Here is a 57,671-nt window from a genome sequence, read left to right as displayed (position 1 = left end):
CATGCGGGGGCAGAGGTTATTGAGACGGACCTTGGCGAGTTTATTCTCCAGCTCGATCACGATAAACCCTCCCACATCGTTGGCCCTGCCCTGCATAAGTCGAAGGCTGAGATCGCCGAAATCTTTTCGCGCCACGCCGGGCACCCCATCGCGGTCGACACGGACGAACTCGCCGCCTACGCGCGAAAGTACCTGCGCGACAAGTTCTTCGCGGCTGATATGGGCATCACCGGGTGTAACTTTGGGGTGGCCGAGTCGGGATCGGTCGTGATTGTCAGCAACGAAGGCAACGCCCGCATGACCAGCTCGCTGCCAAAGGTGCACGTGGTGGTCATGGGGATGGAGCGTCTTGTCCCATCTTTTGCCGATCTCGATATCCTCCTCACCCTCCTCCCGAAAGTGGCCAGTGGGCAACGCACCATCAGCTACGTCACGGCCATCCATGGCCCGAAACAAGCGCCCGATCTCGATGGGCCGGAGGAGCTGCACATCGTGATCGTCGATAATGGTCGATCCAATATGCTCGGCACGGAATACCAACAGGCGTTGAACTGTATTCGCTGTGGGAACTGTTCCAACGTCTGCCCAGTTTATCGGCATGCAGGCGGCCATGCGTACGGCGGCGTTTATAACGGCCCCATCGGCGCGATTATCACACCGCTCATGGAAGGTATTGAGAAGTGGAAGGACCTGCCCTATGCGTCGAGCCTCTGCGGGGCGTGTACTGATGCGTGTCCGGTGAAGATCCCGTTGCATGAGTACCTCGTGGCGCTGCGTCGGGACATCTCAGAGGCCGGGATCGACAGTTGGGGAGAGCGCATGGCGGCGCACCTGTTTGGTTGGGGCGCATCCCATCCGGGCGCCTTCAGCATGGGACAATCCATCCTGAAGACGGGTCTGACGGCCACGAAGGTGGGGCCACTCGGTGGATGGAAGTCGGAGCGCGAGTTTCCTTCGAGCGCTGGGCAGACCTTCCGCGAGTGGTGGCATAAGGAAGGGGAGCGGGAAGGGGAGAGGGAGCGATGACGTCTATGAAACCTGAGTTGGGGAAAGGTGCTGCGACCACTGGCCTCGCTCGTTCAGGTCCGGCTGGTGCAGGGCTAACGGGCGCAGGGCTAACGGATGCAGTGCCAGCGGATGCAGGGCCAACGGATGCGACCGGGATTGAGCGAGCCATGCGGTCAACAAGTCCAGACCCCAATCGCGATAGTTTTCTCAACATGGTGGCGGAAAAGCTCGGTCGACAGCGCCGCCGCCCTTGGGATGTCGTGCACCCCGACTTCGGTCCGCATCCAGCGGAGGACCGTAACGGCCGCGAGGGCAGGTACGAGGGCGGGCGCGGGGAACCAGCAGGCCAACATACGAGGCTGAGTGAGCCGCATCCGGCCGAGTCGGAGCAAACGGTGCCGGAGCAGACCGGGCCGCATCCAGCCGGGCCGGAGCAGACGGAAGACCTCGTTACACGGTTCATTCGGGTCTTTGAGTCGCAGAAGGGACACGCCGTCCGGGTCCACGGCGCAGGCGGCGTTCGGCACGCACTCTCCGACATCATCAGGGCTTCCCGTGTGAAGAGGGCGGTGGTGTGGGATGATGATCGGATCGACCAATTTGGGGTTCTCGATTACTTGGCAGGTCAAGGTGTGGCTGCGCATCGCTGGCCGGGAGACGGAGAGGGTCGGCATACAGAGCGGGAGGATACTCGCGCGGACCGCGGGGCTTGGGCGAAGATCGCCGAGTCATCGCAAATCGGGATCACGTGGGCAGACGGTGTCTGTGCGGAAACGGGTACGATCCTGCTTCAAAACCACGCCGGTCACGGGCGCTTGGTCAGCCTCTTGCCGCGGCACCACGTGGCCATCTTTGAAGCGAGGCAGATTGTGCCGAGGCTCACTGGGCTGATGGCAGAGTTGCACCGGCTTGCAGAGGAAGATGCCCTTCCCGCGTACACGAACTTCATCGCCGGTCCGAGCGGCAGCGCAGATATCGCGATGGAGTACATCCAGGGTGTCCACGGACCGGGGACTGTCACCGCCATCATTGTGGAAGAGGAAGTGTGACGCATGGCTATGGATGAACACGCAGACGGATATCCCAACGAAGACGCACATGGGGGCTTCAATGAGTCGTCAAATGAACCATCAAATGAACCATCAAATGAACCATCAAATGAACCATCAAGTAGGCCGGCAGACGAAACATTCCACCAGTCGGTGCGTGATTTCGGACCAGTCTGGATCGCGATGCTTGAAGCCATCCTGAACACGCCGCTGGCGGGGGAGGATGGTGCGTTGGGGCCCGAGACCGAGCCTGATGGTGCACCCTGGACTGCGCTGGATCCCGAAGGTTCACACGCTGATGCGGTACCCGGGGCCGTGACCGACAACGATACGCCGCATCTGACTGGTTCCTCCGCAGGGCTTGGTGGTGAGCCGGGGAGATCGTCCGCCCCACGAGCCCCCAAGGTCGTACGCACACAGTCGGTCCTCGAGCAACACGGGCGTGACTTCACGTACCATGAACCGCACCTTCCCCACGCGGTGGTGTACCCGGAGAGTACGGCTGAAGTGTCGCTCATCGTCCGATTCGCGGCCGATCACGATATTCCCATCGTCCCCTTCGGCGTCGGCAGCAGTCTGGAGGGTCACATCATTCCGATCAAAGGCGGGATCAGCCTTGATATGTCGAGGATGAACCGGATCGTCGAATTCCGCCCGAACGATTTTGTGGTCCGCGTGGAGCCGGGGGTGACGCGCAGTCAGTTGAACGAGGCGATTCAGCCTTTGGGTCTGTTCTTCCCGGTCGATCCCGGTGCAGACGCCACCCTCGGCGGCATGGCGGCCACGAATGCATCCGGCACGAACGCGGTCCGTTACGGTGCGATGCGGGAGAACGTGAAGGGGCTGGAGGTCGTGTTGGCGGACGGCCGGATCGTCAAAACAGGCGGCATGGCTGTCAAGTCGTCGGCGGGGTATAACCTGACGGGGATGTTCGTCGGATCAGAAGGGACGCTCGGCATCTTCACCTCCATCACCCTGAAGTTGCATCCGATTCCGGAGAGCATCGTTGCGGCGCGGGCAGTCTTCCCGGACATCGATGCAGCAGGCCGGGCGGCGGTTTCGATTGTGGGGGCTGTTCCGATTGGGCGCATTGAACTGGTCGATCCGCTCACCATCGCGGCAGTCAACATCTACAAAGGCACGCATTACGAAGAGAAGCCGACACTGTTCCTCGAATTCTCAGGGAGTGTGCTGAGTGTCGGGCGTGATATCGAGATCGCGCGGGAATTATGTGAAGATGAAGGCTGTGAGTCACTCCAGATGGAGTCGGACAGCAAAGCGCGGGCGCAGCTTTGGGAGGCGAGGCATTCGGCGGCGATGGCGCTGATGGCGATGAACCCGGGTAAGAAGATGATGACGACGGACGTCTGCGTGCCCATCACGGAGTTGCCGGGCGCCCTTAGGCATGCAAGGGAGACGATGACCCGCTACGGTTTTGAAGGTTCTATCCTGGGTCACGTCGGGGACGGCAATTACCACGCGGGGTTCACGGTCGATCCCGATCATCTCGAGGACATGGAACGCCTCGAGGCGGTGAACAGCGAGATCGTCCGATATGCGCTGAACAGGGGCGGCACTTGCACGGGCGAACACGGACTCGGTCTCGGGAAGGGGAAGTACCTGGAGCAGGAGTTCGGATCGGAGGCGGTGGTGCTGATGAGGCAGCTCAAGCAGACGCTCGATCCGATGGGCATCCTCAACCCAGGCAAAGGTGTGGACTTCCTGAACCGGTAGGGCGGTAGGCCGCTGGGCGTGGCAGGCGGTTCGGAGCCAGCGGGCCGCAACGTGGCGTAGTGTGGGACACAGTGTGGGCATGGCCGGAGTTGCAGACGTGGCAGACGGCTCGGAAGCGGCAGATGTGGCAGGCGTGGCAGGCGTGGCAGGCGTGGTAGATAGTGGTAGATAGTTGTACTCGATAGCAGGAGATGGGCAACGTGGGCGTACACAGCGGGTTTCACGTGACATTTGTACAGGCTTTGCATGACTCAGCAGGGGCGCTTGTCCCTGGTGTGATGGGGATTTTGTTTATTGTTGGCGGGATTGTCGCATGGCGCTTGTCGAAACCGAGCTTTCGGGGAATGCTCGGCGGGACGACGACGGCGGTCGGTCTTGTCATGATTTTGCTGTCTCTGTGGGTTCCGTGGTCTGTTCATGGAACCGGATGGTCACTCGAGAATGGGGTGTTGTCGGTCAATTCGGGGTTTGGTAACGTCACGTGGCCGATTGACGGGATTGAGGCAACATACGTGACCAATGATTCAGGGTATCAACCAGTGTTGCGAACGGGGGGATACAGCGGATCGCAGCTGCACGCAGGGCATTTCCGACTGGCGAACGGTGACAATGTCCTGATGTTCGAATACGGGTCGCATCCTGTGCTGCTTTTGAAGTATGTGGGGCCCGCGACACAGTCAAGCGGGGCAGGGCAGTCAGGTGGGACAGGGCCGGGCAATTCGACTTCGCAGGCCAGTCAGCCCGAGGTGCTGCTTTCTTCGCCAAACATCGGTGTCCTGAAATCAGCCATAGATGCCGCGAGATCGGATCGACCGTTTCCACCACGCACAGGCCCGAAACTCGGGTTTTCATCGGGTGTGTCGCCTGTTGGCCTAATTGCGGCCATCGTTGTTGCCATCGCGGGCTTTGCCGTTCAGCTTGACCTGCGTCGGCGCTACTACAATCGACTGCCTGATAGAATGGCATCCCATTGGAACTTTCAAGGTGATGTGGATGGGTGGATGTCCAAACGGATCGTCATGTGGCTCGGACCAGTGATGGCCGTCGTGTTTGGGGCACTCTCTGTCGTGATCGCGTTGGTACCTTCATCCATCCTGTTGCAGGTGCCGTTTTGGTTGCTGCAGTTTCTCTTTATTGTCATCATCAGATGGATGTATCGCCGGAACCTGTAGCAGTAGGGCCACCTTAGTGGCTCACAGCAACTAAACAGGCTGCCGGCGCGAAATACAAGCGCCAGTCTGTAGTGCTGCAGGTCTTGTCCTGTGGAATTTTGATCTTCATCGGTCGAGTCGGCAAAAATGCAACAGCCTGCTGTCCGAAATCCATCGGACAGCAGGCTGGCGGAAAACACTTATGATGATTTCATCTTACTAAAAAATCCTTTTGCCCAGCTTTAATAACTGCTGGCTGGCTTCTTATACCTGCCGACTTCTTACACCTGCTGACTTCTTATACCCACCAGTGCATGCCGTTTGCAAAGTTCAGCGTGACACCGTAAGTAAGGTACATCAGCCAAATGCCGGTGAGCAGTTGGAAGAATGCTGTTCCCTTGCCCCATCCTGTGCTGTTGAGGAACTTCTCAAAGATCTCACACAGGTAGATGAGTATCAGGCCAATGAACAAGATCATTGCAGGGATGTCGCCGTTCCCGCCAAACGAGATGGCACCGAGAATGCTGAGGAGCAGGAATGGAATTGCCATCCAGGCTTCAGGACCCGTGTCCCCGCCGATGTACTTTCTCCAACCGAGGACGATCCAGTGGATACCATAGGCGCTGAATGCAACCGCTGCCATGTAAAGCGGCGCTGCATTTCTGTACACCGGGAACCAACTGAGTCCAATCATCAGATACGTTCCCGTAATGAGCTGACCAAATCCACCAAGGAAAATACCCCAGAGGCCGGTCACCTTAGCATTCGCACGGGGATCGTCTGACCACTTCGGCCCACCAAACAGTGTCGATCCGCCCTGAACAAAGTAGTTTACACCGAGGGCGAAGAAACCGATGGCGATAGGCCAAAACGAAGATACAGGAAATTGCATTTGTCTTCCTCCTTCCGATTTGTAAGTATAACATCACGATACTAGATATGCACTTTTCTTTAGCGTGATTGCGGTAATTTTTTTGAGGTATCGTCGTATCGTTAGCGAAACCTTGTAACGAAAGCTTTAACGAAACCTTGTAATGAGAGCGTTACTCTAACCTTTACTGGAAAGCTGTCACCCGGCTTTGCAGCGCAGTCGCAGTCGCAGTCGCAGTCGGAATCGGAATCGGAATCGGAATCGGAATCGGAATCGGAATCGGAATCGGAATCGCAGTGACATCGACTTATTGTCCCATGCGGATGACACGATTATGCGAGGGGGCAGAACGGCGATGGCGCGTGGATGTCCGGGGAGGCAGGGCTGTCAATCCAATGGCTGGAAGGAAAAATGGGCAGCTGGAAGTGCAAGTCCGACGGAAGGATATGCTGGGAAGGTCAGGCAGCCAGCGGACGACTATGAGGGGATTTGAACAAGTGGTGTTTCTTGAAAAGGCATGACAAAGGCACTGCAAGGGAACTGAAAAGGAACTGAAAAGGTACAGCAAGGGAACTGCTGCAAGGGAACTGCAAAGCACTGAGAACGTACTGAAAAGGCACCGCCATCGAGTGACGGCAGCGCCTTTGCCTCATGCGATAAGTTATCCTTGGATGCCCCCGAGTGAGATGTACTTCACATCGAGGTACTCCTCAATGCCATATTTGCTGCCTTCTCGGCCGAGACCTGACTGCTTGACGCCGCCAAAAGGTGCCTGGGCAGTGGATGGCATCCCGTCGTTTGCACCCAGGATCCCATACTGCAGTTTCTCCGCGAGGCGGAAGACACGACCGACGTCGCGCGTAAAGTAATACGCAGCAAGACCATAAGGGGTGTCATTCGCGTAGCGAATGACTTCCTCCTCCGTGTCAAAAGGAATGATGGCTGCGACGGGGCCAAAGGTCTCTTCCTGCGTGATAATCATAGATGGATTCACGTTCGCCAGCACCGTTGGTTCGTAGAAATACCCGGTCTCGCCCTGCCCAGTTGCCGCACGCTGGCCGCCGAGAAGCAGGTCAGCCCCTTTGCTCACGGCATCTTTGACGTGGCGCTCGACCTTGTCAATTGCAGCTGGTTCAATGAGCGGCCCGACCGTCACGCCTTCTTCAAGCCCGTTGCCAACGCGCATGGGAGCCATTCTGGCGACCAGCTTCTTGGTGAACTCCTCGACAACGGATCGCTGCACATAGATGCGGTTGGCGGATACGCATGTTTCGCCCATCCCGCGCATTTTGGAGGCGATGGCGTTGGTCACGGCGGAATCGAGATCGGCATCCTCAAACACGAGAAACGGTGCATGACCGCCGAGCTCGAGCGACAGCCGCTTCATGGTGTCGGCGGCTTGGCGCATTAAAATCTTGCCAACCTCGGTCGATCCGGTAAACGACACCTTCCGCACCCGGTTATCGTCCATGATGACTTTTGCCAAAGCTGGAGCGTCGGTGCCGCAGACGACGGACAACACCCCTTTCGGCAGCCCAACTTCGTCGAAGATCTTTGCCATCTCAAGCGCTGAGAGGGGGGTGAGCTCAGACGGTTTGATGATCATGGTGCATCCAGCCGCAAGTGCTGGGCCGAGCTTGCGCGTGATCATGGCTGCCGGAAAGTTCCACGGCGTGATTGCCGCGGTGACGCCAACGGGGCGTTTAATCACCATGATCCGCTTGTCCTTCGAATTCGAAGGAATGACGTCGCCGTAAACCCGCCGTGCTTCCTCTGCGAACCATTCGAGGAACGAGGCGGCATATTTCACTTCGCCGATCGCTTCAGCGATCGGCTTCCCTTCTTCGATGGTCATGACGCGCGCCAGATGGTCTGCTCGCTCATGCATCAAGCGTGCGGCTTCAGACAGGTACCTCGCCCGATCCGTTGCCACCCTATCCGCCCACTCATCCTGCACCCGAACTGCAGCTTCGATGGCCTGCGCCATGTCCGCCGGCGTTGCGTCCGTGAGCGCCGCAGTGGCCTTCTCTGTCGCCGGGTTGATGACTTCAAAGTCGGTGCTGCCTGCGCCATCCGTGAACTCGCCGCCGATGTACTGTTGGTAGCGCCCCAGCTCTAACTGCGTGCCGCTGGCGTTGCTGTGGCTGTGGCCGGTGTGGTCGTGGCCGCTGTGGTCGTGGCCGCTGTGGTCGTGGGTGTCGCCGATGCCGCTTGCGTTGTTGGCGGTGTTCCCTGTGTTGCTCGGGTCGCCGATGTTGCTTGCGTTGTTGGCGGTGGTGCTCGGGTCGCCGGTGTTGCTTGCGTTGTTGGCGGTGGTGCTCGGGTCGCCGATATTGCCCGAGTTTCCTTTATGTGTGGTCATAGGAATGCCTCCTTATGTATGGTTGCAGAAGTAGGTCCTACATGAACGTCATGTCATGCCTACTTCCCAGACTGCAGTGAACAGTACATGTCCGCGGAACGACTTCGCTTGTCGTAGGAGCCCCTGTTAAGTCGCTCCCGCCGACTAAGCGATGTCATCAAGCCTTCAGCCGGGCCGCTTAGTCGGTCACAGCCACTTAACCTGCCCAAATTCGCATGTTTAGTCGGTCTCAGCGACTAAACATATCCACGTAGCCCCTGTTAAGTCGCTCCCACCGACTAAGCGACGTCATCAAGCCGTGAGCCGGGCTCTCTTAGTCGGTGACAGCCACTTAACCCGCCCAAATTCGCATGTTTAGTCGGTCTCAGCGACTAAACATATCCGCGTAGCCCCTCTTTAGTGGCTCCAACCGACTAAGCGACGTCATTAAGCCGTGATCCGGACTCTCTTAGTCGGTGACAGCCACTTAACCCGCCTAATTTCGCATGTTTAGTCGGTTTCAACGACTAAACATATCCGCGTAGCCCCTGTTAAGTCGCTCCCACCGACTAAGCGATGTCGTCAAGCCTTGAGTCGGGCTCTCTTAGTCGGTGACAGCCACTTAACCCGCCCAAATTCGCATGTTTAGTCGGTTTCAGCGACTAAACATATCCGCGTAGCCCCTCTTTAGTCGCTCCCGCCGACTAAGCGATGTGGTCGAGCCGTGATTCGGGCCCGCTAAGTCGGTGACAGCCACTTAACCCGCCCAAATGCGCATGTTTAGTCGGTTTCAGCGACTAAACATCTCCGCGTAGCCCCTCTTTAGTCGCTCACACCGACTAAGCGACGTCATCCAGCCGTGATCCGGGCCCGCTTAGTCGGCCACAGCCACTTAACCTGCCTAAATTCGCATGTTTAGTCGGTCTCAGCGACTAAACATCTCCGCGTAGCCCCTCTTTAGTCGTTCCCACCGACTAAGCGACGTCATCCAGCCTTGAGTCGGGCCCGCTTAGTCGGCCACAGCCACTTAACCTGCCCAAATTCGCATGTTTAGTCGGTCTCAGCGACTAAACATATCCGCGTAGCCCCTCTTTAGTCGTTCCCACCGACTAAGCGATGTCATCAAGCCGTGATCCGGGCCCGCTTAGTCGGCCACAGCCACTTAACCTGCCCAAATTCGCATGCTTAGTCGGTCTCAGCGACTCGGTTTCATCTATCGAAGTTTATTCAGTCTAATATTTATCTTACCACTCCGGTTTCTTGTGGCCCAAAGTGAGTAGGACGGCGATTTCTCTTTGCGATCACGCTTGTCCACGTTGGTTTCCGCGAAATCATACTTGCCCGACACCGTTCGCACACGGCAAAGAGTATCCTGGTAGTGGAAATCGGTTAGTGGAAATCGGGCAGTGCTCCGGGGAACGTGATTTTCCACCGTGGCTGTTGCACCGTGGCTGCCCCAAGGAAGCCCCAAGGAAGCCCCAAGGAAGCCCCAAGGAAGCCCCAAGGAAGCCCCAAGGAAGCCCCAAGGAAGCCCCAAGGAAGCCCCAAGGAAGCCAGTGCACTGGTGACGCGTTCACCTGCTGCGGTGGCGGTTCAGAGCAAATTAGTGCGTGGGGAAGACGTTCGTTCTGCGAGGGGGTGGTTGTTTTGACTCCTGTGGGGACGTGCCATTCGGCATGCGACGATCATCGCATGCCGAAGGTCTGGTCCATTACTGCTTGTCGTACTGAGATGAGGTTTATGTCAGACAAGCAGCCACCATCAGTGCATCAATAGACCGGGGTCGTTGTGCACGTGGTTACTGAATAAGGCACCAGGAGAATAAACAGCACGAAGATGATCAGGAACACAACAGCCCAACGTGTGTAGCCACCAAATGCTCCGTACACTGTACAACACCTCCGTTTTGTCGGATGGTAAAGGTTATGCACAGGAGAATTGTGATGCCGGGTACAGGAGCACAGATAGAGGCGAAACGTCCCCTCCGACCGCCCATGGCTCCCATCGTACTCATAGAGTCCTGCTTGTACCTGTCTCACCCGCGTCCCTCGAACCCCAGGGGTCACAAACGTCCCCCTCCAACGCAGGCGCCATCCACGTCGCTGCGACCCAGCAGCCGACCAACGCAAGCGCCACCCACGTCGCTGCGACCCCCAGTATCCCCCGACGCAGGCGCCATCCACGTCGCTGCGACCCCCGGCATCTCCCCGCGCAGGGGCGCCACCCGCGTCCCGGGAAACCTACCGTTTGCGCCTTCAACCCGAGCGGCCCGCATGGACCAAGTTGTGCTACGATGAATCCCATGAAGCAGAATCGTGCATCACTCCAACCAAATGGACTCGCCCCAAATGGACTCCACCCAAACGGACTCGACCCAAACGGACTCGACCCAAACGGACTCGACCCAAACGGACTCGACCCAAACGGACTCGACCCAAACAGGCTGAGGCGTACCTCAAAGCACCGTGGCATGTGGCTCGGGGTACTCGTGCTAGCGCTTACGTTGACGGCCGATCGGATCATCAAGATAGCAACCAACCGAGGTTTCCGTGCCAACTTAGGGTTTGTGCGGTGGACATGGTTGCACAACTACGGGGCTGCAGGAGGGATGCTCTATGGCGATCGCGCCTTTCTCATCGCCATCGGCCTCCTCGTTACAGCGTTCTTCTTCACAATCCCCTGGTTTGTGACGATCCGCTCTTACACCTTCTGGCTTGGCTGGGGCCTGGGAACAGGGGGGACCATGGGGAATCTGTGGGACCGGATCGTCCATGGTTATGTAACGGATATGTTTCAATTCCCCCATCAACATGGTGTGTTTAACTTGTCCGATCTCGCTATTAATCTCGGCTTCATCCTCATGATTGTCGTTTGGATTGCTGGCGAGGTTTTCAAGAGTCGAAAGAGTCAAGCAACGCGGGACAGAGAAGTGGTAGAATTGACAGAGGACTCAGCGAATGAATGAGAGGGGCGTCACGACTTGAAAATTTTCATCTCCGGCGATATTGAAGGTATCTCGGGTGTTGCAACCAATATGCAGTTGACGAAGGAGTCTGAGTACCAGCGCTTTCGCAAGCTGTACACGGCGGACGTGAATGCCGCGATCGCCGGTGCGTTTGATGGCGGTGCGACGGAAGTCGTCGTAGCAGATGGCCATGGGAACATGTCCAATATTCTCATTGAAGAACTAGACGAGCGGGCTCGCCTCATTTCCGGCAGCAATCGCGTCATGTGCCAGTTGGAAGGCCTGGATGACAGTTTCGACGGCCTGTTTTTTGTGGGGCATCATGGGCGTGAAGGTGGATCGGAGCGGGCGGTTATTAACCATACACTAGCAGGCGTAGCGGTCACCGAGTTGAAGGTCAACGGGACTGTCGTAGGTGAAACCCAATTGAATGCGAGGGTCGCAGGGCAGTTTGGCGTCCCGGCACTTTTCATCAGCGGTGATGACGCGTATGTCGAAGAGGTGCGCGAAGACTTGCCGCACGTCGAGGCAGCCGTTGTGAAACGGGGTATCGATCGGTACGCGGCTGAACTCCTTGCCCCAAAGGTGGCGCAGCAGCTCATCCGTGAAAAGGCGACCGCTGCCATGAAGTTGATTGGGCAGGTGGAACCGAAGCGGATCGACGGACCCGTAACGATAGAGTGCGAGTACAAGAACACGGCGCAGGCGCATATGACCACCACGATCCCGCTCGTTGAACAGGTCGGTCCAAAGACCATCCGGTTCACATGCAACGACATGGTTACGGCGTACAAGCTGTTCTGGGGATGCACGATTATCGCCATGACGGCAACAAACGGTGTTCTCAGCCAAGCCAACGCATAACACCCGCAGAGGCTACAGCGTCGCAGCATAGGTAACAGTGCTGCAACAGGTGTTCATGCCTAGGCGTGGCATGACTGCGGTCAAAATAACATTACTAAGTGGAGCATCACGGCTTGGAGCATCACGACGTGGAGCATTCGGGGAAGCTGCGGTCATCAGTCGCAGCTTTCCGTGTCTTCTTTTTCGATTTGAATTATCAAAATAACCTAACAAATTATGATAGACTTTAAAGTGTAAACCTTGGCGTGCTCGAACCGCGATCGGGTCCGATCGGGGTCGATCGGGTCTATGGTTTCTGTGCATAGCTCTAGAACTGGCCCGGTCCTATGGGGACGCTCGAATTTGAGCAGAGTGGAGGAAAACAATAATGGCGAAGTTTACGCTGATTTACAACGGTACCCTGATTGACGGCAATGGGGGCCATCCCGTGACCGACGGTGCCGTCCTTCTCGAAGACAATCGCATTGCAGCTGTCGGACCGCTGGCGAGTATCCAGATTCCGGATGGTGCGGAGCGGATCGACGCGGAAGGCGGTACGATTCTGCCAGGGCTCATCGACGCCCATGTCCATATGATGTTTGAGGTGCGAAAGCTCGAGGCACAGCTTGCCGATCCGTTCTCACTCCAGTTCTACTACGCCGAGCAGTATATGCGGAGAACACTCGATGCTGGCATTACCACAGTGCGTGACGCAGGTGGTACCGATCTCGGTGTTAAAACGGCGGTGGAACGGGGGCTTATTGAGGGGCCGAGGATGCAGATCAGCATTACACCGCTGACCATTACGGGCGGCCACGGAGACAGTTGGACTGCTTCCGGGGTTGACCTCACGACACCGTCTTACCCGGGATCGCCGAGTGGTGTCTGCGACGGTGTGGAGCAGGTGCGGCAAAAGGTGCGTGAGATTTTGCGATCCGGTGCCGATATCATCAAGGTCCACGCCACGGGTGGGGTGCTGAGCCCAACGGATCATCCGGAGTTCACCCAGTTCTCCTATGATGAGCTGCGCGTCATGGTTGAGGAAGCTAAGTTCCGCCGCGGTTTGAAGGTTATGGCGCACGCGCAAGGTGCCGAGGGTATTAAGAATGCGGTTCGGGCGGGCATTCACTCGATTGAACATGGAATCTACCTCGACGAAGAAGCCATTCAATTGATGCTCGAGCATGGAACCTATCTGGTGCCGACGCTCTTGGCACCGCTGTCCGTGATTGAGCAAGCGGAGGCAACCGGGAGCATGCCGGAGTACGGCGTCAAGAAGGCCCGCGAGTCCTTTGAGGCCCACCGTGACAGTATCGCGAGGGCGTACCGGGCGGGGGTGAAGATCGCGATGGGGACCGACGCAGGCGTCATGCCGCACGGCACCAACTTGCGCGAACTTGGCCTGATGTGTGACATCGGCATGACCCCGATGGAGTCGATCGTTGCAACGACCAAGGTAGCCGCAGAGTGCATGGGCTGGCTAGACAAAGTCGGTACGCTGGAGGTCGGCAAACTCGCCGATGTCGTGGTGGCGAGGACGAACGTGATCGAAGATATCCGGTCACTCGAAAACACGAACAACATCGCCTTGGTCGTCAAAGACGGCAACGTCGTAAAGGACATCCTGAGCACCTCGGCGAAGGCCCAAGCAGATCGGGAAGACGAGCAGGCACAGTTGGTATAAGGCGGGTGCCCCCCTAACATCTCTTGGGACACGTCATAGCTGCATGCTGATTGCCGTGTATTTGCTGTACACTTAGTGTTGTGTGGTACGTGTTGTGTGGTACGTGTCGCGTGGTAAGGGTTCTGTGGTTTTTCAAGGTAATTCTTTGTAGAGGAGGAACGTTCGATTATGCCAAAGAAGGTTCTGATCGTAACAGGCGATGCCGTCGAAGCACTCGAAGTCTACTATCCCTACTACAGATTGCTTGAGGAACAAATCGACGCTGTGATTGCAGCACCGAAGAAGCAGACGTTACACACTGTGGTGCACGATTTTGTCGGGTGGGAAACCTACACCGAGAAGCCAGGCTATCTGCTCGAACCACATTTGTCATTTGCTGAGGTCAATCCGGAAGAGTATGACGGGCTCATCATCCCTGGAGGGCGTGCACCTGAATATATTCGCTTGGATGAAAACATCCCACGTATCCTGAGCCATTTCTTTGAGGCGAACAAGCCGGTGGGTGCTATCTGTCACGCAGCGCAGGTCCTGGAAGCCGTCCGCGATCAACTCAAAGGTCGCGAAATGACCGCCTACATCGCCTGCAAGCTGTCCGTTGAAGCGATGGGAGCAACCTATATTTCCAATACATTGCACGTGGATCGCAATCTGGTGTCGGGTCATGCGTGGCCGGACTTGCCTGGATTCATGCGCGAGTTCTTGACTCTGTTGAATCGATAAGCGTCATCCATGTGAGTGGAGCATCACGGCAACGAGTACGTGACTAGGATGTCAGGCACCAATTTGCTAGGTTGCTAGTTTGCTGTACAAGGATGCACACAGATGCACACAGATGCACACAGATGCACACAGATGCACACAGATGCACACAGATGCACACAGATGCACACAGATGCACACAGATGCACACAGATGCACACAGATGCACACAGATGAAGGGCCCCGCGCGGGGCCCTTCCGTTTATCTTTTTAATCTTTTTATCTTTCCAGTTTTACGTGTTTACTCCTCTTGCTTCTTTACGTCTTTACTTCTTCAGGTGTTTACGTCGTTATGTGTTTACTTCTTCAGGTGTTTACTTCTTCTGACGCGGGCGGCTGCCAAAGCCGGGTGCGTAGATGAACTGCTCGGTTGCCTCGTCGAGCGCATCCAAAGTTTCCTTTGACAGTTCGAAGTCAACTGCTTCGACGTTGGAGTCAATTTGAGCCTCGCGAGTCGCCCCTGAAATGACTGTGCTGACTGCGGGCTGGTGCATCAGCCAAGACAGGGAGAGGGCTGTGGCTGTTGTGCCGAGATCGGAGGCCATTTGGACGACCATCTCTCCAATCTCCATCCGAGCGGGATCCATTCGCTGTTCGAAGTTTGGATTCAGATCCAAGAGCGAACCTTTGGGCTTCTGACCGCCGGCATACTTACCTGTCAGGATGCCGCCTGCGAGTGGGAAGTATGGGATGATCCCGATCCCCTGATCCAGACAGAACGGCACCAACTCACGTTCGATGCCCCGATCGACCAGAGAGTAACCTGGCTGCACGGATACATATTTGGTGAGTCCGTACTTTTCACTGATAGAGAGTGACTTCATGATTTGCCAGGCTGCATAGTTCGAAGCGCCGATGTAGCGGACCTTACCGGATCGAACGAGATCGTCCAGAGTACGGAGAGTCTCTTCGAGCGGTGTGGTCGGATCAAACGCGTGAATTTGATAGAGGTCAATGTAGTCCGTCCGGAGGCGACGGAGGCTTGCCTCGACCTGATCCATGAGGTGTTGCCTGGACGATCCGCTCTCATTGGGACCATCCCCCATCTTCATGCCGGCTTTGGTTGCCAGGATAACCCCTTGTCGGCGGCCTTCAAAGGCTTCCCCGATGATTTCCTCGGATTTCGTCCCGGTGTATATGTTGGCGGTATCAATGAAGTTAATGCCGGAGTCGACAGCGTGGTGGAGCACTCGGATGGAAGTTTCCTTATCAGCACGACCACCAAACGCATTCGTACCAAGGCCTAGTACAGACACTTTCAGACCGCTGTTTCCCAGTTGACGGTAACGCATTCTCGATTCCTCCCTTTTTCCGCTTGATAGGACCATACCTGTCTATTGTACAGAAGTGGGGAGCATACTTGCCACGTGATAAGGTGCGAGAGGCAAATAAACATAGGGAGGGGAGGAGGTGTTGATGTCTTACGACCGACGCGCGGGCAATTGTCAGCAGTCTCATAGGGTACCGGCCGGGGTCACAGTGGGCGCCGGGGCGTCACCCGGTATTCAGCCCGGGATTCACGGTGGGCGCCGCGGTTCACATGGAGGCGCCTAGGGTTCACGGTGAGCGCCGCGGTTCACATGGAGGCGCCTAGGGTTCACGGTGAGCGCCGCGGTTCACATGGAGGCGCCTAGGGTTCACGGTGGTTATCGGATCGTCAAAATCGGATGTTTCGCTTCGATGGGTGCAGAACGTACGAATTGATTCTACGAGTACCTCGCGAAGGTAAGAGCCACTTTCTCTCAGTTAGTCCGTGTAACAGATTAAAAGAATAGTCGCGAGATATGTTCAGGTAAGAGCGCACATCTTGTGCAGTAATGGGCTGTGTTGAGCGGATCGCGAGTCGAATGATATCCCTCTCGTAAGGGGTGGTATCCTTGAATGCGGTTGAACGAGCAATGATGTCACCTCTTGCCTGGCGGATGATATGTTCGCATTGACGGGCGCTTGTTGTGATGTCGTGGTATGTGAATCGAAGGACTAACCATCCGTCAAGCACTAAACTGTTGGCCCTTCTACAGTCATCTGTATACTCTTCGGGTGAAATGTCCTTCCAGTGTGGACCAAAGCCTTCAATTTCAAGCGCCAATCGGGAATGTCCTTCAATGTAAGCAAAATCGATAAAGCGGAATCCATCCTTCAAATCTTTGACCGCATACTCCGGATGAAGGTTTTCAAAGTGGCCATAAGCGGGCCACCATACCTCCTTTAGGAATGTCCTTTCTGCATGTCCTAACCCTCGTTCAATTCGCTGCAAAGCTGGGCCAGCTCGCTTGGCAGTATGGAATTTTATGAATTCCTTGTAAGCCCGATCAAAACCATCATCCACGTTCTCAACTCCTCACCTGTCATCACATGTCATCACATGTCATCACACTTGGCCGTGCCAGTCTTTACATTATTGATTTTATAAAGAGGCCTGTCTGTGAGTCGATGACCTCGGGTAACGTTATTGTTCGAATTGGAAAATGGGGACTCCGGATGGGAGATTCCGGGCTTAGGAGGCCTTGACCGACCGACGATCGAGCGCCAGGGCTAAGTCGGTGGTAGCGACTAAGGAGGGGCTGCGGGGATCACGTAAGTCGCTGTCACCGACTTAACGGGCAAAATCGGGTGGGTTAAGTCGGTACGACCGACTAAGGCGGCCCGATTCACGGCCGAATGCGAGGGCTAAGTCGGTGTGAGCGACTAAGGAGGCGCTCCGGGGACCAACTAAGTCGCTGTCGCCGACTTAACGGGCAAAATCGGTCGGGTTAAGTCGGTACGACCGACTAAGGAGGCCCGAATCACAGCCGAATGCCAGGGCTAAGTCGGCGGTAGCGACTAAGGAGGGGCTGCGGGGATCACGTAAGTCGCTGTCACCGACTTAACGGGCAAAATCGGGTGTGTTAAGTCGGTACGACCGACTAAGGAGGCCCGATTCACAGTCGAATGCGAGGGCTAAGTCGGTGTGAGCGACTTAGCAGGCCTGAGCTCACCTGATTGACGGATTGAGAGCGGCAGTGGAGCCAGCTAGTAGGTTAATTCGTGCTGCCCCAAACTCAACACTACTAAGACTATGAACTACCTCTACGTTCTCCAATTAAGATACGAACAGCCTCTCGAATTGCCCCAATACAGTAACTTAAAGTGGAATTAACCCGCCATTGGCGGGTTAAAACCGATCACGTCCGCTTTTTGGAAGCCCTGAGCATTTGTTGAATCCTGTCATTAACTTTCGAAAAAATATGCGATCGATGTGATGCGACCACCATAAAAACCACGAGGTCTCCGAACGACTGTTACTAGATTCCGGCCGGAGTAACTATCAGAACATGGGGGCGTTATGATGCGAATCAGTACAACGACAAAAGCGTTTATCGCAGCAGCGATTGTAATGGGAGTGAACGCTGCAGGGGCTGCATCTGCATTTGCGGCTACATCTGGAGCTACCAATGCAAGTGGAAACATTTCGGTCAGTGTGGTGAACAATTCGACCAACTCATCAACTTCTACAAACACATCTACGAACACAACAGCTAATGGAACACCCAGCACAAATACATCGACTACTAGCAGCAGTAACGTGGGATTGCTCCCTGGGGATTTCTTCTACTTCGTTAAAATTACAATTGAAAACATCAGGTTGATGCTGACCTTTAACGACGTCAACAAAGCAAACTTGCTCGCTGCTTTTGCGCAACAACGTATCGCAGAAGCGAATGCATTGGCTGCCCAAGGAAATACAACCGCTGCGCAGCAAACGCTGCAGCAGGCAGTCATGGATGAGAACAAGGCGCTCAAGTTGGCAATGCAAACCGGATCGTCGACACTTGACTTTAACTCGACCAGCAATAACACGACATCTAGTGATTCAAATAGCGGCAACACAGTTCCAAACAGCACTGGAAACAGTACTGGAAATAGTACTGGAAATAGCACTGCAAACACTACAGTAAACACCACTGCAAACAGCACAGTAAACACGACTGCAAACAGTAGCACAGGTGACAACAATACGGTTGGGAATGGTCATGGACCCGGTCTCGGAAGTATTCGACTGGGGCAGGATCCCGACCGCGATAAAGTATTTCTGGCGCTCGGCCAAGACGCCTTAGCGCTTTCGGCTGCATTGCAACATGTGAAGAACCCACACGCACAGTCTGCACTCGAACGAAACATCGAAAAGAGCTTGACCCATCTTCAAATGCAATTGCAGGCACTGGCCCAAGCTAGTGCAGCAGGGAACGGAATCTTCGGTAATACAAGTGGAGTAGTACTCGGCCAAGGAAATGGCGAGGACAACAATAACTCAGGAAATGGTACCAACAGCAGCACCACAAACAGCACCAATAGCACAAACAGTACAAACAGCACCACAAACAGCTCCAATAGCATGAACAGCACAAATTCAACAAACTCGACCAATACCGCCAGCAGTGCAGCTCAAAACCATACCTCCATTACCGTGTTGCCGACTCCAACGGTAAAGAAACATGAAGATGTTCAGGAGAAGACAAAGTCCGATAAGAAGGAACATGGGAAAGTGTGGGGTGGATCGCTGACCACCAATAACACCGTGCATTCATCTGAAAGCACAAGGGTCAATAACAACGCTGCTGCCCTGGCTGCTGAACTTCAAGCGATGTTGAACCAAATTCAATCTCAAGCTCAACAGGGATTATCTCAAGCTCAACGGGGATTCCCTCAGGCTCAGGGACTATTGGGTGGCGACCATGGTCATCAACAGCAGGACGGACGAGGCCACGGTGGAGGCAAGGGAGATCATCACGGGGACCACTAAAAGGCTACCACCCAAAAGGCTACCACCCAAAAGGGGACCACTCAAAAGGTACCCCTAATAGGGTACCTAATAACTAATGCACAAATAATTGAAGACAATCAATCTTCCTGCAATTTAATGTGCCGAAGCAAGGCTGTCCAAGCCGTTAATCAAAATCAAAACAACCCCGCGTGGGAAGGTCCACGCGGGGTTTCATTGCTCCAGGTATCCGTTCGTTACCCGTAAACCACGATGCCCGAAGACAGGTTGGCGTTCGGCGCTACCCACGCGTTGCCGGTTCCCAGCGTACGCCCCACAGCCCACGCCATTTCAATTTGCCCCGGTGGGTAATAAATGGTTACACGGCCACTTGCTTGTCCGCCTGCAAACGTGACGTTATAACCCGCTTGCTTCAACACATTGTAATAACTCTGCGATCCATACACTGTCACATTAATGTTCTCCGGCAAGGGCAGTGGGGGTAGTCCTGTACTCGAGCCAGTCGAGCCGAACGGTTTCAAGGTCTGATAAATATTCGCCGGATCGAGCACATCGTAATACGCACCCGTCAAATGACCCTGTTTGTTGACCCCTGGTAATGCAGTGCCGGCTAGGTCCATCGAGTCCCGATCGCTGCCGAGAATGATTTGTTTCACGCTCGATCCCGATGCCGCCATCCCAAGTCCCACCAACTGCTCCGTGGACAGGTTGGTTGCCACGTCCTTATGCCACAGCTTCACGAGTTGGTACAGTTTGATTGGATTGGTCGCTGAGTCAATCAGTTTGTGCTTCATAATTTGCAGGACCTGGATTTCCGCCTGTTGACGCTGGAAGTCGTTAGTCCGGTAGGAGTTCCCAGCCGCGTTTTGACGAACGCGCACGTAGGCGAGGGCTTGCTCGCCATTCAACTTTTGCAGACCAGGCTGCAGATTGACGCCACTGTGAGCGGGATCGTACAAGCGCGCCGGGACATTGACCTGAATTCCCCCGACCGCGTTCACAGCGTCGACAAATCCTTGAAAATCAGTGACGATCCAGTACTTGATCGGCAAGCCCGTGAGCTTTGACACAGCCTTCATTTCAAGCTCGGGCCCCTTCTCCGGTGCCACGTTCAGACCAATATTAAAGGCACTTTTGATCTTGGGGATGGAGATGTTGTACTGCGGCATTGCGATCAGTGTGTCCCGCGGGACTGATATCAGGGTGACGGTATGTGTTGTCGGATCGACATGCGCAATCAGGATGATATCCGCCTGACCAGCTGCCGTACCCAAGGAAAGCGGACTAGTTGCATTCCTTGCGTTGTTGGCAATCAAGAGGATGTTCATCGGTTGATTGATATGTAACAGGTTCTGGCCGATCCGTTGACTCAATGTCGAACCTGGTGCCTTGGCCGTCTTTGTTGTTGTACCCTGACTGGCAGTTTTCGTGACTGACTCAGCGTTTGGCTGATTTCCAAGCGGTCCCCTCAGTACGAGCAGACCCGCGCCTACTCCACCAATGACTACAACGCCGACTAAGGAGGTTACCCATGCTATCAGTTTTTTGCGTCGCAGTGTGTTCGCCTCCCCGTAAAACATAATGCGTTCCTAACGACTTGCCCCAAGCTGTTTCGCGTCACGACTCACCTAGTAGCGGGCTTCGTTTTTACGACCCTTTTTGCACGCGAATGCCTGACCCCAACGCTGCACAATTCACGTTTTCCACCATAAGACGACACAGTCAAATCACATGTGACATCATCTTGCGACATGATTACCCGGGAAATTGCAACATCCGACATGATCTGAACAGCATCAGCCCATCTCACCAGCCAAGCTTGCTGAGGTGAAGCATAGGTGATGGCCGATCCGATGCTGTGGTGTTGATTCAGCGCTGCTGACTACTGGCCTGACAAGACCGTGCTGCTACCAGTAGCAATATGTATTGGTTCTGTGAGCTGGTGCACTCTGTAACATCTGCATGTTGACGGACTGTGTTGTATCACAACAGAGTCATGTTTCAGTGTAACAGAAGGATTTTCTGCTTTGTGTGATGAAAATATTATTTGTAGAAATTTTAATACATTCAAATTTCCATCTGTCTGTGCCAGCATCTGTCTATTCTACCTTTTGTCCGTTCTACTTCTGTCTGTGCCACCTTGTTACAAGCTACCTCCATCTTGGCAGGTTCGATAATTTACAGCTTACACCGGAGGGTGAAGACGCATGAGTGTGAAGTCATTAAGTTTATTGAAACTTGGCCGCTGCTTTGTCGACAACTCGATGCTCGATTCGAGACAACCCGTTGGCCAACTCACGGACTTGCCAATCTGGAGCTACCTGATTGAAACGACAGACGGCCCGATTCTTGTCGACACAGGTATGCCAGACTTTTGTGTGGATAACGCAGACCTGTTTCGGGAACCGGATGGTTCAGCCCAAATTGTCCCCGTCATGAAGTCGGAAGACCGGATCGTCGAAGGATTAGCACGAGCAGGGTATGCGCCTGAAGACCTCCTGTTTCTAATTAGTACGCATTGGCATTTCGATCACGCTGGCGGTAACGTCCATTTCCCCAACACGGAGATTGTTGTACAGCGTGCAGAGTACAATGCCGCTATGCAAGGGGAAGGTTATCCAGACGTCTGCAAAGACCCCAATCTCCGTTACCGTTTGATTGACGGGGACTTAGAAGTCGCACCAGGTGTTCAACTTCTCTTCACGCCCGGGCATAGTCTAGGCCATCAGTCTGTGTTCCTCCAGACCGAAAAATCGGGGCCCATTCTCCTGACCATCGACGCAGCCTATCACCGAGCGAATTACGAGGATGGAGTGCCATTTGCTTGTGCAGATCCGGAACTCGTTACGCAGTCCATCACGAAACTACAGCATGTCGCAAAGGAGACCGGTGCATTCGTCTTCTTCGGTCATGACACCGAGCAGGAGAAGCAAGTGAATGCCTTCCCGAACAAGATGTGACACGGGTGATGCACGATTTGACAAGCTTCGTGGAAAACGGAACGGTCTGATGACGAAACATGGGATCAAACAATAGAATTTGCCCCTTTTCGCCCTTTGTTGCAGGATTTTGCTGCCAAGTGTCGAATTCTCGTGAATAGGAAGTTGTCTCACGGGAGGGGAACACGTGGTTCGGAAGACCTGGATGTTTTTGGGTTCCATCGCCATACTCATGGGCTGCCTTGTCCCATCCGCACATGCGGATTCGCTGTCGCAGAAGCAACAGCAGCTTTCCAACTTGCAAGGCAAAGCCTCACAAACCGAGAAGCAAATTCAGACTGCCAAGAACAAAGCGCAGTCTTTACAAGTGTCCATCACTCAGAACAAGGCCAAAATCGGTCAGGTTTCGAGCGAGATCGCCAGTAATCGGAGCCAGTTGGAAAAGCTGTCCCAACAACTGCAACAACTCACACTAGAGATTAATGCCAGCCAAACAAAGCTGCAGTCAGATACAAATCAATTAAAAGATATATTGCGAGCTCAGGTCGAAGATGGGAACGTCCCATACTTGGAAGTATTGCTCCATGCTGCAAGCTTCTCCGACTTTTTGAGCCGGATGGAGATGCTGACACATGTAGCATCTGCAGAGAAGTCCCTCCTCAATCAGGTTCAGGCACTTCAGAACCAGTTAAAGACGGAGCAATCCCAGCAAGAGGCCAACTACACCGCGATCGCGCAGAAAAGCCAACAGCTTCAATCCCTAGAGCAAGAGTACATAAGCCTCGAGAAGAAACAACAAGTCTCCCTCGAAATCACGAACCAGAACATTACATTCGCTGAAAAACAACGGGGTATCCTCGAAAGTCAAATTAAGCTTACAAAGAACCAAATTTGGCAAATTCAGCAGGCTACGCTGGCAGCGGAAGCCAAGATGAACAACCAGGCGTACGTGGGACAAGCCACAAAAGACCTGAAGTCGGTGAACGCGAGCGCGCTCATCACTTACGCAGAGTCATATGTCGGTCTTCCATACATCTGGGGCGGCACCACGCCGAATCCAGGGTTCGACTGCTCAGGCTTCACACAGTTTGTCTTTGCACACTTCGGTGTCTATCTGGGGCGAGATACATGGTCTCAGTTTGCGGAAGGTGTTCCGGTCAGTCGGGCAAACCTGCAACCCGGTGACGTCGTTTTCTTTAGTACATATGCCCCAGGGGCATCTCACGTTGGTATCTATGTCGGCAACGACATGATGGTGGATTCAGAGGATGCGGGCTTAATTGTCACCCCTTTGTTCTCAGACCCTTATTGGGCGTCTCGCTATATCGGTGCGCGGCGGTATATCAAGTAAGGCAGGCACTCTGCCGGTGTTGCTGTTTCAGTTTGGTCAGAGGTTATTGAGCAGTACGCGTTTCTGGCAACCCTTTTCTAGTGATGTGCATAAAAGCCCCGGATCGCCATCGGAGACAGCCCGATGGGGACGGGGCATTTTACGTTATTCGCCTCACGGCGCCTCACGCGTACGATTGCGGCATCCCGCGCAGTCTAGCGTACCCTGGCCGTCGCCCTTGAAATCGGTGACACTTTGGTTCAGTGTGCGTCCGCTTGGCTCCGTGATTCGGTGCTGCCGTGTGCACTTCTGCCAGACAGGTGTGCGCGGTTTTGCATCATGTCACGCACCAACGTGATCCCTTGCGCGAGCCCGGCCCCGCCTCCAAACGCAGCACACACACCAATCGTTTCGAGTAGTTCTTGATCCGATGCGCCAAGCTCAATCGCTCGACTCCCGTGGTAGAGGATACAATACTCATCCTGCGTATGGATGCCAATGCTCATTGCCATGAGATGTTTATGTCTCTCTGAGACTTCTCCGTCCTGAAAGCAGGCTGCTGAAAAACTCAAAAACTGTTTACCGACATCAGGCAACTGGTTTGCCAGCCAACCCAAACCTTCCTTGTAGTCGTTAACCGTTTCGTATACAAAATCCTGAATTTCGTTCACCATAGGCTCCTCAATCTTGTCCACTGTATGCCCTCCCTGTACACTCGCATGCTGCTTGTGGAACGCCGTCGCGACTATCATCACCTGAAAAGGCAGTTCCATGCGGGTGCAGAGAGAGTTTGATGCCTGTCGTGTCAGTTGTGCTTCAACCGGATCATGAGAACAAACACAATGGCCAGCAGACTGGATGCAGCACTGACTGCGAACATACCCGCGTAGTTCCCTCCAGACCAGGCAATCACGAGTCCTGTGAGGGGAGCCGCAATGAGCAGTCCCGCCGACTCCATTAGACTATTGAGGCCGAAGAGCCCGCCTCGGAGCCTGTCCTCCACAGCCTCGTCGCCGACAATCTGATGAAGCAGGTCGGACGCGAGTGGGAAGGAGACGGTCAGATTTGAGGACCAGAAAATCCCCTCGATCCCGACAATCACGAACACGGCCGCCATGTTGTGTACGAAGAGTCCAGCCAGTGACAGTATGCCGTAAAACGCAAGGGCAAGGCTGAGCATAACCTTCGCGGACACTCTCCGGTAGAGCTTCCCGGCGAGGAAGGCAGCAGCGATTCCCGTTGCCGTGAATATCGACATGGCCAAGGCTGAATCCAGTTGCGATCCGCCCGCGACATGAATGATAAACAGCGTGAAAAATGAGGCCACAGCTTCAAATGAGAGCCAGGACAGCAGATGCACGATAAAGTAGAGCACCAGATTTGATTGAAGCAGTATCCGATATTGAGGGCGGGAGACATGCGATCCGATGGATGACGACCCCGTATCGGTTGGTCCTGTCGCCGTTTGCGGCACGATTTGCTGCACGACGGGTTCCGGGACCAAAATGACGGTCAGAAGCCCGCCAATCAGCATAATTGCTGAAGTCAACACGAAGGCGGCGATGTGGTTGACCATCCACAGGAGCGGGATCGCGAGAAACGCAATCAGGTTACCGACCTGCCACCAGAGGTTCAGGTACCCGGAGGCTAAACCCCACTTTGACGCAGGGACGACTTCCGGCATCCAGGCCTGATAAGGACTCGCGGAACCTTGCTGAAACAAGTAAAAGAGGACAATCACAATCATTGCAAGAGTCGGGTTGTGCAAGAAGTAGAAAAGCAGCCAAGCGACTGCGGCACCCGGCAAGCAGACACCGACGTAAATTTTGCGGCGGAAACCCGGTTTTGATGTTCGATCGCTGATCCAGCCGGTGAGAGGGTTCAGGATCAACCCGAGCAGCCCCTCAAGGCCAAGAATGATACCAATGAGCGGTTGCGAAGCCTTGAGACTCTCTAACAGGGGCCCGGTGAAGACCTTGTTTGACCCGTACCCGACATTGCGACCGAGACCCGCCATTGCCATCCAGTGAACCGTTTTCATTCGAAATGTCCGATTTTGAGACATCGGTTTCTTCCTCTCATATGGTTCATATGATCGCGGAGGTTGTCGAATCGTGGACCTTTATCTGATTCTATCGCCATCATATCAGAGCAGGATGATATGATGGTTTTATTTTTGTAAAATTTCAATCAACTTTTGCGGTGGGTTATGCCACTGTGACCCATCTGATTTTACTGACCGCTTCGCCACCGCTGTCCAACCGTACAAGTGTGGAAAGGCCGGGTCACCCCGGCCTGCGGTCTTTCGATGAGTGTAAATTGTCACGACTGGAATAAGACCAATCACACCAGAACTCCGTTACCAAGACACACTCGCGCCATTACGACGACATCCTGCATCCCTGGCACTGGCCACCTTGCGTTATCACGATAATACCCTGCAACGTCAAGATGACTTCATGCAGCATCACCATAACACCAGGCGATCACGCCTTGTCACGGCGGTGCCGCGCAGCCCGTTCAGCAAGTTTTCGCGTTACAACGGACCGAAGCATCATCCGCCCTACGACAATGACAACAAAGGTCGCACCCAAGCCAACTCCCGCACCGATTCCCACAAAGATCACGGCCCCTCCCTGTAGCATGTGATGCATTGGGGTCAAACAAGTTCCATTTAGCCTATGGGGATCATAGGTCGATGGTTCGGGCGTTTGCTCTAGATGATGGGCAGTGGTTATCCACAAATGTACTTATCGGTTTACGTAATCCGGACTATTCACAAGTGGACATTTTCACTAGAATCTACACGGTTCTGTGGATAACTGGAGAAAACACTCTGTTATCAATAGGTTGAGTTATGCACTGGGTGTGGACAACTCTGTGGATAACCTCTGAGTAATTTGTGGATTCCTGTCGACAAGCGTCGAAACCGTGTCGGAACGGGAAAAAGACCTGTGGACAGAGCTATGGAGTGTACCATTGGACGCAACATGACAATATCTGATTTGTAAAATAATTACTGCATCTGTGTATAAGGCTGTGGAATTTGTGGATAAGAAGTCCCGGACGGTGGATAAGTTCAGTTTGGTTGTGGATAACTCTTTCAAAGGAAACCAGTCGAAACCCCAAAAGGTTCACATCCCAAATGTACGGATTTGCTAAGATACATATAAAGGGTTGCGTTCAAGCGTGACAGGGGTTTGTCCGAGTGCGTGAGCGGGCAGCCAGGTTGGCACGATTTGACGATCTGACGATCTGACGATCCGTTAAGTCGCTCCGAGCGACTTAACACCCTACTTTTTGCGTTTTAGGTCGGTGGCGGCGACTAAGCAGCGACGATGGACCGTCATAGGGGCTGGCTTAGTCGGTGAGAGCGTCTTAATCCGGGCTCCCACGATCCGTTAAGTCGCTCCGAGCGACTTAACACCTTACCTTTTACGTTTTAAGTCGGTGGCAGCTTCTAAGCGCAGACGATTCACCGTCATAGGGGTGGGCTTAGTCGGGGAGAGCGTCTTAATCCGGACTCCCACGATCCGTTAAGTCGCTCCGAGCGACTTAACACCCTACTTTTTGCGTTTTAAGTCGGTGGCAGCGACTAAGCAGCGACGATGCACCTATCACCAAATCACCAAATCTCGGATAAGCGATGAGGAGGAACGGTTATGGACGCGAAAACACTTGGGGCGCACCTTCAAAAGCACATTCGCCCGGATACAAACCCAGTTGGCATTCGTATTGTGCAGTCGGAGTCGGAGTTGCCTGAGAGGTACAAACGGCCCGGTCAAGATTTAGGGGAGCGAATCACCATTTGCCAGGCGGTAGGGTTTGCGAGGCGGTACGGATGGACTATAGCGATGAATGGCGAAGACCTGTCTTGCCCCATCGCCCAGATTGCGTTTGGCTATCAGCCGCAAATCGACTACTACAAGGAAGGCAATCTCGTGTGTGGTATGTACACGAAAGATTTCGAAACTGCGCAGCTGACCGAGGAAGACGTCCCCAAGCTCAGCCAGGAGGAAAGCGGTTACTACGTGGCGTACCCGCTCGATAAGGCCCCGTTCGATCCGTCCGTGGTCGTGGTTTACGGCAATTCGGCTCAAGTGATGCGGCTCGTGGCAGCAATGCAGTATCAGCGGGGAGGGTCCATCGGATCGACATTTTCAAGTCGGGCGGACTGTGCAGACATCGCCATTCGGACCCTGCGTACAGGCAAGCCTCAAGTCATTCTTCCGTGTTACGGCGACAGGGTGTTCGCTCAGACACAGGATCACGAAATGGCATTCAGCTTCCCGTTTGCAGACGCCCAAGAGCTTGTCGAAGGGCTCGAGGGAACGCATAAGGGCGGTGTCCGCTACCCGATCCCGCAGTTTCTGACATACACGGCAAAGTTCCCGGCCACCTACGAGAAGCTGAATCACATGTTTGAAGACTGATACGGAACATACTTGAAGTTGATGTGGCACCAGCGGTTTGAAGAATTGGTTCGACTGAATACGCGCCTGATTACTCGTCGCCTAGGAGCCGGATGCGTTCCTCAATCTCTTCCCGATCCGTTGTGACCTCCGGCCCGAGCCCACGCTTGTAAATTTCGCGTGCACGACTCGGGTCCTTGGCCCATCGGTCCTGAAAGAATGCTGGGCTGTACATGTCACCCCAGCCCATGTAAGACCAGGCATTCTCGGGGAAGTCGCGAACGAGATCGGCAAAGTGAGCATCCCCTTCTTCTCTTCGCCCGAGCACAAACAGGGTCTCTGCCTCCGACTCACGCATCGCAAAAATGATTTCTTTATCGGTATCCGGGAACGTGCTCAGCAGATCGCGAATCATGCGCAGATGGACAATTGCCCAGTCTTCATCGTGCATGGAAAGATTGCCGAGACAAGCCTCAAAGTCTTGAACCCAGTTGGACACGCTGTCGCCAGCTTCACCACGCATGTGAGCGTCAACGGCTTCGAGTGATTTGAGACCCTCCGAATCAGCGTATTCGAGCAACCACACCCAGCCTTGCAGCCATTTGCCTGCGGCCCCTTCGTCGTCACCAGACTCAAGCTGCTGAAGGCCAACTTCCATAGACTCGCTGAGAATCTCAAACCTGGACGATTTCTTGCTCCGTTTCGAGCTCGCTGACTGTTGTGAGGAACTGTTGTCCCAGAGTGCGACTGGACTCGCTCCAATGACGCCGGGCTGAGAGCTGTGTTCGTGATCATGATGGTGGTCGTCATGGTGACTATGGTCATGATGATTGTCGTGATTATGATCATGATTATGATTATGGTCGTGGCCAGCACCATGGGGAAAGTCGTGGGTATGTTCTGTAGGGGCAGCAGGTGCGGCCACTTGGTTATACTCAGGTTTATCAATGCAACATTTTTTGAATTTCTTGCCGCTGCCACATGGGCAGGGGTCATTTCTTCCAACTTTCATCGGTTCACCTCCGTGCTTGTCCAACACTCAAAATAAAATTATACCACTTTCAACAGTGTCCACTTTTATCATGATTGGCGTGATTTACAGACAGCTTGGAATTTTCCCCAAGGTAATAAGCGATTATGAACAAAATAATGTCCAAATTATTAAATAAATTATTGCTGAAGTGCTCCACGGACATATACCTTATAAGGTATAATGCATGTAACTCAGACTACAAGGCAGGACCACAAGGAGCCACGAGGCAGGTCCACGAGGCAGGTCCACGAGGCAGGTCTACTAAGTGGTTCGCACAAGTCTGCCGAATAAGCGCAGGCCGAATGAGTAATGGGTAGGTGGAATCAGAGTAGGTCGACTCGGCCAATAAACTCGGTCGATGTAACCGCCAGAAAATTGTGCTCGATGCCGTATCACTATACGCACAACCACAACATCGGCGGGTCTCGGATGGAACTCCGTATCATCTCGTCTCAGTTGTCAGCATAAATTCCATCGTGAAGTCCCGAGTATTCCCCTTGAGTGGCGTGAAACTGGCCTGAAATGTCGCATTTTACTTCGGGACTGAGAGTCCCAAAAGGAGGTCCGCGCAATGCATCGGTATCGGTTGGTCAAGATGAAACCCGATAATCCCCGCACACGGATCTTCTCTATCGTGCGGTGTCTTTGGACGACTCGGGAAAGCTGTATCAGAAAGAACGAGGAAGAGGTAGAAACGAATTCAGAGAGTAGTCTTCATCATGACCACGATCACGATCACGGTGAGGTTTGGGTCCTTCGCAAGCAATCTACTATTCGAAGGTTCGCGTTGTGGATCGAGGCCGGAATATCAGTAGTCCTCTTGGCTGGCATGGCGTTGATTTGGTTTCTGACAGCCGACACAGCACTGTTGACCTCTTGGTAAAGGGAATCCCATGAGTCATGCGGGTGAGGGAGCTGTTCCCCACCCGCATATTTATTGAACCTGTTCTACACAACGGATCGAACCCCGCCGATTCGAGCCTCGCCTATCACAATGTTTCCCATGGACACAACGTCGAATGTGGGACAACGTCGCATCTCCAAAGTGCGCATGGTGCAGCCCGCGGTTGCTAACTGACCTGTACACCACAGATAACTTCAAGCTCCGCAAATAGATGTGGAAGACTCTCCACTGCGTGGATATGGCTCAAGGCTTTTGTGCATAGTTCCACGATCACCTTTGGGCCGCCCAAGCAGAATCGGGTACCTGGCAACGACGCTGCAAAATGGTCCAGCGTTTCCAGCCACTGTTGGTGTTCCGGATGATTCACCAAGTGGCGATCCGATGTTGCAGACAACAGCAACACCGTTGGATGGAGTCTCTGTACAGCACGCTCAATGGCACCAGGTGCAGGTTCAGTTCCTAAAAATGCCGTTACAAAGCCGAGTCGTTTTGCTTCCAGCATGGCGATGTTCAACATAATGTCGTGCCGCTCACCGGGGATGCAGGATGTCAGCAACGTCGGTGCACCTTCCGGAGCATCCGGCAGGTCCGCCATGCGTTGTACTAAAAAGTCCCGGACGCTGAGGCTCGACAGGTGCTCCTGATCTTCGCTCCAAGACCCATCTTCCCATAGCACCCCGACGGTGCGTAGAAACGGGACAATCACATCGTGTATCATCGCTCGAAAACCATTCATCACATAGCAACGATGGAGGATTTGGTTGATGTCACGTGTGCGTCCTTCCGTACCGGCGACAATCAACAGCTTAACCCACTCGGATGGGTCAGATGCGAACGCAGGCTGCATTCCTGCAGCGGCCACACCGATCTGTGAGAAGCGATGCTCGCCGAGGGTACTGCTCTGTTGCAGTCTCTCTTCGGTAACAAGGCCGCTCCGTTGCAGCCTCTCTTCGATCATCCGCCGAGCCGCTTGCGCTGGTATCGCCTCACGAACATCACTGATTGTGAGGTCCTCGAAGAGCGCCGCGTCCGAACGCAGGTCTCCAATCGATTCTACGGCTTGGCTCACAGAGGTTCCGCTATCTACAATCTGCTTGATGGCAAGTAACCGATCGACATCTGCCGCACTGTACATTCGATAACCATTGTCGAGGCGTCTCGGTTGCACGGCCCCGTACCGTTGCTCCCACTTGCGTATCAGCTGTTCACTTAAACCTGTTTGTTCCGCGACCTGTTTAATTCGATACCATTCCATGGTGGAATGCCTCCAAGATCTCATCACGAATTCATCATCATCTCTAAATTTACTCCCTTGTATAATCTTTGTCAAAGGTATATGATTGTTGTACAATGTTTTGTCGATAGTTTGTATAACGTTCCGCAGTGTGCACAATTCGCACTTTTGGCAGGACTAGTAATCTCTCTAAGCTTCGCACACTCTGCACACGCACACTCTGCACAATGCGTACACTCTCACTCTGCACCCGTACACTGTACAACTCTTGGCCTGTAATGAATTCAACCACTGAAGAACTGTACTACCAATGAAGAACTGCACTACCAACAGGAGGCACGATGAGACATGACACCTGATAAAGTGACTGCTCTGGCGCTGGCCAATGAAGATACACGCGCAGATGCCACAGACACCACACTTGATGACCACACCGCAGTCGATCACGACAAAATTAAACTGGCTGTCCGCATGATCCTGGAAGCGATCGGTGAGGATCCGACTCGCGATGGACTGCTCGACACACCGGATCGCGTGGCGAGGATGTACGCTGAAGTCTTTTCTGGTCTGCGTCAGGATCCGAAAGAAGTGCTGTCGGCAAGGTTTGAGGTGGGCGACAGCGAGATCGTGCTGGTCAGAGACATTCCGTTCTATTCGATGTGCGAACACCACCTGGTTCCCTTCTATGGGAAGGCGCACGTGGCCTACGTTCCGAGAGATGGCGTTGTCACGGGTTTGTCCAAGTTAGCTCGACTCGTCGAGGCCTACGCTCGGAGACCGCAGGTGCAGGAGCGGTTGACCAACGAGATCGCGCAAACCTTGTACGAAGAACTGAACGCGGAGGGTGTGTTTGTGATGATCCAGGCCGAACACATGTGCATGAGTATGCGTGGGGTGCAGAAACCGGGATCGTCTACCATCACCAAAGCAAGACGCGGGAACCTGACTTCGGCACAGGAGCAGGAAGTGTTCACTCTGCTGCAGGCTTCGCGGCAGCTGTGAACATAAGCTGCGAGGAGACCTGCTTTTATGTGGGCAGACCTGCCTCCATGTGGGCAAACCCGCCTCTGTGTGGGCAAACTCGCTCCATGTGAGCAGACTTGCCTCCATGTGGGCAGACCTGTCTCCAGTGAGCAAACCCGCTTCGATGTGGGCAAACAGACCGTGCTTTTTTTGGCAGATGAGACGGTGTACAAGAGGCTGACAATGCAGGCACCCTGGGAAGGCTCTCAAACTACTGCTGCCTAAGGGTTGGCTCAAGGTGCCTGCTTCACATACAACGATGCTTTGGAAGTTGTGCGCGGGGTGAACGAGGATGGAAGCTTCCGGATCTGAGACACGTGTGGAGCTGTTGTACAAAGGCTGCGAGGCGTTTTGGAGAGACGTGAAATACGCTGTCATGGCAAGGAATTACCGGTTCGTTAAGGAACTGTCTGCGGAACTTAGAAAGGCAGGAGAAGAGGCATCTCTCCTACACGATCCGCTTCCCTTATACAGGTGGCTCTCACATGTAAAGCGTATTGAAGCCGATCCGGTGACGAATTCTGCACTGAGAAACACGGCCTACCATCTCTTGGGATACTGGAAACGCGACTTATCCGTAGAAGAGAGACAACGTCTCTCAGACAGAGTGATGACGGATGCGACCTCGGTCCTGTCCGAACTCAAGGCACGCCTCAAGGAGATCGAAAACGCGTATCTTGAGACATCCTACATATGGACGGACGAGCCATGGGACAGAGCTGTGTTTATGAGCAGTGGACGTCAATGGTGCTTACAGATCGAGGGTGAAGGTGAATGTGGGGGTGGGGGTGGAGTTAAGGCCGAGGTTAAGGTTAACGTTAAGATTCAGGTCGCCCCGATGGATTAGAAAAAGTGCAGGATCTCTCCTGTCCGCGATCCGGTTGTTAAGTCGCTCCCAGCGACTTACCGATGCCCTTCAGGCGTGGGCGAGCGCTGCTTAGTCGGTTGTAGCGACTTAAACTGTCGGATTTCGCATGTTTAGTCGGTTGTAGCGACTTAAGTCGTCCCCGATCCGGTTGTTAAGTCGCTCCCAGCGACTTACCGATGCCCTTCAGGCGTGAGCCGGACCTGCTTAGTCGGTGTCAGCCACTTAAGCTGTCCGATTTCGCGTGTTTAGTCGGTTGTAGCGACTTAAGTCGTCCCCGATCCGGTTGGTAAGTCGCTCCCAGCGACTTACCGATGCCCTTCAGGCGTGAGCCGGTCCTGCTAAGTCGGTCAGAGCCACTTAAACTGTCGGATTTCGCATGTTTAGTCGGTTGTAGCGACTTAAGTCGTCCCCGATCCGGTTGTTAAGTCGCTCCCAGCGACTTACCGATGTCATTCAGGGTTGAGCCGGACCTGCTAAGTCGGCCAAAGCCTCTCAATTTCCCCTATTGCTGTTCACTCCAGGTTAATATTTGCTTACCACTCTTGTTTCTTGTGACCCGGGCAAGTTGGCCCCTGTGATTTCGTGCCCGATCACGCTCACTCCACCGTGTTTTCCACCCGAATAAAAGGAGAAACCTTTCGTGCCAGGCTGTACTCAACGGAGCACATCCAAGCTGTCGTGGAAAAATTTCACACATATATAAATCACTCTATTCAGGCAGGGGAAAACAGGACAAATACCGAATAACTTACAAGTATCGACAGCGAATGTTGTCAGTTATGCGCGATAAAGCACGAACGAACAGAGATTTAGGATTTACGAGACAAAAGCCAAAAGCAGAGATAGAGTGGAAAAAACAGAGAGTGGAAAAAACTCGAGTCAGTAAAAATTGAAGTTGGCGCAGTAAAAAGAGAAAAAAATACGCGCCTTCACCAATGCAGAGGCCTTACAGATAAGTTTGAGACGAGAGAGCAGTAGAGGCCCCGACTGTAGCTCCACACACAGAATGGGTCTAGGGGAGATAAGGATGAGCGTATCAAAGCAGCAGTTGGATGAGGTGCGCCTTACGGGCGTAAACGCTGCTACCGCAACAAACGAACTGGATTGGATTGCTCTACTAACGGATTTTGCCGAGCAATACGAGATGCAGTTAAATGAGACGCTCAGGTGGATCTCAAGTCGTACCAGCCTGCAGGTAGCTTGTGAAGTGATGGGGATTCCATTGTCTCCCTCCATTGCATCCAAGTACACCCCAAGAGACTTGGAGATGCTGAATTCACTTGGCGATGTGCTGTGGACGCACGGATGCAAAGTTCCTCGTCTGATGGAACACCGCAGAATGGAGTATGTAAGGAAAGGTCGAGATACAATGGGTTTCTCCCTCACTCCGGAAGAGTACTTGCGAGAGCGAGCGGCTGGCAAGAGTAAGAATAAGATTGCAAAGCAACAAGGTATCAGCGGTCCGGCACTGTTTCATTGGCTCAACAAGTGGGGCTTGAAGGATGTTGCGGTTGAACAGCAAGAGATAGAACAGATGTTAAGTCGCAGTGCCCTGACGTCTTCGGCGACGATTGCTGAACCCAGCGCAGATGACTCTGATTCGGAGTCTATCGAGAAAGCGAATCCCACTTCAGAGAATGACGATGTGGCTGCCTCTCTGGAGGGCGAAGCACTTCCCGCAACTTCAGCAGGAGGAGAAGCGGGGGAAGGCAGTGCATCGGGTGAAGACGGTACTCCAGGGTACGTCCTTTACCCGCGCCGGAAACTCCATGTCGTAGGGCAGCCATCCAATCAAAATGAGGTTCTGCTCCAAAAACAGACGATCAATGCCGAGCAATCATGCAGCGTACCGGCTGTCACCGCTGTCCCCCTAGACACGGTTTACGAGAAAAACGGCGATTCAGAAGTTCTAGAGTCCAAGGGCGGTGATTCCAAGGGCCATGATTCCAAGGCCTATTCCCAGGCTCATGATTCAGGGGCTCCCGCTCCATCTGCTTCCGATTTAAAGACTACTGGTACACAGGTTTGCGATTCAAATGCTCTCGACAGCATTGCAGACATACATATCCCTCTGGTCGACAGACAAGGACTTATTTCTCTTCCGAAAATCATTAATACACAGGAATTATCTCGGGATGAACTAATGCAGATGGGGATTAGACTTTTGCAAGAGGCAGTCGGACGCGCTTACGGTGATTTGTCAGATCTACTGGGCACGGGGCCTGCGGGTGAGCAAATTCATCAATATGTGGCACATCAAGTGGAGAAGTTCATCGGCAAAAAGGGGTGACAATTGGCCCGGGCTAGGTTGGTCCTCGCCCGGGCCAACTCGCCATGGTTACTGATTACTGTAGTTCTAAGCCTGTCTCTCGAATGGCATGTTCCCAACTCGGATAGTAGTAGAGGGCGTGTTTCATTAAATCCGGATCAGCCTTTTTCACGCGTTTTTTGTTCAGAGATTCACCTTGATCATTAAGTTGTTTAATTTTCGTAATGACCTCTTCAGCACTCATTTGAAGTTGCATTTTCGACTCCTCCAATCGAGCTTACATGGATAACTTTGCTACACTAGCAGGTTGCCCTGATTCTAGTTATCTGATTCCTCTTTTTGACCTCAAAAGTTATTTTTTGTTGAACTTTCTTTCTCATTGCTGTGATGGCGCTTCATCCATCACAGTGAAGCTCTTCCTCCATTGCAATGGCCGCCCTTGATCCATTGCAGTGTCCGTCCATGATCCATCACGATGACCGACCTTCATTCATCGGCAAGACTCTCCTTCATTGATTGGTATATGCCCCCCTTCGAACGCATAGAGAAGAGAAGAGTGTCCTCAACAGAAGGCTTCGTACCTGACTCTTGCTCTGACTCTTGACAACTGTCAGAAAGCATTGTATAAACATACACAATCGTAAACATCGTGACGGCCATGAGGGAGACTGCGATACATCACACTTTATCCGTCCCAGAGAGCGAAGATGCATGGGCTGGAATTCTTCGCCGGATAAGACGTATCAGCACCCGACTCCTTAGCTTTCCGTGAAAAGCGGAACGGATCCCCGCCGTTATTGGGTTGAGTGATCGTGCCTTCGCTCGTGAGTTCTCTTCGCTGCGTCGGACGATTATGAAGGTGGTACCGCGGAATTAAGCCTTTCGTCCTTCGATGGATGAGAGGCTTTTTGTATTTCTATTCAACGCAAAGGAGTCAGATGGCAAAGGAGTCCGAGGGCACAGGTTCAGATGGTACAGGTTCAGATGGTACAGGTTCAGATGGTACAGGTTCAGATGGTACAGGTTCAGATGGTACAGGTTCAGATGGTACAGGAGTCCGAGGGCACAGGACTAAAAGGGCACAGCCGTTACATGGTACAGGTTCATCGCACACAGGTGTCAGAGGGCGCAGGCCAGAGATGGCAATGAGTCCAAGGGCGCGGGTTCACAGGGTGTTCGTGTCACACGGCAGACGTGTCAAAAACGGATCGAATTGGCTTGATTATCAGCAGATGCCGGGAGGTGCTTGAATGCAAACGATGGTTGTGAAAATCGGATCGAGCTCGATCACTGATGGAGACGGCCGACTCTCTGTCGAGCGACTGCAGGGCCTCGTTGCCCAACTGGCTGAAATTCAGCTGTCCGGGCGTCGGCAGGTTGTGCTTGTGTCGTCTGGTGCTGTAGCGGCGGGGATCGGCAAGCTCGGTTGGCGCCGCACCAACATCACAATGCCGGAGAAGCAGGCGGCAGCCGCTGTGGGGCAAGGTGTCTTAATGCACACCTACGAGCAACTGTTTGGGGCCTGGGGTCTAGCGATTGGTCAGGTCTTGTTAACGCGATCCGATACGGCCGACCGATCCCGCTTCGTCCACGTCCGCAACACACTGATGACGCTCTTGCACCATGGCATCATTCCAATCGTCAACGAAAACGACACAGTCGCTGTGGACGAAATCCGCTTTGGTGACAACGATACACTCGCCAGCCTTGTTGCCTTGGTGACGGAAGCCGACGAACTGGTGTTGCTCACGGATGTGGATGGATTGTACACCGGAAACCCCGCAACGGATCCGCTGGCGGTTCGAATTTCCGACGTTTGGGAGATCACCGAGGAGATGGAAGCTGCGGCTGGAGGCTCAGGAAGCCGAGTCGGCACAGGTGGCATGCGGACCAAAGTCGGGGCTGCAAAAATTGCTGTGGCAGGCGGATGTGATGTCGTAGTAGCGTCGTCGGCAGAGCCGGGCGTCCTTCTCCACCTTACTAGAGATATTGGCGGATCGCCCGACAGCCCAGGCACGATCGGACACCGTAGCGCTGCAGACACTAGCAATCGGATCCACGGTGTAGGAGATATGGGTGGAGCAGGCAACGGCCAAGGCAGCGGCCAAGGCAACGGGAACGGCAACGGAGGGCCCTGCAACCGTGCGGACACGATCAGCCAGCGCTCCGGCGATAAGACGTCGGTTGGCACCCGCTTCCACGCGAAGGCTGAGCCTGTCTCGCTCCGAAAGGCGTGGCTTATCCACGGATCGAGATCGGAGGGCGAACTCGTCATCGATGACGGGGCCGTCCGGGCGTTGAGAAATCACGCGGCGAGCCTGCTTTTGCCAGGTGTGCGTGAAGTGAAAGGTGAGTTTCGGGAAGGTGCCGCGGTCGATCTCGTTGATCTCACCGGATCGCCCATCGCACGAGGTATTGTCAGCTTTTCCGCACGCGATCTCGAATTCTTGATACGCCGACAGCAATCTGGTGAGCGGTTGACGGATCTGCCGGAAGTTGTGCATCGCAACGATATGGCACTGGTAGACCGGGTATAAGGGTGACAGCTGCTTACATGACGCTGCTGCATGATGACTGTTTACAAGATGGCTGTCGATTGAGCCAGTAAGGACATAGGAGGGATGGATGGTGACCAATCAGGAACTTCGTGATTACGTCTACGAACGGCTTCACCGCGCGAAGAGGGCGACGGGTACCCTGGGATTGGCCTCGACGATTCAGAAAAACACAGCGCTCGAGCGCATGGCTGAGGCGTTGTGGCATCACAAGGAGGACATTCTCGCCGCGAATGCAGAGGATGTGGCGGAGGCAATGCGACAAGCGAAGCAAAGGCACGCGGGCGAGGCTTCGGAGTCTGCGGGGAACAATGGTGGTATGGTCGGGGCTGGACTAGCTCGGATTGATCGGCTCACGTTGACCGAGGAGCGGATCGCTCAAATGATGACCGGACTACGCCAATTAATCGACTTAGACGATCCGGTTGGGGACATCCTCGAAACCACCCACCGTCCGAATGGCCTCGAGATCACTAAAGTTCGAGTGCCCATGGGGGTTATTGCGATGGTCTATGAAGCGAGGCCCAATGTGACTGTGGATGCAGCCGGACTTGCAGTCAAAACGGGTAATGTCATCGTCCTTCGCGGCGGGCGAGAAGCCCTTAAGTCGAACCAGGCGCTCGTCGCCGCCTTGCACGAAGGGCTGGAGTCCGCGGGATTGCCGCGGGACGCAGTGCAACTCATTGAACGGGTTGAACATGCGACGGTGGACCTCTTAATCGAAGCTCGAGGCCTCGTTGATCTTGCGATTCCGCGCGGCGGAGCAGGCCTGATTCAGCGGGTGGTCGAAAACGCCCGGGTTCCGGTCATCGAAACGGGGGTCGGAAACTGTCATGTCTACGTAGATGCTGCAGCCGATCTCGATAAAGCCCTCCTGATAATCCTCAACGCGAAAACACAACGACCATCCGTCTGCAACGCGGCGGAAACCTTGCTGGTCCATAAAGCCATAGCTGACAGTTGGTTGCCTGCTGCTGTGGGTACGCTGATCGACGCTGGAGTAGAGGTGCGGGCGTGTCCACGCACCATGGAGGCTTTGTCGGCATCGGCAGTGGTGGGGACGGACGGACAAGGTAAGAGTGAAGGGAGTACCTTCGAGAGCATCGTCGGTGTCTTCGAGAGTAGCTTCGAGAGTAGCTTCGAGAGTAGCTTCGAGAGTAGCTTTGAGAGTAGCTTTGAGAGTACCTTCGATGGAGCACTAACGAAGGCCCGAGTTGTCGACGCAACTTCAGAGGACTGGGACACGGAGTATTTAGATCTCATCCTGGCCGTCAAAGTGGTAGACAGTCTGGAAGAAGCTATGGCTCATATCGCACAGCATGGAACGCAACACTCGGAGTCTATCGTGACTGAAGACCAGGAGGCAGCAAGTCGCTTTCTAGATGCTGTGAATGCGGCTGTTGTCTATCACAATGCTTCGACTCGTTTCACCGATGGATTTGAATTTGGGTATGGGGCAGAGATTGGGATATCGACTCAAAAACTGCATGCCCGTGGCCCGATGGGACTCAGGGAACTGACCACATACAAGTTTGTCGTACGCGGGGCCGGCCAAATTCGGGAGTGAACAGGTTTGTGCGGGGGTGAACTTGCATCCCAGCGTCCCGATCTAGCATCCTGCGAATGCCTGAACTAAATCAGAAAGTGTCATCAGTTTTCTCGGGATGCACTATCTTACTGCGGTGTAAAATATTGTTGTATCAATCATTGGTGTCTGTACTGTTGACGCCGTCTTGCAGCGTATGCCGCCGCCGGCCGGCTCAGACTACCGGTTTATACGACTGGCTGAGACTACTGGTTGAGACTACTGGTTGAGACTACTGGTTGAGACTACTGGTTGAGACGCCTGGTTCGGCTAATTTCGACCTGTACGCCTTCTTGACATTTGCGCGGGGAACCTTCGAACGCCTTACGTGAGAAACCTTTTGACGTCTTGCCGGCGCTGCCTTCTTTACATGCCCCTTCCGAGAACGCTTGACATCGCTGTCCGGTGAGGCTAATCTAAAGTCCGCCACTAAAACAAACCCGACAATATAAATATAAAAAGTATGGATTAGAGGTGTTTTGCTAGGTATGGAGGAGAATTTAAAGAAGGTGCTCAGGACCCCAGAGGTCCTGTTGATTGGTATTAATGGGGTTGTCGGCGGGGGGATTTTTCTTCTGCCGGGCCAGGTCGCGAAGCTTGCCGGCCACAACGCTGTCTGGGCGTATCTCGTGGCAGGCATCATTGCCATTTTGATCGGTCTCTCATTTGCAGAAGCAAGCAGTATGTTCACGAAGACAGGCGGCGCGATGGTATATACCGAAGCCGCGATGGGTAAGACAGTCTCATTTACGGTCGGGTGGATGAGTTGGCTTACGTATGTCGCGGGATGGGCGGCACTGTCGAACGGGTTCTTCAGTTATTTGTCATCTCTGTTCCCCGTGATCGCTCCGTATAAGAACATCATTATTATCGTCGTCATCGGTTTGCTGTGTCTCTTGAACACGTTTGGCGTCCGCAGGGGTTCGGGTGCGATTGTATTTTTCTCGATCGCGAAGTTGATCCCGCTCCTTCTCCTGATTGTCATCGGGCTGATTCATTTCACCGGGTCGCCGGGTGCAGCATCAGTAATGACTGGCGGAGGTTTCGGGAAAGCAGTGCTGGTCCTGATTTTTGCGTACGGTGGGTTTGAAATGGCGACCATTCCAGCAGGTGAGATGGTGAACCCGCGGAAAACGGTCTCTGTCGCGGTCATCGGCACCCTGGTTGGTGTGACCCTGTTCTATATGTTGATTCAAATTGCGGCAACGCATCTCGATCCCGCTTTGGCCACTGCAAAAGCCCCGCTTGCGGCTGCTGGAAAAGCGATGTTTGCTGGCGGCCTAACAGTAATGACCGTCGGTGCGGTTCTCTCGATCTTTGGGACAAAGAGTGGTGTGGCGTTAGCGGCACCAAGACAGCTTTACGCTATCGCGCGCGACGGTGGACTGCCGGGAGTGTTCGGCTTCATCTCTGAGGGGCAAAAGACACCTGTGGTCGCCATCTGGACAACGGGGATTCTCGTCATGATCGCGGCCACCACTGGCACGTTCAACACGCTTGTGCTTTTGAACGTTGCAGCCAGGGTGTATGAGTACTTGCTTGTCTGCGTGTCGGTGATTGTCTTACGGTTTAAGGATAAAAATGCGGAACGTCCGTTCCGCCTTCCATTCGGGATCCTCATTCCAGTTGTGGCTGGTATACTCTGCATCTGGTTGCTCGCGCAGGAGGCAGGTCAACAACTTGGCGTCGCCTTGATAGCCCTTGTTATCGGGCTTGTGCTCTACGTATTGACGAAAGTGATCGGCAGACAGCCTTCCACAGGGCGGTAAGTGGACTTTCGCTTGTGGGCTCCTTTCAAAGGGGGCGTTAGACGTGGGACATTTGCTTAAGTAAAATTGGACATTTACAGTGGCGGGAAGCGATCGGGCGCTTCCCGCTTTCGTATTTATTGAGGGAAATCATTTGTATCCATTCGAGGGATTTGTAACGGATCAGTCGATTCGTTTGCCAAGCTTACTTGTGTGGTAAATCCAATTTTCCCGCCGAACTGTTTGACTAGTGACAACGTGGTATCGTTGTATGCACCGTAGGGATAGCACATGGACCATTTTTCCATATCGACTCCCAACGATTGAAGCATGTTTAGAGAGTCTTGAATTTCTGCCTTCTGGTCCTGTTCTTTGAGTGTATTAAGCCATACATGTGTCCCTCCGTGGTTCCCAAAGGTCATGCCACCACGGACCATGCACTGAATTTGATCAGTGGTCAGATATAGTTCTTCAGCAAATCCAGCCTCGTCACTTGTAACATAGGTATCAAAGAGGGTCTGTGTGATGGATGAGCGCACCCCATGGGGCAATCCCATCTGTAAAATACGCTTAATAAAAATAACTTCTGCCGGATCAAATCGATTGGCATGCGCATATTGCTCGTAGTACTGTTCCGGCGCCAACAGGTTGTACTCGGAACTGTAAGAACGGATTAGATCGAAGACCATTTTCACAATGTCGGATTTGTTGTCTATGGAAGCGAGTATAAAGTGAATTTTGTTCACATCAAGTACTTTATGGTGGCGAATAGTCGTCACGGGTGGAAAGAATGCTCCTGTGATACCCATAGAGTCTAGAATTGGGTACACATATCGATAATGGTCGGCATATCCGTCATCGAAAGTGAGCAAAATCGAATTTTTCGGTAGTTTAGCCCCCCCGTGATAGGCATCAATTACCAGGTTCGTTGTTACAAAAACATAGCGCGACTTGAACCATTCCAATTGGCGTTTAAAGCCTTGGACGGAAAGACCTTTGATTCCCTTGTAAAAGGAACGTTCGAGTTCCCGGACATAGTGGTACATAACAACGGTAAGCATTATGCATTCACCGTAGCCAACAGATGGAGAATCGCTTGTACAGACGTCGTCTCGACCATTTGGTCCGCGGAAAACGAAACACCAAAGGTAGATTCAATCTCCATGAACAAATTGAGGTGCCCAAGAGAGTCCCATTCAGTAAGGTCCCCAAGCTTGAGGTCTTCTGTAATTGTCTCCATTGGAACTGTAAATACGTCACTCATGAGGATTTGTAGTGTCTTAAAGTCTGTATTCATTCCTTGAACCTTCTCTCGTTAGTTTCATTCTTCGCTGATACGAATGTGGTTAGGTTTGCACACCTTATCGAGATCAATCATGTGTTGTTCGTTAGTTTTCAGTTGAGGTCTGAGGAACTCTAATATGGGCTTGTTTTTGGGAGTTTCCTTATACGCGGCTTTCAACGAACGAAGTCCCGAATTCATTAGTCGAACAGCGACCATATAGAGAATCGCATGCTCTACTTGCTTGCCCATTGCTCGACAGCTCATCACGAAGTCAACAATCTCCCGAGCCCCCTCTCCATTCCCGATGGTCGATACCACGCCAATCAGACCCAAGTCACCAAACCGATCTTTGACACGAAAGGTGACCGCATCGGCTGTTTCTTGATGAAGCCAGCCAAGGAATTCATCTTCGGTCATCCGGCGAGTAGAGAGGTTGAACTGGTTTGTCTTGTTCATCAGTTGGACGACACGGGTAAGGTTCTGCTCCGTCACGGGTGACATAATGACCTCAATTTCGAGTGATTGTAGCCATTCTTGAAATGATGAAGAACTAGACAACTCAATGTTCCGGCTCTGTTCGGCTTTATAAAGTTGTGTCCGTCCCCTATCTTCATGAGTGATGTTTATCGTCTCAAAACAGGCAAGATTAGATAAGAACGACGGGTAGGCTGTCACGTCCTGTGGTAAGTCTGGAACATACACTTCCGGCAATGCCATGCGAACCCTGTCTCGTTCACTAGGATTGTCATCGAAGAACACAACCGCATCTATACCAATATTTAATTCTTTCACCATATCTATAATGTTTTGTGCCTTGTCTTCCCAATTGATCCGCCATGTTACGAAGTCTTCCTTGCGCAGAATCATTTCAGAATGATTTTGGATGGTGTCAAGTGCGATTGATTCCTCATTCTTACTGGCGATAGCAAGTAGAATTCCTCGCGATGATAGGGCTTTAAGGCTCTTTTGAAATGCCACGAAACTCTCCCCAATCGGGTCGATGCCACCAAGTTTGATGTGGTTTATTCCGTCATCTCCAATGACGCCGCCCCACAGGGTGTTGTCTAGGTCACACACAATGAGCTTTTTCGTCTTTCCTACTGCACCAGAAGCCACCGATACGATTTCATTTGCGGCCTTAACGAAAAATTCGCGAGAATAGTGAACCTTGCCGACGGCGTATAGCTTCGGATCGTAGCTAGGCTTCTGTAATGATGCATACCAATATGACGAATCTAGCAAGACGACGTTTTTTATGTCTGCCAATTGTTCAGCCAGGCGAAGATTCATGTGCATGAGTATGTTTGATACCCCTGTGCGATGTTTCATGGTGATGGCCTGAATCCAGCGCATATGTGGGGGTAGACTCCATGACACGATGAACAGGAGTTTGACGCGAGACGCCGCCTTACGGACTATGCGCACGAAAGCATCGACTTCAGAGAGAATTGCTTCTTGAGATATAGACGCGAAATTCAGTAGGCGCGCAAAGGGTGGGAACAAACGCTCAGGTGTTGTCCAGACTACACAAAGATCAGGGTTTGATTGCCACACTCCATCTGTGTCATTAAGTAGAATTTGTGTAACCTGATTGTAAGGAGCAACCGTCGCCTCAATGCGAATGTCGTGTTCTGCTCTAGAGAAGTGCTTCAAGATTGGATCAACGACAGTATCAGCAACAAAAACAGTTTTGAGCGTGGTCATGCAATTTTCAACGCCTTTCAAGTATAAAGCAATTATCTCACCGATTTGGGAGAAATCATATTATTGCCACTCATTCTGGGTTCAGAGCCACTATGGTTTCGTGATAATGATGCTTCCACAGAGGTCTGGAATCGGCACACAAGGGACGGAATACTCCGCTCGGAATCGATTGACTGCCTCTTTCGTGCCGTGAAAGCGGGAACTATTGTAGTCGTGAACAAAGATATATCCACCGGAAACTAAGCGTGGATAAAAGTACTGCAGGCCTGCATAAATCGGTGCAAACAGGTCCACGTCGAGACTGACGAAGACGAATTCTTCTTCCAGGCCGTTTGACGTCTCGGGAAAATATCCTTTTCGAACGACACACCTATTTGGATCTGGAATCTTATGCAAAACCAACTCCTCGCTAGTAGCGGAGAACTCTCCAATACGTGAGTCCGAGTATCCAAAGGCCATCTCTGTCTTAATGTCACTTTCCGAAAACCCTTCAAACGTGTCAAATAGATAAAATGTTCGTTGCGGGAAGACTCGTCCGATTTCTCTCGCAAAATCTCCACGAAATACCCCGAGTTCTGCAACACTACCATGCAATCGTCGAGAATGAATCTCATCTGCTACAAGCTTGAGCGTCGCTGTACGCACGTTGAAAATCTCATTTTGGTAATAATCTACGACTACTGAGTCCGAAATTCCAAGTTCACGCAGTTGTACCATCACTTGTTCTCCGTGAATGTTCCCAATTATAATTAGGTCATATGGAATAACCTGCAAGGCTTTAGGAGAGTAGACCTGTTTGCCTAGAAATTTGGATCCTTGCTTTGATGGATCATTATCAACAAAAGCCACAATTTCAAATTCATCACTTAATAGATACGAGACACGAAGACCTCCGTCACCCGCCCCGAATACTACTGCTCTTTTCATACTTGATACCCCTGTCATTCAATAAGTAGGTGTTGGCCAGATGTTTGGTCGATCCATATCACAGTCCGCTTTGACAAAATATGTTTCATCCGGTGACAGTTGAATGGGCTTGTTGTCTCTACCTCTAACCTTCCAAACGAAATTAATTGGTGTTGCTTTTGGTCGGTAAGGCTGGAATAGTTGAGCAAGACCAGTTGTCTCATCCTCCCTTGTGAAACCTACATCGAAGAGAACATGTTCTAGTCGACTGGTACTCGATTGATAATCGACCGCAACACAACCTTCATCAATCGCCCATCGCAGCACGGAACGGATTAGGTGTACAAACGTGTCAGAACGAACGCCGTTCCAAACGCGATCGTGAAACGGAATGAGTTCAATTAGACGTAAGACTTTCAACCCATGGACATCAAGCTGTGCAGGTGCATATGCGCGTTCCACTCTGGCGACAATGATTCCCTCCTCGGTGGGGGAACCAAAAAAAATGTAAGAAAAACCCTTATTTTCAATATACCTCCATGTCCAAAAGTTCGCGTTTCGGTTTTGTGTAAACCGAAAATTTCCTACGATACTAGATTGAAACAGACGCTCAAGAGCAGTTACATTAATGTGTTCCAGCGGTCTGGCCGGTGAAGTTTTGCAAGCCTCGTTTCGAACTCGATTTGCCCAAATTTCAATGTCCACATCTTGGCGAGGCTCAATCAGAAGCTTTCTGTATTCAGAAGCACTAAGTGGAGCAACGTAACGATTTAGACGAGACAGTACGGAATAACCCATTCGTTCATACATTGAAACGACGTTTTGATTACAACCTAGTGTCAGTGTAACTGGTACGTTCTTTTCAGTTTGTCGTATCAACAGCACACCGAGACCGCGATTTCGTAGTGATTCGTCGACGACCCACATCGTGAGAGCATCGCCGTATATCGTTTTTCCATCAAATTGGTACTGGCCAGGAATGTTCCCCAAAAATCCGAGAATTTTCTTCTCATCTACAACGAGCAAGGAATGAGAGTCATCGTTCCAGTCTTTGCATCGATATTGCCAGTCAAAAATTGTGGAGTCGTAGACTACATGGTTTGGTGCCCAATTCTCCTTTAGAAAAGTAATGAGATCTTCCCAACGGGTTTGGTCATACGGCACAATGTCCATTTCAAGGCTCCCTTTGCAACAGTTCGTACAACCCCCACGTTGGGCTATAGACCCAAGCGATTAGCCGACCCGCAAATGCCACCGCCGGAACGGGTTGCTTAATGGCTTTGAATTTTTTGAGTTCAGCAGTTTGTATCGCATCCTGTATATCGTCAACTTCGTAACAGATGTGAACGATCTTGATACCCTTTTTCAGACTGTTGATTATTGGGGAATCGGAGCTTGCGGGTTCAATCACTTCGACACAGGAATCCCCCACGTTGATGAATCCCACATTGACCTTTTGAATCGGATCGTGAGTCATCAAAATTCCATCAAGTCCAAGGGTTCTAGCGCTCTGTACGGCGACCCCAATATGATGCAATGTAGCCGAAGGGGGAAGGAAATCTACGCGTATTTGTCCAAACGGCAATCAGGATACAACTCCTTCAGTTAAAACAACCGATACGATCAATGTATGGTGGTATACATACAATGATTGTTTCAAAAATGGGGAAGTTTTGTAGAAACGGATACAGGAAAAAAACAAAATTCACGAATTTGGCTAGGACTGCAACATGTGTAACGCGTTTTGGGCCCTTATAAAAATCGAATCTACACTAGGTGAATACATAAAGGTAAATTGTGGATTAAAATCCTGTGAAAGTATTATGCCCATCTCAGCTTAGCCTGACTTGTTCTACGTCTTGTTTAGGATCGGCATCTGGTACTACATCATTTGAACGATCTCTTTTTGCATTTTGTTTTAGGAGCGTCATTAATTAGTTTACCTTTATAAGAGAATTTGCCTTGTCGATCCTGACGCCTTACACGAGTAGAACAGGATGATACACAGCACGCATACTATGAAGAAGTTCGACGGTGTAAGTTATTTTCTAAAGCTCATATTGTATTAAGTTTTACATATCACGTAAGCGGTCAAATAAACCGCCCGGTGGTGGGGGTATAACCTTGTAGAGCCAATTTTCTGTTGTAACCTTTTTATAATCGGTTTGGCAGCGTGATGTATGCTGTAAGGACCACTCCGATTGAACGGGAGGGCGTGGCTGCAAAATCGTGATATAATGACTGAAACTAATAAATGGTAACAGGCCTGTGCTGCTGCGCGGGTGTATTAAAGGGGTGCGTTAAATGGGAGATTACCGGGTTCGGAAAGCGGTTATTCCCGCAGCGGGACTGGGGACAAGGTTCTTGCCTGCCACGAAGGCGATGCCGAAGGAAATGCTTCCGATTGTAGACAAACCAACCATTCAGTACATCATAGAAGAGGCTGTAGAAGCGGGAATTGAAGACATCATCATCGTGACTGGCAAGGGGAAGCGGGCCATTGAAGATCACTTCGACAGCTCTGTGGAACTGGAAGAGTTGTTGTTGTCCAAGCAAAAATACGAACTATTGGAACATATCCGTTCCATCAGCGATCTGGCCAACATTCACTACATTCGCCAACCTCGCCCGTTGGGACTAGGGCATGCGATTTGGTGTGCAAGGCGATTCATTGGCAATGAACCCTTTGCGGTCTTGCTCGGTGATGACATTGTAAGAAACGGAGCGCCAAGTCTTCACAGCATGACAAAGTTGTGTGAGGAAACACATGGATCGGTTTTGGCGGTCCGTCAGGTGCCGCTCGAGCATGTGTCACGGTACGGTATTGTAGATGGCGACATGTTGAGCGATGGGACTACACGAGTACGCAATCTCGTTGAGAAGCCTTCTCCTGAAGATGCACCTTCAACCTTGGCCATCATCGGTCGATATGTACTCACGCCAGAGGTTTTTGGTTATTTGGAGCAAGGCAAGATCGGTGTCGGCGGGGAGATCCAGTTGACGGACGCGCTTGTTGAGCTCAATCGGAGTCAGCCGATGCTCGCGTATCCATACGGGGGAGATCGATTCGACGTTGGGGAGAAGTTCGGCTTTATTGAAGCAACTCTGGAATTCGCGCTGCAAAATCCGGAACTGCGCGATCAGGTTGTTCAGTTGATGGAGCACCTCATCCACCGTTCCAAGGTAACGCCGTAGTGGCTGGAGGGCTCGCCGCTTAGTGGGTGTCCGTGGAGTCCTGAGTGAGGTTGGGCATCATGCGGCTGTTTACGGATCGGACGCCTTTGTTGTTGCCACCTGGGTGGCGATTTTCGGTTTGTTCACACGCTGCTGTACACGATCGCAGTTCCTCTAGGACGAGGGGGCTGCGATTTCTTTTGCTGTAGAGGAACAGAGTTCCGATATGTACGGAGGGTCGGTGGGGTCGGGCGGTGCTAAAGGAACAGAGTTCCGCTAAAGTCAGGCGGGTTGATTCCAGGTAGGTTTAAGGGACTCACAACGCCGCCTAGCTAACGGTAAAAACTTCCCTTATCGGCCCACATTCGCCGATACCCGAAGAAATAAAGGAAGAGATTTCCGCTATAGCGGAAATCCTCCTATAAATTTGAGCTTGGTGAGACTGTAAGGGAAATTTGGTGCGTTAATAGTCGCCCGCCATCGCAATATATCCGGTTAACGGTAAATTTTGGCCTTGTTTTGACAGGCTCACAAACCAAACGTAGGTCGCTGGAAGGCGGCCTTTTTTGCGTTCCTCCAAGCCACCCCAAGCCACCCCCAAGCCACCCCCAAGCCACCCCTCGAAGCCGTACAGAGCCTCCGACACAAGCTGGCTTCCTTGATACGGGTCTCATTCGCCGCTTTTATGGACGGGCTTTGTGGGCCGAGATTCTTGTCCATAACGCCACCACCGTCGCTCGAATAGGATGTCCGTAAATGTGGTGAAAGGAGCGATTGTGTGGAGTCATCAGTAAAGGTGCTGTTGATGACTGGGGGGAGCGGAACGAGACTGTGGCCAAAGAGCCGAAAGTCGATTCCAAAGCAATTCATGTCACTTGGCACCAGAAAAACGCTGTTCCAACAAACTTTGTCTCGCGTCATGTCATTGGTTCCGAAAGACTCAGTCTATGCGGTGACACCACCGGAGTACCTTCAACACATTGAGAGTCAAGCACCAGAAATCCCGGTGTCACAGATGATTGTGGAACCAATGCAGCACAGTACGACAGCATCTCTGGGGTACGCCACGATGTGGCTTAAAAATCAAGGAGCCTCCCCAGATGACGTGGTGGTGATTTTACCTACTGACGCCTATGTAGGAGACGACTCACAATACATCAAGACGTTGCAGGAAGCGATCGCGATCGCACGGAACACCGACGGTATTGTGACAATCGGAATCCAGCCGGACTACCCAGCAACAGGGTACGGATACATTCAATGCACACCGGATAAAGTCGGTCAAACGGCGCGTCAGGTGAGGAGATTTGTTGAGAAACCGGACGAGGTGCAAGCCCAGAAGTACCTTGCGCAAGGTGACTACTTTTGGAATGCAGGAATGTTCGTCTGGAAAGTCTCAACCATTTGGAACCTGTTTCACGAACTGATGCCAAAGGAGTGTGAGAGGCTATCCGAAATGGAGGCCATGCTGAAGGCCGGCATGATGGTCGAGCCGACGACACAAGCGGGCAAAAGGGACGAAGGCTCCAGCAAAGATTCGTCGGAAGCCGGAGTCGTGCAACGGATCGCTAGCTCCGATACGAACGCGTCATTCGCTGCGCTCAAGGCGAAGTATCAGCAGATGCCCAAACAGTCCTTTGAGTACTCGATTGTGGAGAGGGCTCCTGAGCTGTATATGGTGCCGGGAGAGTTCGAGTGGACCGATCTAGGCACCTGGTCAGTGTTACTCTCCAAACTCGGGAAAGGCTCCAGCGGGAAAAACGTTGTTGCCATGGATGCAGACGGTTGTTTAGTCGACACCGGTCAGAAACTTGTCGGACTCCTTGGGGTCCAGAACCTGATTGTCGTCAATACAGAGGATACCGTGTTTATTTGTCATCGTGATCGCGATCAAGATGTGAAGAAGTTTCGACGACTCCTGAAGGAACGAGGCTACGAGGACCTTTTGTAGGTGGCTCCGGGGCGGGCCCGCCACACTACGGACCTTACTACCGACCTTACTACCGACCATACTACCGACCACACTACCGACCTTACTACGGACCATACTACCGACTACACTATCGACCTTACTACGGACCATACTACCGACCACACTACTTACCCAGCTACGAAGCCATCACGGCCCACCGGGACACACAACGAGAATCGACATCATGAGAATTGTGAGGTGGAAGTTTTGAAGGTTTTGATTACTGGAGTGACCGGGTTTGTCGGCAGCCACTTGGCTGAGTACCTGCTTGCGAAGGGAGACGAGGTGTACGGGACGTACCGTGTGCGCAGCCGCATGGATCATATTCAACCCATCCTATCAAAGATTCACCTGATGGAATGCGAGCTGAAAGACCCGGTTTCGGTGCAACAGTTGATAGAGCAGGTGAAGCCCGATCGCATTTACCACCTGGCTGCGCAAAGCTTTGTTCCGACGTCTTGGAACTCACCCCAGGACACGATGGTGAACAACATTGTCGGCGAGTTAAACCTGTTTGAGGCGGTGCGGAAGCAGGGGTTGCTGAATTGCCGGATCCAGATTGCCTGCTCAAGTGAAGAGTACGGCATGGTCTATCCGGAAGAGACACCCATTCATGAGGAGAACCCGCTCCGGCCGCTTAGTCCGTACGGAGTGAGCAAGGTTGCCCAGGACCTCCTCGGCTATCAGTATCACGAGAGCTACGGGCTGCACATCGTTCGGACGCGCACCTTTAACCACGAAGGCCCGAGGCGTGGTGAGGCGTTTGTGCTCTCGAATTTTGCCAAGCAGATCGGTGAGATTGAGAAGGGCCTGAAGCCTCCGGTGCTCCACGTCGGAAACCTGGATGCTGTTCGCGATTTCACCGATGTCCGGGACGTGGTTCGTGCTTATACTTTGGCGCTCGATCACGGTACTCCTGGCGAAGTCTACAACATTGGCACGGGGACTACGTGGCGAATTGGTGATGCGCTCGATGAACTCCTGAAGCTGACTGATACCAAGATTGAGGTCCGTCAGGACCCAGCGCGTATGCGCCCATCCGACGTCATGATCCTGCACTGCGATGCCACACGGTTTATGTCAAAGACCGGATGGCGCCCAGAGGTGCCGTTCCACAAGACCTTGCAGGATATGCTCGATTACTGGCGCGATCGCGTTTAAAAGGTACACACGCCAGGCTAACGCAGGAGGCGCACAAGCCGCACCGCAGGAGGCGCACAGGCCAGGCTAACTGCAGGTCAGTCAGGCCGACGCCAGCTCAGCCACCTGCGCGGCCACTTGCGCGGCTCACGCCAGGCCCAGCCCGTACCATACCCATACACAAGACAGCAAGAAATGGAGGAGGTGTTGGTGTTGCAGGTTGTATTCCGTGATTTGTTCTTTACCTCGACCGGGTGGGGCAGCGCTGCACGAGGGATTGCGTTTGCCATGGAAGACCTCGGTGTAGACGTAAAGCTCGACATCATTGGCCCGCACGGTGGGAACCTCGAACCTGCCATCGTCGATCGCTTGCAACGCATGGAGCAGAAGCCCCTGCAATCCGAGCGGGTTTTGATCACTTTGGACGTCGACTACCCAAACAAAGGTCAGTACCTGAAGACCATATCCTGCACCATGTTTGAGACGACAAAGGCACCAGCGTCCTATGTGAAAGGGATTAATCAACAAGACGGATTGATCGCTCCAAATGAGTTTAACCGCCAGTCGTTTCGTGAAGCCGGCGTCACGGTGCCTATCCAAGTAGCGCAGTACGGCGTGGACCCCGTTCAGTTTACCCCTAACGGCCCACGTGACCGACTCGGCGAAGCAGATGACACATTCGTGTTCCTATCTGTATTTGGATGGTCTGACAGAAAAGGACCGGATGTACTCGTACGGGCATTCCTTGAGGAGTTTACTGCGGACGACCCAGTCGCACTGATCATCAAAACCTACCGCGCCGCCAACGGGGATTTTCCGATGGAGTGGTACGACCAGTTGGCATCGGGTGTGCCGAAGGCGAGGCCGCCCAAGGTGCGGATTATCTCGGTGGAGACCACACCGGATCAGATGGCAAATTTGTACCGCGGTGCAGACTGTTTCGTGCTGCCGACGCGCGGTGAGGGTGTCGGGCTGCCGATCCTGGAGAGCATGGCCTGCGGGGTGCCCGTCATCACCACGGGCTGGAGTGCGCACACGGACTTTTTTGGGCCAAGCAGCGGGTATGTCATCCCGTATCGGCTCGACCGGGCGCATCCGCTTTGGTACACCGACCTGTACCAACCCGATCAACTCTGGGCTGAACCCGATTCCGGCGCCTTGCAAGCCTTGATGCGTCGTGCCTACACATTTCGGGAGGAAGCGAAGGCAAAGGGTCAACACGGCCGATCCGTTGCAGAACAGTGGACCTGGCGACACTCTGGTGCGCAGTTCATCCAGGCGATCGAGGCCATCGTTGGCCGACCGATCCGGTAAGCGAGGCCAGTCAGCCTGCGCGATGCGCCGTCGCTGGTGTGGGCCGAGTGAGCCTGCGCGATGCGACGTCGCTGGTGCGCGTCACCTGGACGGCACCACCTGGTTGCGCTGGAGAGCATGACTCACTCGGCTCTCAGCCGTAGGTGAGCCACGGTATGAGCGCCACCGGATCGGCCAGAGAAACAGACCAAAAGAAAGCGAGGAGAGAGCCTTATGCGTGTAGGGGTTGATATGCACTTTGCCCAGAGTGCGATGGCGAATGCCGGGATCGGAAGATATGCGCTTGACCACTTAGCGCACCTCAAGGAACAGGGCGGCATCGAACTGCTGCTGTTTCAACCCGTATTTGAGGGGATGACGCGAACACAGTACGTGGACGCATTATCGCGGTTTATCATCGACAATCAATTGGACATCTTCCACATCCCAAGTCCCATGTCGGTGCCGTATCCGGACGTCATCGGATCGTCCGAGATATCACCTGTGCGTCTGACAGCAAGCGTCTACGATCTGATTCCCATCATCTACCCGGAGGTGTACCTACCGTCCCCAGAGTACCGGGCGCGTTACGAGGCGCATACGCAAATGCTGCGCCGAATGGACGGGATGTTGGCCATATCAGACCATAGCCATCAGGACCTGCTTCGGTTTGGTTATCCGGCAGAGAAGATCACGACGATTGGGACCGGTGCAAGCGATCTGTTCTTCCCCATGCCAGACGCCCATCTGGATGACTTCGTGGGGGTCTTTCCAACGGATCGCCAGTATGTGCTGGCTTTTTCCCCACTCGACTTCCGGAAGAACATCCGCCGCACGGTTCAGGCCTTTGCGATGGCTACTCGCAATCAGCCGCGTGATTTCCAACTCGTGATTGTCGGGGATGCACCAGCTGAATTAAGGCAGGAACTGCAAAACATAGCGGCGCAGCACGGACGTGCCGGGGCGGTCCACTTTACCGGGCGCATCTCGACGGCGCAATTGTTGCGTCTTTTCAACCGGGCTTTTGCCATAGCGTTCCCATCCCTCTACGAAGGCTGGGGCCTGCCAGTGCTCGAGGCCCTGCAGTGCGGGACACCAGTGCTCACATCGAACACCACATCGCTGCCCGAAGCAGCGGGCAATGCGGCAGTCTACGTCAATCCGGAAGATGTACACAGCATTGCGGACGGGTTTACGCACCTTCTGTTTGTGCCGGGCGCCCGAGACGCACTCGCTGCGGAGACCCTGGCCGTAGCCGCGAGACATCAGTGGTCAGAAGTCGCACAGAAGACAATGCAGGTGTTTGAGTCCTTGATGGCTATGCCGATTCCTGAGCGTCGGGCTCACGTGGTCGGTAAGCAGGGACAGATCGTTCTGCACCCGAACCGCTACCGACTTGTCCGACCCGGACGCGGCAAACTCCCGAGGACGTACGTGTCGTTCAACCTGCAGGAGGTACCGGATCACATGCGGATTGTCCGGGCGGAAATGCACTTTGCTATGCGATCCGGTACCCGCAAACCCCTGGTACGCTCCGTCACCGAAGGGTGGTCGGTGGACAGCGCCGGGCGGAAGTTTCCGTTGACCCGCTTTCTCAAAGGCGGGGGGCTTGGGCGGATCGTCCGGGCTGCTGCGGGTCCTGGCAGTGCAGGGCTTGGCAGTGCAGGTGCTGGCAACGTAGCAGGTGCTGCGGTGTTCGTTGGGCTTGCGGAAGTGGCTGGAGTTGCAGGTGCTGCAGTGGCTCAAGGGGCTGGAGGCGCCGTGGATGGAGTTGCAGTTGGAACTTCGTTTGGCGGTCGAACTGGGGTGTTCGTTGGGCTTGCCAGAGTTGCTGCGAACAGGCGGAGGCACCGTGGTGCAGGCGCTCGGCGAATCCTCCGAAGGGGCCGCCGTTTAGCGCAGGGTTCCCCTCGGGCAAAGAGCAGCGGATCCATCGCCAATGGCCGCAGGTTAGCCGCCACCAAGGGACAGAGGATAGCCCGGGCGCAGGTCCGCGGGTCAGCTCCCAACAAGATCCGGGGGTTAGCGGCCAACAAAGGCCGCAGAGCCATCGTGAACAGCCGCAAGTTGGCGGCGAACAAGAGCAGACGTGTTCAGGGTGGTCAGCGTGCACAACAGCGTAAAGGCAGCTTTAGCAATGAAGCGGTGATGCAGTGGCCGTGTACGATCCTTGCCAGACGTTGGCGGCGATTACCGTTGCAGAACCATGGCGTAATGGTCCGTCGGGCGTTGACCCGCGTCCCCGTGCTCATCGTCACCTACGAGTACACGACAACAGAATACCGATGAAGGGTGGCGCTCCACTGCGAGCGCCTCGCTTGTTTTGTTCTGTGGACAAACGTTGTCGTGAAAGGTCGTCGTAAAGGGCCATGAGGGGAGAGTCAGGAAGAGAGAGTCAGGAAGAGAGAGTCAGGAAGAGAGAGTCAGGAAGAGAGAGTCAGGAAGAGAGAGTCAGGAAGAGAGAGTCAGGAAGAGAGAGTCAGGAAGAGAGAGTCAGGAAGAGAGAGTCAGGAAGGAAGAGTCAGGAAGGGAGAGTCAGGAAGAGAGGGTTGCGAAGATGCAGGTTGTGTGGGAAGGCAATTGGCACAGCCCCAACGGGCACGCCACGGTATGCAGAAACATGGTTCGCGCACTCACCAAGAGAGGCATTGATGTCCGGTTGGATTCACCCATTCAGGAAGATGCGGGTCAGCCTACAGATTTCGCGGATCAAGACCTACGTATAATGGCCAACCGATCCGCTGCACAGCCGGAGGATACCATTCGCATCATCCACCGGGTACCTACGGATTTTGTGCGGGGGCGTGATCGGCTGACGATTGGTATGACGTACACAGAAGCAACGAGTATGCCGCAGGAATGGGTCGATGCTGTCAATAGCCAGGTTGACGCACTCATCTTACCTTCTCAACAGGCGGCTCAAGTGGCCATGAATGCAGGTGTGGTTCGCCCCGTCTGGGTAGTCCCACAGGGAGTGGATGTTCACGCCTTTCGTCCAAGGCAACCAGGTGAGCCCGATCCGTTTGATTGGCCCCACTTTCGCTTTCTATCGGTTTTTGAGTGGGTGCCTCGTAAGGGGTACGATGTGTTACTGAATGCGTTTTGGGATGAGTTCAGCAATCGAGATGATGTGTGTCTCGTCATCAAGACGCGGTACTTTGGTCAGGGCAGCGTACCTGGTGGGGCAGCGAGTGCTTTGGATGAACTGCAGTACTCATACCGTGTGTATCAGCAGACGCACGGCGAGGGAATCGGCACGACACCGGGCAAGCAGAGGGTGCAGTCGGCGGGGCGAAAACGCTCAAATGCAACTGGCAAGAGGCCGGGTGGAAAAGCAGTGAAGACCGCCGGTAAGGCGAGAGGTCGAAAGAGACCGGACGAAGTGAGCAAGGCCATTGGCCGGACAGGTCAGCGGAAAGCAGGCAAGGCTGTTGGCCGGGCAGTCCGGGGAAAAGCGGGCAAGCCTATCGGCCGCCTAGGTCAGGGGATGGTAGGCAAGGCTGTTGGTCACCTAGGTCAGGGGATGGCAGGCAAGGCTGTTGGCCGCCTAGGTCAGGGGATGGTAGCGATTACACGACTAGGAAAGGCAGGAAAGTCCGTCGGTCGTATAGGTCGGGGCGTTAAGCGTGCTGGTGTTAAACGCGCTGGCATACAGAACCATGTTCTCAAACACACGGGCGTGAGCCCTTCCGAGATCCATTATGGACCTAGGCTGCCCTTAGAGACCTTCGTCCGTTTCGCGCCAGATGACAAGGCACCCATCTACTTGTACGAGGGTATGCTGGCGGAGGTAAAGCTCGCGGAGCTGTACCGATTCTGCTCCACCTTTGTGTTGCCAACGCACGGGGAGGGGATCGGTCTGCCCTTACTGGAAGCGGCTGCAACCGGGTTACCGCTGGTTGTAACTGGTTGGGGTGGACAAATGGATTTCATACGAGCGGAGGATGCATACACCATTGACTACACCATCGGAGAGGTGCCACTGCAAATGCAAAGCACGTGGCCGAGTTTACGAGGCGGTACATGGGCTAATCCAAGGCTCGACAGCTTGCGCAGCCAAATGCGGAACCTTTACGAACTGAGATTCGAAGTGAGTCCGAGGGCGGTGCGCCAGCAGCAGCATGTGATTACGAAGTGGAACTGGGATGCGTGTACATCTCATCTGATTGCCCACCTAGAAGGAGCGTTGGGAGAAGAGCTGTAGTTGAGTTTGAGGGGGCTCGCCGGTAGATGGATCGCGTGGTCAAGGGGTGGCTGCCGACTAAACCCGGCGTTTTGCCGTCGAGAGGCATCGTTAAGTCGCTGTGAGCGACTTAGAGTCCATGGATCGGTATTGTTAAGTCGCTGTGAGCGACTTAACTCCTCAAAATTCTAGAGTTAAGTCGGTGTGGCCGACTTAGCCTCGGTGTCTAGCCGCCGAGAGACCTCGTTAAGTCGGTATGAGCGACTTAGAGTCCATGGATCGGTATTGTTAAGTCGCTGTGAGCGACTTAACTCCTTAAAATTCTAGAGTTAAGTCGGTGTGGCCGACTTAGCCTCGGTGTCTAGCCGCCGAGAGGCCTCGTTAAGTCGGTATGAGCGACTTAGAGTCCATGGATCGGTATTGTTAAGTCGCTGTGAGCGACTTAACTCCTCCAAATTTCAGAGTTAAGTCGGTGTGGCCGACTTAGCCTCGGTGTCTAGCCGCCGAGAGGCCTCGTTAAGTCGGTATGAGCGACTTAGAGGCCATGGATCGGTATTGTTAAGTCGCTGTGAGCGACTTAACTCCTCAAAATTCTAGAGTTAAGTCGGTGTGGCCGACTTAGCCTCGGTGTCTAGCCGCCGAGAGACCTCGTTAAGTCGGTATGAGCGACTTAGAGGTCATGGATCGGTATTGTTAAGTCGCTCTGAGCCACTAACGTTGCATTAAATAGTCGTTGGGGTGTCAAGGTCATCCCAAGGCATAGCATCGGCATGTAGTTGGAACATTCAGTCAGATTAACTGACGGTGTATGGGCTAAAAGGATTACACCTCTTAGACAGATAGCCTACATTCCAGATTTTGGCGTATTTAGACTGGGTCGTACTCCAGGTCATCCAAGTGTTCAATATCTCCGTCTACGTACTGCTGCAGCGTCTGGGAGAAGACTT

Annotated in this window: 44 protein-coding genes (1 of these 44 running past the window's edge); 26 read left to right on the top strand and 18 right to left on the bottom strand. The window is 53.3% G+C overall.

All coding sequences use genetic code 11. From position 1 onward, the window contains the following. The 4 genes from AN477_RS17585 to AN477_RS17570 all read left to right on the top strand — a co-directional run. Positions 1 to 1,026, top strand: the 3' portion of a protein-coding gene (locus AN477_RS17585; protein ID WP_083486405.1) for a LutB/LldF family L-lactate oxidation iron-sulfur protein. The gene continues 471 nt to the left of window position 1, outside the view; the window shows 1,026 of its 1,497 coding nt (coding positions 472–1,497); its start codon lies off the left edge, out of view; it ends in the stop codon at positions 1,024 to 1,026. Then, on the top strand, positions 1,023 to 2,057 hold the full coding sequence (locus AN477_RS17580) for a LutC/YkgG family protein (protein ID WP_054970481.1): 1,035 nt from the start codon (positions 1,023 to 1,025) through the stop codon (positions 2,055 to 2,057). Before AN477_RS17585 ends, AN477_RS17580 begins: the two co-directional genes overlap by 4 nt. Positions 2,058 to 2,396: 339 nt before the next feature. After that, on the top strand, positions 2,397 to 3,791 hold the full coding sequence (locus AN477_RS17575) for an FAD-binding oxidoreductase (RefSeq protein WP_054970551.1): 1,395 nt from the start codon (positions 2,397 to 2,399) through the stop codon (positions 3,789 to 3,791). A 200-nt stretch (positions 3,792 to 3,991) separates the two neighbouring features. Then, positions 3,992 to 4,963, top strand: a complete 972-nt coding sequence (locus AN477_RS17570) for a DUF1648 domain-containing protein (RefSeq protein WP_054970480.1) — start codon at positions 3,992 to 3,994, stop codon at positions 4,961 to 4,963. 277 nt (positions 4,964 to 5,240) lie between these two features. On the opposite strand, the gene AN477_RS17565 is transcribed toward AN477_RS17570, so the two are convergent. Next, the gene (locus AN477_RS17565; RefSeq protein WP_054970479.1) at positions 5,241 to 5,834 is read right to left on the bottom strand and encodes a hypothetical protein; all 594 of its coding nucleotides are present in this window, start codon (positions 5,832 to 5,834) and stop codon (positions 5,241 to 5,243) included. A gap of 640 nt (positions 5,835 to 6,474) precedes the next feature. Continuing rightward, entirely contained in the window at positions 6,475 to 8,175 is a 1,701-nt protein-coding gene (locus AN477_RS17560) for an NAD-dependent succinate-semialdehyde dehydrogenase (RefSeq protein ID WP_211266030.1), read from the bottom strand. A gap of 2,281 nt (positions 8,176 to 10,456) precedes the next feature. Here AN477_RS17560 and AN477_RS17555 point away from each other — a divergent pair. The 4 genes from AN477_RS17555 to AN477_RS17540 all read left to right on the top strand — a co-directional run bounded on the left by AN477_RS17555 (position 10,457) and on the right by AN477_RS17540 (position 14,366). Next, entirely contained in the window at positions 10,457 to 11,119 is a 663-nt protein-coding gene (locus AN477_RS17555) for a signal peptidase II (protein WP_157062036.1), read from the top strand. A gap of 15 nt (positions 11,120 to 11,134) precedes the next feature. Next, a complete protein-coding gene (locus AN477_RS17550) occupies positions 11,135 to 11,983 on the top strand; it encodes a M55 family metallopeptidase (protein ID WP_054970477.1) in 849 nt (282 codons plus the stop codon). A gap of 367 nt (positions 11,984 to 12,350) precedes the next feature. Further along, positions 12,351 to 13,646, top strand: a complete 1,296-nt coding sequence (locus AN477_RS17545) for a metal-dependent hydrolase family protein (protein ID WP_054970476.1) — start codon at positions 12,351 to 12,353, stop codon at positions 13,644 to 13,646. Between the two features lie 168 nt (positions 13,647 to 13,814). Continuing rightward, positions 13,815 to 14,366, top strand: coding sequence for a DJ-1/PfpI family protein (locus tag AN477_RS17540; RefSeq protein ID WP_054970475.1), 552 nt, complete (start codon positions 13,815 to 13,817; stop codon positions 14,364 to 14,366). A 353-nt stretch (positions 14,367 to 14,719) separates the two neighbouring features. Here the strand turns inward: AN477_RS17540 and AN477_RS17535 are convergent, their stop codons facing one another. Beyond that, positions 14,720 to 15,697 carry an aldo/keto reductase gene (locus AN477_RS17535; protein WP_054970474.1) on the bottom strand — a complete coding sequence of 326 codons (978 nt, stop codon included), beginning with the start codon at positions 15,695 to 15,697 and terminating at the stop codon, positions 14,720 to 14,722. A gap of 365 nt (positions 15,698 to 16,062) precedes the next feature. Beyond that, positions 16,063 to 16,734, bottom strand: a complete 672-nt coding sequence (locus AN477_RS17530) for a hypothetical protein (protein ID WP_054970473.1) — start codon at positions 16,732 to 16,734, stop codon at positions 16,063 to 16,065. Between the two features lie 999 nt (positions 16,735 to 17,733). Here AN477_RS17530 and AN477_RS17525 point away from each other — a divergent pair. Continuing rightward, on the top strand, positions 17,734 to 19,188 hold the full coding sequence (locus AN477_RS17525) for a DUF5667 domain-containing protein (protein WP_054970472.1): 1,455 nt from the start codon (positions 17,734 to 17,736) through the stop codon (positions 19,186 to 19,188). A gap of 215 nt (positions 19,189 to 19,403) precedes the next feature. On the opposite strand, the gene AN477_RS17520 is transcribed toward AN477_RS17525, so the two are convergent. Then, entirely contained in the window at positions 19,404 to 20,747 is a 1,344-nt protein-coding gene (locus tag AN477_RS17520; RefSeq protein WP_054970471.1) for an LCP family protein, read from the bottom strand. Positions 20,748 to 21,374: 627 nt separating this feature from the next. On the opposite strand from AN477_RS17520, the gene aiiA reads away from it, so the two are divergent. Together aiiA and AN477_RS17510 are read left to right on the top strand one after the other, a co-directional pair. Next, positions 21,375 to 22,127 (top strand): quorum-quenching N-acyl homoserine lactonase AiiA, encoded by a 753-nt coding sequence (aiiA, locus tag AN477_RS17515; RefSeq protein WP_054970470.1) that lies wholly within the window; start codon positions 21,375 to 21,377, stop codon positions 22,125 to 22,127. 166 nt (positions 22,128 to 22,293) lie between these two features. Next, on the top strand, positions 22,294 to 23,457 hold the full coding sequence (locus AN477_RS17510; protein WP_054970469.1) for a C40 family peptidase: 1,164 nt from the start codon (positions 22,294 to 22,296) through the stop codon (positions 23,455 to 23,457). Between the two features lie 239 nt (positions 23,458 to 23,696). Here the strand turns inward: AN477_RS17510 and AN477_RS17505 are convergent, their stop codons facing one another. The 3 genes from AN477_RS17505 to AN477_RS24670 form a co-directional block, all read right to left on the bottom strand. Beyond that, positions 23,697 to 24,131, bottom strand: coding sequence for a carboxymuconolactone decarboxylase family protein (locus AN477_RS17505; RefSeq protein ID WP_245631877.1), 435 nt, complete (start codon positions 24,129 to 24,131; stop codon positions 23,697 to 23,699). 110 nt (positions 24,132 to 24,241) lie between these two features. Further along, positions 24,242 to 25,501, bottom strand: a complete 1,260-nt coding sequence (locus tag AN477_RS17500; protein ID WP_054970468.1) for an MFS transporter — start codon at positions 25,499 to 25,501, stop codon at positions 24,242 to 24,244. Positions 25,502 to 25,922: 421 nt separating this feature from the next. Then, on the bottom strand, positions 25,923 to 26,063 hold the full coding sequence (locus tag AN477_RS24670) for a hypothetical protein (RefSeq protein WP_157062035.1): 141 nt from the start codon (positions 26,061 to 26,063) through the stop codon (positions 25,923 to 25,925). 1,035 nt (positions 26,064 to 27,098) lie between these two features. Between AN477_RS24670 and AN477_RS17495 the strand changes: the two genes are divergently transcribed. Then, positions 27,099 to 27,869: a DUF169 domain-containing protein gene (locus AN477_RS17495; protein ID WP_054970467.1), complete on the top strand. Its 771-nt coding sequence runs from the start codon at positions 27,099 to 27,101 to the stop codon at positions 27,867 to 27,869. A gap of 70 nt (positions 27,870 to 27,939) precedes the next feature. Here the strand turns inward: AN477_RS17495 and AN477_RS25530 are convergent, their stop codons facing one another. After that, positions 27,940 to 28,860 carry a YecA family protein gene (locus AN477_RS25530; protein ID WP_083486403.1) on the bottom strand — a complete coding sequence of 307 codons (921 nt, stop codon included), beginning with the start codon at positions 28,858 to 28,860 and terminating at the stop codon, positions 27,940 to 27,942. A 592-nt stretch (positions 28,861 to 29,452) separates the two neighbouring features. On the opposite strand from AN477_RS25530, the gene AN477_RS17480 reads away from it, so the two are divergent. Beyond that, positions 29,453 to 29,764 (top strand): hypothetical protein, encoded by a 312-nt coding sequence (locus AN477_RS17480; protein WP_054970464.1) that lies wholly within the window; start codon positions 29,453 to 29,455, stop codon positions 29,762 to 29,764. A gap of 187 nt (positions 29,765 to 29,951) precedes the next feature. On the opposite strand, the gene AN477_RS17475 is transcribed toward AN477_RS17480, so the two are convergent. Next, on the bottom strand, positions 29,952 to 31,040 hold the full coding sequence (locus AN477_RS17475; RefSeq protein ID WP_054970463.1) for a MerR family transcriptional regulator: 1,089 nt from the start codon (positions 31,038 to 31,040) through the stop codon (positions 29,952 to 29,954). A gap of 327 nt (positions 31,041 to 31,367) precedes the next feature. Between AN477_RS17475 and folE the strand changes: the two genes are divergently transcribed. The 3 genes from folE to AN477_RS17450 all read left to right on the top strand — a co-directional run bounded on the left by folE (position 31,368) and on the right by AN477_RS17450 (position 35,200). Next, positions 31,368 to 32,021: a GTP cyclohydrolase I FolE gene (folE, locus tag AN477_RS17465; protein ID WP_083486401.1), complete on the top strand. Its 654-nt coding sequence runs from the start codon at positions 31,368 to 31,370 to the stop codon at positions 32,019 to 32,021. Positions 32,022 to 32,334: 313 nt separating this feature from the next. After that, complete coding sequence (locus AN477_RS17455) at positions 32,335 to 32,889, top strand: DUF1722 domain-containing protein (RefSeq protein WP_054970460.1); 555 nt, start codon at positions 32,335 to 32,337, stop codon at positions 32,887 to 32,889. Positions 32,890 to 33,937: 1,048 nt separating this feature from the next. After that, positions 33,938 to 35,200 carry a hypothetical protein gene (locus AN477_RS17450; RefSeq protein WP_054970459.1) on the top strand — a complete coding sequence of 421 codons (1,263 nt, stop codon included), beginning with the start codon at positions 33,938 to 33,940 and terminating at the stop codon, positions 35,198 to 35,200. Positions 35,201 to 35,255: 55 nt separating this feature from the next. Here the strand turns inward: AN477_RS17450 and AN477_RS17445 are convergent, their stop codons facing one another. Then, positions 35,256 to 35,435, bottom strand: a complete 180-nt coding sequence (locus AN477_RS17445; protein ID WP_054970458.1) for a hypothetical protein — start codon at positions 35,433 to 35,435, stop codon at positions 35,256 to 35,258. Positions 35,436 to 36,148: 713 nt separating this feature from the next. On the opposite strand from AN477_RS17445, the gene AN477_RS17440 reads away from it, so the two are divergent. The 4 genes from AN477_RS17440 to AN477_RS17425 all read left to right on the top strand — a co-directional run bounded on the left by AN477_RS17440 (position 36,149) and on the right by AN477_RS17425 (position 41,088). After that, entirely contained in the window at positions 36,149 to 36,328 is a 180-nt protein-coding gene (locus AN477_RS17440; RefSeq protein ID WP_054970457.1) for a hypothetical protein, read from the top strand. Between the two features lie 101 nt (positions 36,329 to 36,429). Then, entirely contained in the window at positions 36,430 to 37,716 is a 1,287-nt protein-coding gene (gene proB / locus AN477_RS17435; protein ID WP_054970456.1) for a glutamate 5-kinase, read from the top strand. A gap of 91 nt (positions 37,717 to 37,807) precedes the next feature. Then, complete coding sequence (locus AN477_RS17430; protein WP_169787920.1) at positions 37,808 to 39,301, top strand: glutamate-5-semialdehyde dehydrogenase; 1,494 nt, start codon at positions 37,808 to 37,810, stop codon at positions 39,299 to 39,301. A 506-nt stretch (positions 39,302 to 39,807) separates the two neighbouring features. Then, positions 39,808 to 41,088: an APC family permease gene (locus AN477_RS17425; protein WP_054970454.1), complete on the top strand. Its 1,281-nt coding sequence runs from the start codon at positions 39,808 to 39,810 to the stop codon at positions 41,086 to 41,088. A 116-nt stretch (positions 41,089 to 41,204) separates the two neighbouring features. Here AN477_RS17425 and AN477_RS17420 read toward each other — a convergent pair whose 3' ends face one another. From AN477_RS17420 to AN477_RS17395, 6 genes are all read right to left on the bottom strand, one after another. Continuing rightward, positions 41,205 to 42,128, bottom strand: coding sequence for a polysaccharide deacetylase family protein (locus tag AN477_RS17420; RefSeq protein ID WP_083486400.1), 924 nt, complete (start codon positions 42,126 to 42,128; stop codon positions 41,205 to 41,207). After that, positions 42,128 to 42,364, bottom strand: coding sequence for an acyl carrier protein (locus tag AN477_RS17415; protein ID WP_054970453.1), 237 nt, complete (start codon positions 42,362 to 42,364; stop codon positions 42,128 to 42,130). Before AN477_RS17415 ends, AN477_RS17420 begins: the two co-directional genes overlap by 1 nt. A gap of 24 nt (positions 42,365 to 42,388) precedes the next feature. After that, positions 42,389 to 44,056 (bottom strand): HAD-IIIC family phosphatase, encoded by a 1,668-nt coding sequence (locus AN477_RS17410; protein ID WP_054970452.1) that lies wholly within the window; start codon positions 44,054 to 44,056, stop codon positions 42,389 to 42,391. A gap of 90 nt (positions 44,057 to 44,146) precedes the next feature. Next, complete coding sequence (locus AN477_RS17405) at positions 44,147 to 44,983, bottom strand: TylF/MycF/NovP-related O-methyltransferase (RefSeq protein WP_054970451.1); 837 nt, start codon at positions 44,981 to 44,983, stop codon at positions 44,147 to 44,149. Between the two features lie 18 nt (positions 44,984 to 45,001). Continuing rightward, positions 45,002 to 46,135 carry a GNAT family N-acetyltransferase gene (locus tag AN477_RS17400; RefSeq protein ID WP_054970450.1) on the bottom strand — a complete coding sequence of 378 codons (1,134 nt, stop codon included), beginning with the start codon at positions 46,133 to 46,135 and terminating at the stop codon, positions 45,002 to 45,004. Position 46,136: 1 nt separating this feature from the next. Continuing rightward, complete coding sequence (locus AN477_RS17395; protein ID WP_054970449.1) at positions 46,137 to 46,547, bottom strand: VOC family protein; 411 nt, start codon at positions 46,545 to 46,547, stop codon at positions 46,137 to 46,139. 719 nt (positions 46,548 to 47,266) lie between these two features. On the opposite strand from AN477_RS17395, the gene galU reads away from it, so the two are divergent. Beyond that, positions 47,267 to 48,157, top strand: a complete 891-nt coding sequence (gene galU, locus AN477_RS17390; protein ID WP_054970448.1) for a UTP--glucose-1-phosphate uridylyltransferase GalU — start codon at positions 47,267 to 47,269, stop codon at positions 48,155 to 48,157. A gap of 442 nt (positions 48,158 to 48,599) precedes the next feature. On the opposite strand, the gene AN477_RS17385 is transcribed toward galU, so the two are convergent. Then, on the bottom strand, positions 48,600 to 48,782 hold the full coding sequence (locus tag AN477_RS17385) for a hypothetical protein (RefSeq protein WP_054970447.1): 183 nt from the start codon (positions 48,780 to 48,782) through the stop codon (positions 48,600 to 48,602). Positions 48,783 to 48,914: 132 nt separating this feature from the next. Between AN477_RS17385 and AN477_RS17380 the strand changes: the two genes are divergently transcribed. From AN477_RS17380 to AN477_RS17360, 5 genes are all read left to right on the top strand, one after another. After that, positions 48,915 to 50,087 (top strand): mannose-1-phosphate guanylyltransferase, encoded by a 1,173-nt coding sequence (locus tag AN477_RS17380; RefSeq protein WP_054970446.1) that lies wholly within the window; start codon positions 48,915 to 48,917, stop codon positions 50,085 to 50,087. Between the two features lie 228 nt (positions 50,088 to 50,315). Further along, on the top strand, positions 50,316 to 51,269 hold the full coding sequence (locus AN477_RS17375) for a GDP-mannose 4,6-dehydratase (protein WP_054970546.1): 954 nt from the start codon (positions 50,316 to 50,318) through the stop codon (positions 51,267 to 51,269). A 192-nt stretch (positions 51,270 to 51,461) separates the two neighbouring features. Further along, on the top strand, positions 51,462 to 52,562 hold the full coding sequence (locus AN477_RS17370; RefSeq protein WP_054970445.1) for a glycosyltransferase family 4 protein: 1,101 nt from the start codon (positions 51,462 to 51,464) through the stop codon (positions 52,560 to 52,562). A 213-nt stretch (positions 52,563 to 52,775) separates the two neighbouring features. Next, positions 52,776 to 54,830: a glycosyltransferase family 4 protein gene (locus tag AN477_RS17365; protein WP_054970444.1), complete on the top strand. Its 2,055-nt coding sequence runs from the start codon at positions 52,776 to 52,778 to the stop codon at positions 54,828 to 54,830. A gap of 268 nt (positions 54,831 to 55,098) precedes the next feature. Then, positions 55,099 to 56,745 carry a glycosyltransferase gene (locus AN477_RS17360; RefSeq protein ID WP_054970443.1) on the top strand — a complete coding sequence of 549 codons (1,647 nt, stop codon included), beginning with the start codon at positions 55,099 to 55,101 and terminating at the stop codon, positions 56,743 to 56,745. The last annotated feature ends 926 nt before the right edge of the window (positions 56,746 to 57,671 follow it).

This window comes from Paenalicyclobacillus ferrooxydans (assembly GCF_001399675.1).
GTDB classification, from domain to species: domain Bacteria; phylum Bacillota; class Bacilli; order Alicyclobacillales; family Alicyclobacillaceae; genus Alicyclobacillus_B; species Alicyclobacillus_B ferrooxydans.
Note: the sequence above shows the minus strand (reverse complement) of the source record. Positions and strands in the feature narration are given on the sequence as shown.

Excerpts from the sequence above, each read along its gene's own strand:
- AN477_RS17580 (WP_054970481.1), top strand. The coding sequence starts at position 1,023 with ATGACGTCTATGAAACCTGAGTTGGGGAAAGGTGCTGCGACCACTGGC.
- AN477_RS17565 (WP_054970479.1), bottom strand. The coding sequence starts at position 5,834 with ATGCAATTTCCTGTATCTTCGTTTTGGCCTATCGCCATCGGTTTCTTC.
- AN477_RS17560 (WP_211266030.1), bottom strand. The coding sequence starts at position 8,175 with ATGACCACACATAAAGGAAACTCGGGCAATATCGGCGACCCGAGCACC.
- AN477_RS17555 (WP_157062036.1), top strand. The coding sequence starts at position 10,457 with ATGAAGCAGAATCGTGCATCACTCCAACCAAATGGACTCGCCCCAAAT.
- AN477_RS17545 (WP_054970476.1), top strand. The coding sequence starts at position 12,351 with ATGGCGAAGTTTACGCTGATTTACAACGGTACCCTGATTGACGGCAAT.
- AN477_RS17540 (WP_054970475.1), top strand. The coding sequence starts at position 13,815 with ATGCCAAAGAAGGTTCTGATCGTAACAGGCGATGCCGTCGAAGCACTC.
- AN477_RS17535 (WP_054970474.1), bottom strand. The coding sequence starts at position 15,697 with ATGCGTTACCGTCAACTGGGAAACAGCGGTCTGAAAGTGTCTGTACTA.
- AN477_RS17525 (WP_054970472.1), top strand. The coding sequence starts at position 17,734 with ATGCGAATCAGTACAACGACAAAAGCGTTTATCGCAGCAGCGATTGTA.
- AN477_RS17520 (WP_054970471.1), bottom strand. The coding sequence starts at position 20,747 with ATGTTTTACGGGGAGGCGAACACACTGCGACGCAAAAAACTGATAGCA.
- aiiA (WP_054970470.1), top strand. The coding sequence starts at position 21,375 with ATGAGTGTGAAGTCATTAAGTTTATTGAAACTTGGCCGCTGCTTTGTC.
- AN477_RS17500 (WP_054970468.1), bottom strand. The coding sequence starts at position 25,501 with ATGTCTCAAAATCGGACATTTCGAATGAAAACGGTTCACTGGATGGCA.
- AN477_RS17495 (WP_054970467.1), top strand. The coding sequence starts at position 27,099 with ATGGACGCGAAAACACTTGGGGCGCACCTTCAAAAGCACATTCGCCCG.
- AN477_RS25530 (WP_083486403.1), bottom strand. The coding sequence starts at position 28,860 with ATGAAAGTTGGAAGAAATGACCCCTGCCCATGTGGCAGCGGCAAGAAA.
- AN477_RS17480 (WP_054970464.1), top strand. The coding sequence starts at position 29,453 with ATGCATCGGTATCGGTTGGTCAAGATGAAACCCGATAATCCCCGCACA.
- AN477_RS17475 (WP_054970463.1), bottom strand. The coding sequence starts at position 31,040 with ATGGAATGGTATCGAATTAAACAGGTCGCGGAACAAACAGGTTTAAGT.
- folE (WP_083486401.1), top strand. The coding sequence starts at position 31,368 with ATGACACCTGATAAAGTGACTGCTCTGGCGCTGGCCAATGAAGATACA.
- AN477_RS17455 (WP_054970460.1), top strand. The coding sequence starts at position 32,335 with ATGGAAGCTTCCGGATCTGAGACACGTGTGGAGCTGTTGTACAAAGGC.
- AN477_RS17450 (WP_054970459.1), top strand. The coding sequence starts at position 33,938 with ATGAGCGTATCAAAGCAGCAGTTGGATGAGGTGCGCCTTACGGGCGTA.
- AN477_RS17445 (WP_054970458.1), bottom strand. The coding sequence starts at position 35,435 with ATGCAACTTCAAATGAGTGCTGAAGAGGTCATTACGAAAATTAAACAA.
- AN477_RS17440 (WP_054970457.1), top strand. The coding sequence starts at position 36,149 with ATGGTACAGGTTCAGATGGTACAGGTTCAGATGGTACAGGTTCAGATG.
- proB (WP_054970456.1), top strand. The coding sequence starts at position 36,430 with ATGCAAACGATGGTTGTGAAAATCGGATCGAGCTCGATCACTGATGGA.
- AN477_RS17425 (WP_054970454.1), top strand. The coding sequence starts at position 39,808 with ATGGAGGAGAATTTAAAGAAGGTGCTCAGGACCCCAGAGGTCCTGTTG.
- AN477_RS17420 (WP_083486400.1), bottom strand. The coding sequence starts at position 42,128 with ATGCTTACCGTTGTTATGTACCACTATGTCCGGGAACTCGAACGTTCC.
- AN477_RS17415 (WP_054970453.1), bottom strand. The coding sequence starts at position 42,364 with ATGAATACAGACTTTAAGACACTACAAATCCTCATGAGTGACGTATTT.
- AN477_RS17410 (WP_054970452.1), bottom strand. The coding sequence starts at position 44,056 with ATGACCACGCTCAAAACTGTTTTTGTTGCTGATACTGTCGTTGATCCA.
- AN477_RS17405 (WP_054970451.1), bottom strand. The coding sequence starts at position 44,983 with ATGAAAAGAGCAGTAGTATTCGGGGCGGGTGACGGAGGTCTTCGTGTC.
- AN477_RS17400 (WP_054970450.1), bottom strand. The coding sequence starts at position 46,135 with ATGGACATTGTGCCGTATGACCAAACCCGTTGGGAAGATCTCATTACT.
- galU (WP_054970448.1), top strand. The coding sequence starts at position 47,267 with ATGGGAGATTACCGGGTTCGGAAAGCGGTTATTCCCGCAGCGGGACTG.
- AN477_RS17365 (WP_054970444.1), top strand. The coding sequence starts at position 52,776 with ATGCGTGTAGGGGTTGATATGCACTTTGCCCAGAGTGCGATGGCGAAT.
- AN477_RS17360 (WP_054970443.1), top strand. The coding sequence starts at position 55,099 with ATGCAGGTTGTGTGGGAAGGCAATTGGCACAGCCCCAACGGGCACGCC.